The following is a 56,544-nucleotide window of genomic DNA, read 5'->3' on the forward strand; positions in this document are numbered from 1 at the left end:
AGAGGCGGCACCGGGTTCGGGGCGCGGGTCACGGACGGTCGGGGTGACGCCCTGGACGCGCTCGACCAGCTGGCGCAGGTGCTCGGGGGTGGTGCCGCAGCAGCCGCCGATCAGGGAGAGGCCGTAGTCCCGTACGAAGGTCTCGTGGGCGTCGGCGAGTTCCGGGGCGGTGAGCGGGTAGCTGGCGCCGTTCTTGCCGAGGACCGGCAGGCCCGCGTTCGGCATGCACGACAGCGGGATACGGGAGTGCCGGGAGAGGTAGCGCAGGTGCTCGCTCATCTCGGCGGGGCCGGTCGCGCAGTTCATGCCGATCATGTCGATGCCGAGCGGCTCCAGCGCCGTGAGCGCGGCACCGATCTCCGAGCCCAGCAGCATGGTGCCGGTGGTCTCGACCGTGACGGAGACGATGATCGGCAGGTCGAGGCCGGCGATCTCGCGGGCGCGCTGGGCGCCGATCACGGCGGCCTTGGTCTGGAGCAGGTCCTGGGTGGTCTCCACGATCAGGGCGTCGGCGCCGCCCGCGATCAGACCCTCGGCGTTCTGCTGGAAGGCGTCGCGGATCGTGGTGTACCCGATGTGGCCGAGCGTGGGCAGCTTGGTGCCCGGCCCGATGGAACCGAGGACCCACCGCTGGCGGCCGTCCCGGGCCCCGAACGCGTCGGCGGTCTCGCGGGCGATACGGGCGCCCGCCTCGGACAGTTCGTACACCCGGTCGGCGATGTCGTACTCGGCCGCCGCGGCGTGGTTGGCGCCGAAGGTGTTGGTCTCCACGCAGTCCACGCCGGCGTCGTAGTACGCCTCGTGGACCGAGCGGACGATGTCCGGACGGGTGACGTTCAGGATCTCGTTGCAGCCCTCGAGGTTCTGAAAGTCCTCCAGGGTGGGTTCCTGGGCCTGCAACATGGTGCCCATCGCTCCGTCGGCCACCACCACTCGGGTGGCGAGCGCCTCACGGAGTGCGGACACGCGGGTCCGGCTGTCGGCGGAAGGGGTCGTTGGCAACGAGGCCATGAAAGGGCTCCCTGGAGTGCGACGGCTGTCGGCTTTGCACCCGGCACGGAACGGTCCGCTGTGGGCGCACGCCGCCAGCGTAGCCGGGTCCGTGGCGAAGTGGTCGGGCAGTCCACGACGCGGGACAGGGATGATGCCGGGGTCGATCTTCGGCCACGGGTGTGGTGACCGAAGCGGACCGATACCGGCCGACCATTAGCGAGAGGTCGGCATCGACCGGTAGTGTTCGACATTGCCGAACGGCGGCAGCGACGTCGCAGGGTCGACGCTCGAAGGGGACGGAGGCAGCACGGGGATGGCACGGAACATCCAGTCGCTCGAACGGGCGGCCGCGATGCTGCGGCTTCTCGCAGGCGGCGAGCGACGCCTCGGCCTGTCGGACATCGCCTCCTCACTGGGCCTCGCCAAGGGCACCGCCCACGGCATCCTGCGCACCCTCCAGCAGGAGGGCTTCGTCGAGCAGGACGAGGCATCGGGGCGCTATCAGCTGGGCGCCGAGCTGCTGCGCCTGGGCACCACCTATCTGGACGTGCACGAGCTGCGGGCGCGCGCCCTGGTCTGGACGGACGACCTGGCCCGCTCCAGCGGGGAGAGCGTCTATCTGGGCGTCCTGCACCAGCAGGGCGTGCTGATCGTCCACCACGTCTTCCGCCCCGACGACAGCCGGCAGGTGCTGGAGATCGGCGCCATGCAGCCACTGCACTCCACGGCGCTGGGCAAGGTCCTGTCCGCCTACGACCCGGTCGCGCACAGCGAGGCGATCGAGGCCGACCGCAAGGCGTTCACCGACCGCACCATGTGCGACCTGGACGGCTTCGAGCACATCCTCGACATGACACGCGCGCGTGGGTACGCCGCCGACGTCGAGGAGACCTGGGAGGGCGTCTCCTCCGTGGCCGCCCCCATCCACGACCGGCGCCGTATGCCCGTCGGCGCCGTCGGCATCACCGGCGCCGTGGAGCGGCTGTGCCGGGACGGCGAGCTGCGTCCCGAGCTGATCGCGGCGGTGCGGGACTGCGCGCGGGCCGTGTCACGGGATCTCGGCGCCGGACGCTTCTGAGCTCCGTACGGACAAGTAATTACCGACCGGGACGTCATAGGACGTTCCGGTCCTCGGCATAACCACACACAGCCGGGCGAATCACCCATCGGGAACTCACCGTGTTCCCTACGCGCCAGTACGCGTTCGATCGATCAGTGTCGACAAATCAACACATCCGATAACGATCGAGCATTCGATAACAGGACCCTTGACGCACGCCTTACGCCGGGGCAAGACTCCCGTCCATCGGTCGGCATTGTCGAACACCTACCGGCAATACGCGCTAGAGTGTGACAGTGCCAAGGGCCGGCATCGCCCTCACCCCCGAGGGCAACGCGAACCACCGGTGGGACCCGGGGTTCGGCTTCCCCTGGACGAAGGACAAAGGAGTCGCGGGTGTCCAGCTCCGACATCTTCATCGGCGAGACCATCGGTACCGCCATACTCATCCTGCTCGGCGGTGGCGTCTGCGCCGCCGTCACACTGAAGGCCTCCAAGGCTCGCAACGCCGGCTGGCTCGCCATCACCTTCGGGTGGGGCTTCGCAGTGCTCACGGCGGTCTACACCTCGGCGCCGCTGTCCGGCGCCCACCTGAACCCGGCCGTGACGGTCGCCCTGGCGATCAAGGACAACGACTGGAGCAACGTTCCGACGTACTTCGCCGGTCAGATCCTCGGCGCCATGATCGGCGCGACTCTGGTCTGGGTCGCCTACTACGGGCAGTTCCACGCCCACCTCACCGACAAGGAGATCGTCGGCGGTCCGGGCGCACAGGCCACGGCCGCCAAGGCCGTCGAGGCCCAGGAGAAGGGCGCGGGCCCGGTCCTGGGCATCTTCTCCACGGGTCCCGAGATCCGTAACGCCGTGCAGAACCTCCTCACGGAGATCATCGGCACCATCGTGCTGGTCCTCGCGATCCTCACGCAGGGCCTGAACGACAGCGGCAAGGGCCTGGGCACCCTGGGTGCCCTGATCGTCGCGCTCGTGGTCGTCTCCATCGGTCTGTCGCTCGGCGGCCCGACCGGTTACGCGATCAACCCGGCCCGTGACCTCGGTCCGCGCATCGTGCACGCCCTTCTGCCCCTGCCCAACAAGGGCGGCTCCGACTGGGGCTACGCCTGGATCCCGGTGGCCGGTCCGCTCATCGGCGGCGCCATCGCGGCAGGCATCTACAACGTCGCTTTCGCTTAGGAACAGTGAGTTCACCCATCCGGGTGAGATGCACCGAAACTCTCAGCGCGCGCCGTACGTAAAGCCCCATAACCACGGAACTTCCAGGAGCTAACTGTGACCGACGCCCACACCGCCGGCCCCTTCATCGCCGCGATCGACCAGGGCACGACCTCGTCCCGCTGCATCGTCTTCGACCGCGACGGCCGTATCGTCTCCGTCGACCAGAAGGAGCACGAGCAGATCTTCCCGAAGCCGGGCTGGGTCGAGCACAACGCCAACGAGATCTGGACCAACGTCCAGGAGGTCGTCGCCGGAGCCGTCCAGAAGGCCGGCATCACCCGTGACGACATCAAGGCCATCGGCATCACCAACCAGCGCGAGACCACCGTGCTGTGGGACAAGAACACCGGTGAGCCCGTCCACAACGCCATCGTCTGGCAGGACACCCGCACCGACGGGCTCTGCAAGGAGCTCGGCCGCAACGTCGGCCAGGACCGCTTCCGCCGTGAGACCGGTCTGCCCCTCGCCTCCTACTTCGCCGGTCCCAAGGCCCGCTGGCTGCTGGACAACGTCGAGGGCCTCCAGGAGCGCGCCGCCGCCGGCGACATCCTCTTCGGCACCATGGACACCTGGGTCATCTGGAACCTGACCGGCGGTGTCAACGGCGGCAAGCACGTCACCGACGTCACGAACGCGTCCCGCACCATGCTGATGAACCTCCACACCATGGAGTGGGACGACAAGATCGCCGAGTCGATCGGCGTGCCGCTGCAGATCCTGCCCGAGATCCGCTCCTCCGCGGAGGTCTACGGCGAGATCACCGGCGGCAAGCTGGGCGAGCTGCTCGGCGGCATCCCGGTCGCCTCCGCGCTCGGCGACCAGCAGGCGGCGCTGTTCGGCCAGACCTGTTTCGCCGAGGGCGAGACCAAGTCCACGTACGGCACCGGCACCTTCATGGTGATGAACACCGGCGACAAGATCATCAACTCGTACGCGGGCCTGCTGACCACTGTCGGCTACAAGATCGGTGACCAGGACACGGTCTACGCCCTCGAGGGTTCGATCGCCGTCACCGGTTCGCTGGTGCAGTGGATGCGGGACCAGATGGGCCTGATCTCCACGGCCGCCGAGATCGAGACGCTCGCGCTCTCGGTCGAGGACAACGGCGGCGCCTACTTCGTGCCGGCCTTCTCCGGTCTGTTCGCCCCGCACTGGCGCTCCGACGCCCGCGGTGTGATCGCCGGTCTGACCCGGTACGTCACCAAGGCGCACCTCGCGCGTGCCGTCCTGGAGGCCACCGCCTGGCAGACGCGGGAGATCGCCGACGCCATGACGAAGGACTCCGGTGTCGAGCTGTCCACCCTCAAGGTCGACGGCGGCATGACCGCCAACAACCTGCTGATGCAGCAGCTCTCGGATGTCCTGGACGCGCCGGTGGTGCGTCCGATGGTCGCCGAGACCACCTGCCTCGGTGCCGCCTACGCCGCCGGTCTCGCCGTCGGCTTCTGGTCCAGCACGGACGAACTGCGCGCCAACTGGCGCCGGGCCGCCGAGTGGACCCCCCGCATGGACGCGGAGACCCGCGACCGTGAGTACAAGAACTGGCTCAAGGCCGTCGAGCGGACCATGGGCTGGATCGAGGACGACGAGAGCTGACGACAGCGCTCGCCAGCTCTCGAACTCTGATGAGGAGTAAGAACCCGAAATGACCAGTCAGACCACCCTGCAGTCCGTGCCTGCCCTCGGTACGCGCCCGGCCTCCGGCTTCAACCCGAGCCGAGCCGAGACCCGGGAGCAGCTCTCCAAGGCGTCGTACGACCTTCTCGTGATCGGCGGCGGCATCCTGGGCATCTCCACCGCCTGGCACGCCGCGCAGTCCGGCCTCAGGGTGGCTCTGGTCGACGCCGGCGACTTCGCCGGCGCCACCTCCTCCGCCTCCTCCAAGCTGCTCCACGGCGGTCTGCGCTACCTGCAGACCGGCGCGGTGAAGCTGGTGGCGGAGAACCACTTCGAGCGCCGTGCGGTCTCCCGTCAGGTGGCTCCCCACCTGGCGAACCCGCTCACGTTCTACCTCCCCGTGTACAAGGGCGGGCCGCACGGCGCCGCGAAGCTCGGAGCGGGCGTCTTCGCCTACTCCGCGCTCTCCGCGTTCGGTGACGGCGTCGGTCACCTGCTGTCCCCCGCCAAGGCGGCGCAGGACGTGCCCGAGCTGCGCACCGACAACCTCAAGGCCGTGGCCGTGTACGGCGACGACCAGATGAACGACGCGCGCATGGCGCTGATGACGGTCCGCGGGGCCGTCGAGGCGGGCGCGGTCGTGCTCAACCACGCCGAGGTCACCGGCCTGCGTTTCACCAAGGGCCGGGTGACCGGCGCGGACCTCAAGGACCGCCTGACCGGTGACGAGTTCGGCGTCAACGCCCGTCTGGTGCTGAACGCGACCGGCCCCTGGGTCGACCACCTGCGCAAGATGGAGGACCCGAACGCCGCCCCGTCGATCCGGCTGTCCAAGGGCGCGCACCTGGTCCTGAAGCGGACGGCGCCCTGGAAGGCGGCGCTCGCGACCCCGATCGACAAGTACCGCATCACCTTCGCCCTGCCCTGGGAGGACATGCTGCTGCTGGGCACCACGGACGAGGAGTTCGAGGGCGACCCGGCGGACGTCGCGGTCAACGACAAGGACATAGCCCAGATCCTGGACGAGGCCGCGTTCTCGATCCGGGACCAGCAGCTGGACCGCGACCTGATCACGTACGCCTTCGCGGGTCTGCGCGTGCTGCCGGGCGGCCCCGGTGACACGGCGAAGGCCAAGCGCGAGACGGTCGTGACCGAGGGCACCGGCGGCATGCTGTCCGTCGCGGGCGGCAAGTGGACGACGTTCCGCCACATCGGCCGCACGATCATGCAGAAGCTGGAGGCGCTGCCGGGCCACCCGCTCGGTGACGACTTCGAGCCCATCTCCTCCCTGCCGAAGAAGCTGCCGCTGCCGGGTATCGCCAACCCGCGCGCGGTCGCCCACCGGCTGCTCACCGACCGCCCGGCGCCGGGTCCGCGCATGGCGGCCGACACGGCCAAGCACCTGGCGACGCACTACGGCTCCCTGGCCTTCGACATCGCCCGCATCGCCAACGAGAACCCGGAGCTGGGCGAGCGCGTCCACCCGGACGCCCCGGAGATCTGGGCGCAGGTCGTCTACGCCCGGGACAACGAGTGGGCGGAGACGCAGGACGACGTGCTGCGCCGTCGTACGACGCTGACGATCCGCGGTCTTGCGACGGACGACGTCCGGGCGAAGGTGCAGGACCTGCTCGACAAGAAGTGACCTCGAACGCGCGGCGGGCGGATTTTCGCCGGATGAGCCACTCGCCGCGCAGGGTCCGGCCACTCCCCTGACCACGCCGGACCGTACGAGGGCGGCCCCTTCCGCACCGGGGCCGGCCACCACCGGAAGGGGCGGCTCCACGCCGATGGAGCCGCCCCTTCCGTCTGCGCGGAAGCGGTGCACGAGACCGGTGGCGCCGGGCTTCCGGCAGCCCTCCGATTGCTCCCGCGGGCCCTCCCCCGGATCGCCGATTCACCGGTCCGGGGGAGGGCCCGCGCGGCCGCTGGAAGAGTGACTCTGCGCAGGGTTCGGGTCGGCACGAGAAGCGTCGCGTCATGAGTGGCGGAGTGCGCGGCTGCGCCGGCGCGTGGCCTTCGGGCTGCGTGGAGCGGCACTGGTGGCGCCGGCGGCCGTGCTGCGCACGATCGACGACGTGAGTGCCGCGAGCGTGCTCGTCTCCGTGATCGGCGCGGTCGCCCCGGTCGCCGCACTCCTCGCCGACGTGCTGCGCGGTGACGCCGACCCCCTCCCCCAGCCGGCCGCGGTGTTGCGGCACCGAGCCGCGGACATGCTCGCCGATGCGGTGCGGGAGCAGTGGGCGGCGGAGTTCCGGAATCTGCGGCTGCAGCGGCAACTGGCCTCGGAGCCGACCCCCCACGCCGAGGATCAGCGGCTTCACGCGCGCCGGTAGCCGCTCGGGGGCCCGGACCGGAGCCGCGCATAATGGCGGGATACGTCGGATGTCTCATCACGACATCCTGAACGACAGGGAGGCCGGCCATGGCAGTCACCGACGAGGCGATCGAGAAGATCAAGGGCATGATCGTCTCCGGCGCCCTGCGCCCCGGCGACCGGCTCCCCAAGGAGAGCGAGCTGGCCGCCGAACTCGGACTGTCCCGCAACTCCCTGCGGGAGGCCGTGCGCGCCCTGTCGCTGATCCGGATCCTGGACGTACGGCAGGGCGACGGCACCTACGTGACGAGCCTCGACCCGCAACTGCTGCTGGAGGCGCTGAGCTTCGTCGTCGACTTCCACCGCGACGACACGGTGCTGGAGTTCCTGGCCGTGCGCCGCATCCTGGAGCCGGCGGCCACGGCGATGGCCGCGTCCCGGATCAGCGAGCAGCAACTGAACGCGCTGTCGGCCCAGTTGGAGAAGCTGGGCGAGGCCCCGTCGGTGGAGGAACTCGTCGCCTGCGACCTGGAGTTCCACCGGGGCATCGTGCAGAGCTCCGGCAACTCCGTGCTGTGCTCGCTCCTGGACGGACTGTCCGGACCGACGACCCGGGCGCGCATCTGGCGTGGCCTGACCCAGGAGGACGCCGTCAGCCGGACCCTGCACGAGCACCGGGCGATCCTGGCGGCCCTGCGCGACCGGGACGCGGAGGCGGCGCGATCGTGGGCGACGGTGCACATCGCGAGCGTGGAACAGTGGCTGCGTTCCACGCTGTGAGTCAGTGGCGTGGCGAGGGGTCCACGGGGCCCGGTTCGACTTCGGCGAGGCGGTGCTGCAACTCGATGTGGCGGAACTGGTAGACGGCACCGGTGCGGCGCAGGACACCCCGGTTCTCGTGAGCGTCGGCGAGGAAGGCCATGAGGTCGAAGGGCGCCCTGGCGCGCAGGGCCAGATAGCAGCGGGCGACCGCGTAGCGGGTCCAGGCCGACTGGCGGATTCCGATGGCCAGGCCCGTCAGCAGCGAGGGGATCAGCCCCACCGCATAGGCCCACTGCCCGCTCTCGCCGGTGGTCGCGCCCCACACCCCTGTGGACCCCCACACGGTCGCGCACCAGCCCTGGGTACCGATCACCAGAGCACCGACCACAACCGACGTCAGAACACAGGTGCCGAGCGTTCGCCGGTCGTTGACCAGAAGGGCGCGGCCCTCGACACCTGCCCCGAGGTCGACCGGAACCGTCCGCAGGCCGTTCAGGAGCAGACAGGCCACCGCGAACACAGCGCCCACCTGGAGTGCCGCCCAACCCGCCGCGACGGGATCGGCCGGCGCGATGTACATCCGGGTGGACCCTGCCGAGAGCACATCCGCGAGCAGGCCCTCCAGCAGGATGCTGCCCCCGAGGAGCAGCCCGCCCAGCAGCCCTCGGCACACGCCCCTGCGGCTCCAGTGCCAGCGCACCCGGGCGACGGGACAGGCCGGGTCCGTGCCCACGCCGTCCCTGCCGACGGTCGCCGCCGTGATGCCGTAGAGCAGTGCGCTGACAGTTCCGCAGGCGTTGTCGAAGCACAGTCCGTAACAGATCGCGGCCGCGAACCCCGTCGTCGGGAGCCTGAAGTCCCAGTCGGCGGGCAGCCGCACATCGGTCCGGCCGCCGAAGGCGAACCCGCAGATGATCACTCCGACGAGCGTCAGGGAACCGCCGTCCGCCAGGCGGCGCAGCACGAGTTCGTCGAGGACTTCGGGAGCGGCGGCCGCCACACACAGCAGCGTGACGGTCAGGGCCGCCGCGAGACCCCCCGCCAGACCGCCGCAGATCCCGGCCGCCACGACTCCGAGCCCTCCGCGCTCCTCCCAGCGTGGCGACGACTGCAACTGTGGAGCGAAGGAGTGGACGACCTCCATGACCACGCCCTCGACCAGCCATCCGAGTGCACCCAGCAGGATGCCGCCCAGCACCTGGAACAGGACGTCGGGCACGGCATGGCCCAGCTTCCACCACGCCACCTCGGCGGCTCCGTCCGCGCCGCGCTCCATGTGCCGCGCCAGGAACCGCAGCGCATGTCGTGCCTCACGAACGGTCCACGGGCAGCGCCGCTCCTCCCCCGGCCGATAGGCGGCATCGACGAACGCATCGAGCAGATGCCGCTCCACCGCCGCCCGCGTCGGATGCCGGAGCAGTTCGGCCGGCTCGGGGAGTTCACCCTCGCGCTCCCCCGGCCGCGGGTTGTACACAGCCCGGGCCAGCGAGACCGTCAACGGGCTCGTGAGTGCCCTCGCCGCCGGCGTCCCCGTGCCCAGCGCCGAGACGACCGGTGCCCACCGCGCCGCAGCCGGTGTGCCGTCGCCGCCCGCGTCGCGCAGCAGAAAGCGGGACACCTCACTGGCGTCCAGCGGTTCCAGCTCGATTCCGGCCATGCCGGAGAGCCGCGCCGGCACGCCCGTGCGGGGCCGCAGCGCCGCCCGGTACTCGGCCGGGCGGCTCGACAGCACCAGTCCGCAGCCGTACGGCAACACCTCGCCGATCCGGTGCAGCGCCAACCCGCTCGTCCCGGCGGGCAGTTCGTCGAATCCGTCCAGCACCGGGAGCACCAGCCTCCGCTCCAGCAGCATCCGGGCGAGCGAGACGTCCCCGTACTCCCCCGGCGCCGCCACGCCCAGCTCGGCGTGGTCCTGGACCAGCTTGCGCTCCATCCAGCCCCGTAGATCCACGGCCACCGGATTCCAGGAGGCCAGCGGGAAGAGCACGGGCACCGGATCGCCGGCCGTGCGGTCCTCGATCAGCGCGAGCAGCAGCCGTACGAGCAACAGCGTCTTGCCCGATCCCGGGGCGCCCAGCACCAGCAGCCGTGGATCGGGCATCAGGCCCGCGAGGATGGTGCCGATCTCGCCGTCGCGGCCCGCCAGTCCCTCGGTCACCTCGGCCAGGCCGGCATCGGCGCCGTGCCAGCCGACCGGCAGCGGGTACGGGTCCGCAAGCCGTCGTGCCCGCGCCTCCGCCTCCCATTGCCGGCGTACGGCGACGGCGAGCCGGTCGGCGACGTCGCCCGGGTCGGCGGGCGTGGACGCCGCCTCCGCGCGGTCCGCCCGGTAGGCGCTCCACGCCAGGTAGGCGCCGGCCAGGGTAGGCAGCAGCGCGGGGACGACGGCCGCCGGGTCCTCGACGCGCGGCGCGACCAGCAGTGCCCCCAGCGTCCCCACCCCGAGCAGCGTCAGATACACGACCCCGACCCGCCGCACACGCGACCTGGGGGCAACTCCGCTCACCCGACGTAGAGTTCCGCAGCCGCTGCCCCGTCCGGAGCCGTTTCGGCCGTGGCCACACGAGTGGGTGACCGGCGCGGGCCGACCGGGCCCGCCCGGCTCCCGGCACGGGCCGGACATCGGACCTCTGAACGATCATCCGACGTATGATGAGGTCATGCGCGCGACGGCCCGGACACGACCTGAGCAGTCACCGAACTCCGCTGATCAGCGCCCGTCCCCGCCCGGACACAGCTCGGATCACTGTGGGGTGTCTCGGGGGGTCGAACGGGGCAGTGATCCGTTCATGCCCCCGTGCAAGGGGGCTGCGGGCGCCCCCGCCGCACGCCGTAAGGTTGGTCCGTCAGGCGAGGGCACGTCGGAAGGAGGCACTGGGTGATCGAGCTCGAGGGGGTTCCCGAGCTGATCGACCCGGTCATGGTGGCCGCGTTCGAGGGCTGGAACGATGCCGGCGACGCCGCCTCCACCGCGGTCGCGCATCTGGACAGGGAATGGAAGGGCGAGGTCTTCGCGGCGCTGGACGCCGAGGACTACTACGACTTCCAGGTGAACCGCCCCACGGTATGGATGGACGCGGGCGTCCGCAAGATCACGTGGCCGACGACCCGGCTCTCGGTGGTCCGGGTCGGCGGCGAGAAGCCGCGCGATCTCGTCCTCGTCCGAGGTATCGAACCATCCATGCGCTGGCGCTCGTTCTGCAACGAGCTGCTCGGCTTCGCGCACGAGCTGGGCGTCGAGTTGGTGGTCATCCTGGGCGCCCTGCTCGGTGACACCCCGCACACGCGTCCGGTCCCGATCAGCGGCACCACGTCCGACCCGGACCTGGCCCGCCGCATGGATCTGGAGGAGACCAAGTACGAGGGCCCGACGGGCATCGTCGGCGTCCTGCAGGAGGCGTGCACGCACGCGGGCGTACCGGCCGTCAGCCTGTGGGCCGCCGTACCGCACTACGTATCGCAGCCGCCGAACCCGAAGGCGACGCTGGCGCTGCTCAACCGGCTGGAGGACCTGATCGACGTCCGCATCCCGCTGGGCGAGCTGCCCGAGGACGCGCGCGCCTGGCAGGTCGGCGTGGACCAGCTGGCCGCCGAGGACAGCGAGGTCGCGGAGTACGTGCAGACGCTGGAGGAGGCCCGCGACACCGCGGAGCTGCCGGAGGCCTCGGGCGAGGCCATCGCGCGCGAGTTCGAGCGGTATCTGCGGCGCCGGGACGGCGGCCCGTCACCCGAGGACCGTACGCGTCCGCCGATGCCTCCGAAGCCGGGCACCAAGGACGACGAGGACTCGTCGGACGACTGAGGCTCAGTGAGCGAAGAAGAGGGCGGTGCGCGGGACTGCGCACCGCCCTCTTCCGCGATCGGCGTCACACGCGTCACACGGGCACCGAGATCACGTCGTACGTCGTGTCCGGCGTCGGGGTCGTGGTGAAGCGGGCGTTGGGCAGGTAGAGGCGGCCCTGGTACGCGGCCACCGTGGTCGGCACGTCGAACAGCGGGTCGGTGACGCGGCGTCGGAAGACGCCGCTGCGGCCGTCGGCGGCGAGCCTGAAGACGTCGACGGCGTTCTGCCGGTTCTGCACGACGTACAGCGTCCGGCCGATCAGCAGCAGGCCGTCGCCGTTGGTGAGCGGTGCCGCGTCGCCGAGATCGACGAGCTTCGTGACGCCGGTGCGCGGGTTCACCCGGTGCAGCCCGCCGGCCCCGGACTGCACGACCAGCAGCGCGGAGCCGTCGGGCGTGGCGGTGATGCCGTTGGCGTTGACGACCTCGCCGGCGACCTGGCTCCAGTCGCCGCCCAGGGTGAGCGTCACGGCCTCGTCCGCGTCCGGCAGTTGCCCGTGCCGGCCCAGCGGCAGGGCGTACAGCGCGGGCTGGAAGGAGTCCGTGAACCACGCCGTGCGAGGGGTGAGGAAGACGTCGTTGGCGAAGGTCGGGGTCGCCGAGGTCAGGGCGTAGGAGGCGAGGATCGCGCCACTGCGGGCGTCCACCACGCGGGCACCCTGGCCGCGTCCGGCGACGAACAGGCGCCCGCGGTGGTCGAGTTTGAGGCCGACCGAGGGCGTGCCGGGCCCGGCCGAGAAGATCGAGCCCTCGCCGGTGCGCAGGTCGGCGCGGTAGAGGGAACCGTCGCCGAGCGAGCCGAGATAGGCGTACGGCCCGCCGCCGACTGCGATGCCCTCCGGGCGGAAGCCGTTCGGGAGGCGGAGCACCGTGGGGCGGCGTTTTCCCGCCGCGGCGGCAGGGGTGCCGGCGGCCGGGACGAGTGCGGCGCCGGCGGTCGCGGCGCCCGTCGCGAGGAGTCTCCGGCGGGTGAGATGAGGTGCGAAGGAGCGGTGTTCGGGGGCCACTGTGCGTCCTTCCGCTGACAGGACCGGCCGGCAGCCGGTCCAACGGTCAACTGACTCCCCCACCCCACCACACGCCGGGCGCCTCCGCAGCCGAGGCCGGTGTCTCGACAGGGACTGGACAGCGGCTGGCCGGATTATGGCGTGACATCTCTTTCCGGACGGAATGCACACGTTGCCCAATTCAACTTGTTCCCAAACCAAGTTGACGAAAATGGTCTGGACGGACCGGCCCGCGCGTGCTTGGTTGTCCACCGGAAGGCGCGCCGCACCACCCGCACTTGGCAACCCCAGGACCGAAGGGAGCGGCAGACCATGACCGACCAGGGACAGCCGGCGCAGGGCCCGGGAACGGCCGGGCCGGGGCCCGACGGAGCGGGATTCACCTATCGAGGAGCCGAGCCGGAACTGATCGTCGTCGCCCGTCCCGAGGCCCGGCTGCGGGCCCGGGCCGAGGGCGTCCGGTCGGTCGCGGGCGCCGATGTGTCGGCTCTCAACATGTTCCTCAGTGACGAACAGCTGGCACTGGAACCGCTGTTCGGCAGCGAGGAACGCCTCCAGCAGACCATGGACGCACCGGACACGCCCGACCTGGCTCTCTTCTACCGGGTGCGCGGCGGGCTCAGCCGCGCCGAGGAGCTGCGGGCCCGCATCGCCGCGCTGCCGGGCATCGACACGGCGTATGTGAAACCGGGCGCGGTGCCGGCCTCCCTCGGACACGTCGGCGAGGGCAGCGGGCGCCTGAAGGAGGGCGCGCCGGTCACCCCCGACTACAGCGGCCGGCAGGGCTATCTGCGCCCGGCGCCCGAGGGCGTCGACGCGCACTGGGCCTGGCAGCGGCCGGGCGGCGCCGGTCAGGGCGTGACCGTGATCGACGTCGAGGGCTCCTGGCAGCTGGGCCACGAGGACCTGGCGGGCAAGCTGGCCGGCGTCGTCGTCGGCACCCCGCTGACCGACCTGGCCTGGCGCAACCACGGCACCGCCGTGATCGGCGTGATCGGCGGCGGCCGCGACGACCACGGCGTCACCGGCATCGTGCCGGAGACGGTGACCGCTGCCGCCTCCTTCCAGGGCATCGGCACGGCGGCCGCGATCCACGCGGCGGCCGAACGGCTCGGCCCCGGCGACATCGTGCTGGTCGAACTGCACCGCCCAGGGCCCCGGTTCGAGTTCGCCGACCGCGACGACCAGCGCGGCTACGTCGCGCTCGAATGGTGGCCGGACGACCACGCCGCGATCCGCTGCGCCACCGCGCGCGGCGTGCTGGTCGTGGCCGCCGCGGGCAACGGCGGCGAGTCCCTCGACGACGCGGTCTACGAGCGCCGCCCTGACGGGTTCCCGGAGTCGTGGCGCAACCCGTTCAACCCGTCCAACCCGTCCTCGGGGGCGGTCCTGGTCGGCGCGGGCGCCCCGCCCCCCGGCACACACGGCCGCGATCACGGCCCGGACCGCTCCCGGCTCGCCTTCTCCAACTACGGCGCCCGCGTGGACGCGCAGGGCTGGGGCCGCGAGGTGACCACGACCGGCGGCTTCTGGGACCGGCCCGGCGACCTCCAGGGCGGGCCCGAGGAGATCGCCTGGTACACCGACACGTTCTCGGGGACGTCGTCCGCCTCCCCGGTGGTGGTCGGCGCGCTGGCCGCGCTCCAGGGCATGCTCAAGGCCGCCGCGCAGCCGCCGATGTCCCCCGAACAAGCGCGTGCGGTGCTGCGGGCGACGGGTTCCCCGCAGCAGGACGCGCCGGGCCGGCCGGCCTCCCAGCGGATCGGCAACCGGCCCGACATCAAGGCGGCGGTCACCCATCTCGTGCCGCAGGCGGTCGCCTCCGGTCTCGCAGAGCGGTACTGGGACGAGTTGCTGCCGTATCCCCGCGAACTTCCGCCCCGGCTCCGGCTGTTCGTGGCCGGCGAGTGGCGGAACCTGAACCATCCGTCCCCCGAGATCCGCCAGGCGGTCCATACCGCCTTCGCGGGGGGACGGCCGGAGGTCCGAGTGTGGTTCTCGGACGACGAGATCGTCGGCCTGGTCATCACCGGCTGACGCAGCCCATCACATCAAGGGAAGGTGACACCCGTATGAGCACCACCCCGCAGATGAGTCACATGGGACAACAGCAGGGCCAGCAGTACCCGAGCACATCGCCGTACCAGCAGCCCTTCGGGCAGCAGCAGGGCTACGGCCAGCAGCAGGCGTACGGCATGAGCGGCTCGCTGGAGCAGCTCCAGCAGCTCGGCCGGCAGCAGCCGTTCCAGCACCTGCTCCAGCAGCTCGGCCAGCCGCAGGGCTTCGGGCAGCAGCAGGGCTACGGCCAGGCGCTCCAGGGCGAGCAGCAGCAACAGCAGTCCGAGCAGCAGGTCCTGCACCTGATGCAGCAGGTCACGCAGGCCGCCGTACAGCAGGCACCGCAGGCCGGCGTCGCGGACGGCTACATCGACATCGTCCAGCCGCTGCCGGGGCAGCCGTCGCAGATCTTCCTGCGCATCCACGACGTGTTCCGGGTCTTCAACAACCCGAACCCGCAGATCCACAGCCAGGTCCAGGAGGCCTTCGCACACGGCCACCAGGTCGTCGGCGTCTGGGACAGCAGCCAGCCGCTGGTCCTGCGGAGCATCCAGATCCGCAGGATCTGACCGGCCGCAGCCGAACCGGCCGGCCGCCGAAAGGGGGCGCTTCCACCCGCGGGGAGGAAGCGCCCCGCTCTTGTGCCTGAGGCCCTTGTGCCGGCGCCGGCTACAGGGCCACGCCCAGCAGCGCGTCGACGGCTCGCGACACGACACCGGGGGCGCCGATGTCCGTGCCGCCCTCGGTGTCCTGCCGGGTCACCCAGCGGTCGACCGCGGCGAGCGCGGCCGGGGCGTCGAGGTCGTTCGCGAGGGCCGCGCGGATCTCCTCGACGAGCGCCTCGGCGTCCGGTCCGTCGGGCCGGGACACGGCCGCCCGCCAGCGGCCGAGGCGGTCCACGGCGTCCTGGAGCACCTGGTCGGTCCACTCCCAGTCGGCCCGGTAGTGATGGGCGAGGAGGGTGAGCCGGATGGCGGCCGGGTCGACGCCGTCGCGGCGCAGCCGGGACACGAAGACGAGATTGCCCTTGGACTTGGACATCTTCTCGCCGTGCAGGCCGACCATGCCCGCGTGGACGTAGGCCTTGGCCATCGGGAACTCGCCGGTCAGCACCTGGGCGTGCGAGGCGCCCATCTCGTGGTGCGGGAAGGCGAGGTCGGAGCCGCCGCCCTGGACGTCGAAGGTCATGCCGAGGTGGTCGAGGGCGATGGCGACGCACTCGATGTGCCAGCCCGGCCGGCCCTGTCCGAGCGAACCGCCGTCCCAGCTGGGCTCGCCCGCGCGGGCGGCCATCCACAGCATCGGGTCGAGCGGGTTCTTCTTGCCGGGCCGCTCGGGGTCGCCGCCGCGCTCGGCGGACAGCACACGCATCGCGGCGGCGTCGAGGTTGGACACCTTGCCGAAGTTCGGGTCGGACTCGACGGAGAAGTAGATGTCGCCGTCGAGTTCGTACGCCGCGCCCGCGTCCCGCAGCCGCTCGACGAGCGGGACGATCCCGGGTATCGCCTCGACTGCGCCGATGTAGTGCCGCGGCGGCAGCATGCGCAGCGCGGTCATGTCCTCGCGGAAGAGGGCGGTCTCCTTCTCGGCGAGGGCGACCCAGTCGATGTCGTCGCGCTGGGCCCGCTCCAGGAGCGGATCGTCGACGTCGGTGACGTTCTGGACGTAGTGGACCTGCCGCTTGGTGTCGAGCCACACGCGCTGCACGAGGTCGAACGCGTTGTAGGTCGCCGCGTGACCCATGTGGGTCGCGTCGTACGGCGTGATGCCGCAGACGTAGATACGGGCGACGGGACCGGGGTCCAGGGTGACGAGACCCTCGGTCGCGGTGTCGTGGATCCTCAGGTCGCGGCCCTGACCGGGCAGGGCGGGGACCTCAGAAGCGGGCCAGGCATACATGTCATGAGCGTAACCGGACGGATGTTCCGTACACGAACCGGACCGGGCCGGATGGCCGGGGAGGCGTTCTTGCACGGCTCCGGCCATTGTGCTGCGGGTCCGGCACGGATCGCTAGACGGGCGGCCACGGAATGGCGGGCCACTCCCCGCTCGGCTCCGGGTGCCTGCCGGAGCCGAGCAGGGCGTCCACACGCGCGCGCGTGGCGTCCACCTCCGCGCCGGTGATCAGCCCGGCCAGCCGTACGGCCAGCTCGCCGCCCTCCTTCAGCCCGTCCCGCAGGGCCCCGAGGACCTCGACGGCCTCCTGGGTCAGCGGCTCCCCGGCCCAGCCCCACAGCAGCGTCCGCAGCTTGTTCTCGGCGTTGAAGGTGACGCCGTGATCGATGCCGTAGAGCCGGCCGTCCTCGGTGGGCAGCAGATGGCCGCCCTTGCGGTCGGCGTTGTTGATCACGGCGTCCAGCACGGCGAGGCGCCGCAGCCGCTCGTCGTCGGCGTGCACCAGAAGCGCGGTCTTCCCCTCGCCGACCTCGGCGAAGGCGATCGCCTTCCAGCCCGGCCCGGGTTCCTCGCCGTCCACCAGCGCGAGCAGCTCGGCCTCGGGGGTCACGTCGATCCACAGCTGGCACATGCCCTCGCCGTACGGCCCGTCGCGCAGCACGGTGGGCGGTACGAGTCCCCAGCCGGTCGCCTCGGAGATCTCGTACGCGGCGACCTCGCGCCCGGCGAGGGTGCCGTCGGGGAAGTCCCACAGCGGCCGCTCACCGGCGACCGGCTTGTACACGCAGGTCGCCTCCCGGCCGTCGTGCGCGACGGTGCAGTACAGGGCCGCGTTGGAGGCCTCGCGGATGCGTCCGCGCACCGTCAGCTCACCCCGGGTGAGCAGTTCCACCGAGGTCACGCTCCGCGGCGGTATCCGTTCTGGCGCGGACATACGTGTCCTTCCGGGTCGAGCGGGAGGCTGCACAGCGGACACGGCGGCCGCCCCGCGTTGACGACGTCCAGGGCACGCTTGGCGAAAGCCCTCGCCTGCGCGCCGGTGAGCCGGACCCGCAGCATCGGGGGACCGTTCTCCTCGTCCTGGAGCAGCCGCTCCTCGGCCTCGGCGAGGTCCTCCTCGGAGTCGGCGTCGAGCTCCACCAGGGCCTGCGCCTCGACGATCATGCGCTGTTCCTCGCCGTCCCAGGCAAGGGCCATGGTGCCGACGCGGAACTCCTCCTCGATGGGGGTGTCCAGCGGGCCGGTGTCGGCGACCTCGCTGGGCGTCATGGCGGGGACGGCGGCGCTGCCGCCACTACGCCGTACGACCTCGTCGAGCAGTTCGTCCATGCGCTCGGCGAGTGCGGCGACCTGGGTCTTCTCCAGGGCCACGCTGGTCACGCGGGAGCCGGCGACGGCCTGGAGGAAGAACGTACGGCGTCCGGGCAGTCCTACCGTGCCGGCCACGAAGCGGTCCGGGGGGTCGTAGAGGAACACCTGACGGGACACGTCCTGTCTCCATTGGAATCGTGGGTACGGCGAATCGTGAGTGCGACGACTCGTGAGTGCGGCGCTGCTTCGACCGCTTCACCCTACTGCGCCCGACGATCACGGTGCGCCCGCGCCGCCCCCGACCGTCGCGTCACCGGCCGGCGGTTCCTCGCGCGGGGCGAGGGACGCGAAGTCACCGGTGTCCCCGAGACGTACGAGGAACGGCCTCAGGCGTGTGTAACGGATCGCGGTGATGGAACACGGTTCAACGGAGATCCTCTGGAAGAGGTCGAGATGAAGACCGAGTGCGTCCGCCACGAGGGACTTGATGATGTCGCCGTGCGAGCACATCACATACACGGCGTCGGCGCCGTGATCGCGCTCCACGCGCGCGTTCCACTCCCGTACCGCCTCCGCGGCCCGGGTCGCCATGGCCCGCATCGACTCCCCGCCGGGGAACGCCGCCGCCGACGGGTGGGCCTGCACGACCTCCATCAGCGGTTCGTCCTTGAGTTCGGCGAGCTTGCGGCCGGACCAGTCGCCGTAGTGGCACTCCCCGATCCGCTCCTCGGTGTGCGCGGTGAGTCCGGGCCGGGCCTCCAGCAGCGGCCGGATCGTCTCCTGGCAGCGCTGCAGCGGGCTGGTGACGACCTCGGCGATCGGCAGCGCGGCGAGCCGGGCGGGCAGTGCGGCGGCCTGCTCGGCCCCGCGCTCGTCGAGGGCGACACCGGGTGTCCACCCGGCGAGCACTCCCTCGGTGTTGGCGGTGGAACGTCCGTGCCGGACCAGGATCAGCGTGGGCATGCCGCCCAGCGTAGGCGCACGACGGGGTGCGTCAGCGGGCCGAGGGCGGGAGAATACGCTCCGTGATCGTCGACTGCGCCATCTACCGGGACGGGCGGCGGACCGAGGGGCCCGCGGACTTCTCCGACGCCCTGGATCTGTGCCGCCTCCAGGACGACGCGTTCGTCTGGATCGGTCTGTACGAGCCGACGGAGAAGGAGTTCGACAAGGTCACCGACGAGTTCGGGCTGCATCCGCTGGCCGTGGAGGACGCCCTGAACGCGCACCAGCGGCCCAAGCTGGAGGTGTACGACGACTCGCTGTTCATGGTCCTCAAACCGGTCGGCTACGAGCCGAAGAGCGACATCGTCTCCTCCGGCGAGGTCATGGTCTTCGTCGGCGACTCGTTCGTGGTGACCGTCCGGCACGGCGAGGAGGCGCCGCTGGGGGTCGTCCGGGCCCGGCTGGAGCACGAGCCGGAGATGCTGCGGCACGGTCCCACGGCGGTGCTGTACACGATCGCGGACGCGGTGGTCGACCACTACGTCGCGGTCGCGGGCGAGTTGGGCACCGACCTGGCGGAGCTGGAGGCGGAGGTGTTCTCGCCGACCGGCGGCGGTTCCCGGCACACGGCCTCGCGCATCTACGCCTTCAAGCGGCAGATCATGGAGTTCCGCAGGGCCACCGGCCCGCTCGCGCAGCCGGTGTCCCGGCTCGCGGGCACCGGCCTGATCGGCGCGCGCGTGCCGTTCGTGCACGACAAGGCGCAGCCCTTCTTCCGCGACGTGAGCGACCACCTCACGCGCGTGAACGAAGCCGTGGAGGGCCTGGACCGGCTGGTGTCGGACGTCCTGTCGGCGCATCTTGCGCAGATGAGCGTCCGGCAGAACGACGACATGCGGAAGATCTCCGCGTGGGCGGCCATGGCAGCGGTCCCCACGATGATCGCGGGGATCTACGGCATGAACTTCGAACACATGCCGGAGCTGGACTGGACCGGTTCCTATCCGGTGCTGATCCTGGCCATGGCCGCCGTCGAGGTGCTGCTGTACCGGCTGTTCAAACGCCGGGGCTGGTTGTAGCGGTCAGGCGAACTCGGGTGCCGAGGTGGCGGGTCCGCCGAGGGCGTCGCGGCGTTCCGGCATCGTCAGGGACACCATGCGCCGCCAGCCCGCGAGCCGCTCCCAGGCGTACACGGCGTGGATGCCGGCGGCGAGCGCGGCGGCCTTGGCCCGGGGCCAGCCGAGGACGCGTCCCATGTGGTCCATGACCGCGAGGCTGACGTCCCGGTAGACCCGGATCTCGGCGAGGGCGCACTCGCGCAGGGTGGCCTGGATCTGCCGGCCGTGACCGGCGGCCGCGAAACGCAGGAGTTCCTCGTGCGTGTAGGCGAGGTGGTTGTCCTCGTCGTTGGAGATCATCCGGACGGCCTTGCCGATCACGGGGTCGTCGGCGAAGTACTTGCGGAGCATGATCATCTGTTCCGAGGCGCGCTGTTCGGTGACCCGGCTGTGTGCGAGGTAGGTGATGATGTCGTCGACCGTGAGCGGCTTGTCGGCCTTCAGCTTGTCGTGGGCGAGGCCGATGCCGTGCTTCTCGAGCAGCATCGTGTAGTCGGTCTCGGGCGGGACGGGGACGGGGTCGAGCCCGCGCTTCTTCAGCAGGGCGTTGAAGATCCGCCCGTGCTTGTCCTCGTCCGCGCCGTGCCGGGTGATCTTGGGCGCCATGGCGCGCTCGCTGTCGGGCACGAGCGCGGCGATGCGCGCGTTCTCCCAGCCGCCCTGGGACTCGCCGCTGGCGGCGATCGAGCAGAACAGCCGGAAGGAATCGTCGTTGTCGAGGATCTCCTGGAACAGACTCTTGGCCGAAAGCATCGTGGGGCACCTCTCTCAGGACGCCGCAGGATTCCGCAAAGAACGAGTCAAATGCGGTGAGAGAGCCGCTGCAACAGCTGAGTCGGACAACTCCGCCAAAAGAATGACCACCGGGGTCACGACAGGGGCGTAACCGGGTGGGCACGCGCGCGTTGTTCAGCGTGACGGCCGTGGCGGGGAAGACCCCCGAGCCCCCACCACGGCCGCAGAACTTCCCCGGCCCGTAAGGCCCTCGCGTCATGCCAGTCCGGCGCGCTCCAGGGCCTCGGTGCCGGCGCGCAGGGAGGCGAGCCGCTCGTCGAGCGTGAAGCCGGCCGGCGCGAGGGACAGAGTGGTCACCCCGGCGGCGGCGTAGGCCTTCATCCGGTCCGCGATCCGGTCGACGGAGCCGAGCAGCGTGGTCTGGTCGATCAGGTCCTGCGGTACGGCGGCCGCGGCGCCCTGCTTGTCGCCGGAGAGGTACTTGGTCTGGATCTCGGCGGCCTCCTTCTCGTACCCCATGCGCTGGGCGAGCTGGTTGTAGAAGTTCTGCTTGGGGCTGCCCATGCCGCCGACGTACAGCGCGGTGTAGGGGCGGAAGGTGTCGGCGAGCGTGGCCACGTCCTTGTCGTCGCCGACGGCGAGCGGCAGGGTCGGGCAGATGTCGAACCCGTCGAGGGTCTTGCCGGCCTTCTCGCGCCCGGCGCGCAGGTGCTTGACGGTGGTGTCCTCCAGGTGGTCGGCGGAGGGGAAGATCACCAGTGCGCCGTCGGCGATCTCGCCGGTCTGCTCCAGGTTCTTCGGGCCGATGGCGGCGATGTACAGCGGGATGTGCTCGCGCTGCGGGTGTACGGTCAGCTTGATCGGCTTGCCGGGCCCGCCGGGCAGGGGCAGCGTCCAGTGCTGCCCCTCGTAGGTCAGGCGCTCGCGGGTCATGGCCTTGCGGACGATCTCGACGTACTCACGCGTGCGTGCCAGCGGCTTGTCGAACTTGACGCCGTACCAGCCCTCGGAGACCTGCGGTCCGGAGACGCCGAGGCCGAGCCGGAAGCGGCCGCCGGACAGGGAGTCGAGGGTGGCGGCCGTCATCGCGGTCATCGCGGGCTGGCGGGCCGGGATCTGGAAGATGGCGGAACCGACGTCGATGCGCTCGGTCTGGGCGGCGACCCAGCTGAGCACGGTGGCCGCGTCCGAGCCGTACGCCTCGGCGGCCCAGCACACGGCGTAGCCCAGCCGGTCGGCCTCCCGCGCGACGGCGAGATTGTCCGCGTCCATTCCGGCACCCCAGTAGCCGAGGTTGATCCCGAGCTGCATGGCCGATCCCCTTACCGATCAGTAACGTCCCTTTGGGCCAGACCTTAGCGCGGGGGGCCGCTCACGGGGAGTCCGATGTGGCGGGCGTCGCCCGACTGCCCCGCGCATCCCCGGTGACGGTCCGGGAAACTGGTTATCCACAGGCCCCCACATGGCAGGTTCTGGCCAGTAATCTCGGCGTTCATGGAGCAGAGGCATCTCGGCCGCACCGGCCTGCGCGTGTCCCGGATCGGGCTCGGCACCCTCACCTGGGGCAGGGACACCGACGAGCACGACGCCGCGGACCTCTTGAAGACGTTCTGGGAGGCGGGCGGCACCCTCGTCGACACGGCGGACGTGTACGGCGACGGGGAGGCCGAGTATCTGCTGGGGCGGCTGATGGAAGGGCTGATCCCGCGGCGGGACCTGGTCATCTCGACGAAGGCGGGCAGCGTGCCCGACCCGGACCGGCGCTTCGACGGCTCGCGCGGCCATCTGCTCTCCGCACTGGACGCCTCACTGGCCCGGCTCGGCACGGACCACGTCGACGTCTGGCACATCCACGCCTTCGACCCGTACACCCCGTTGGAGGAGACCCTCCAGGCACTCGACCTCGCGGTCAGCAGCGGTCGGGTGCGCTACGCCGGGGTCTCCAACTTCTGCGGCTGGCAGCTCGCCAAGGCCGCGACGTGGCAGCTCGCGGCGCCCGGCACCCGCACCCGGCTGGCGAGCACACAGCTGGAGTACTCGCTGCTCCAGCGCGGCGTGGAACGCGAAGTGCTGCCGGCCGCACTCGATCTCGGCATCGGCATGCTGCCCTCCTCCCCGCTCGGCCGGGGCGTGCTGACCGGCAAGTACCGAGGCGCGACACCGGCCGACTCGCGCGGCGCCTCTGAGCATCTGGCGCCGTTCGTGGCGCCGTACCTCGACGACACGGCCGGCCGGATCGTGGACGCCGTGCAGACGGCGGCCGACGGGCTGGCCGTCTCCCCGCTCCAGGTCGCCCTCGCCTGGGTCCGCGACCGGCCCGGTGTGACCGCTCCCGTGATAGGCGCGCGCAACGCCCAGCAGCTCACAGCGGCGTTGTCAGTGGAGGCCCTTAGTCTTCCTGACGAGATCTGCCGGGCCCTCGACGACGTGTCGGCGCCCGTGCACCGCTATCCCGATCACGACTGGAGCACGCTGTGAGCACGGAGCCACCCGAGACCACGGAGAACTCGGAGCCGGGGACGCCGGGGGCCGCGGCCGAGGACGGGGCCGCCGCTTCGGCGCCGGGAGGCGAAGGCGCGGACAGCACGTCAGGCGACGGCGAGACCGTCACCGGGGCCGAGTCGGGCGGCGGCGAAGGCGAAGCCTCCCAGAGTGCCGCGCAGCAGTCGGAGGCCGAGGCCGAGCTCGCCGCTCAGCAGGTCGAGCGGGAGCGGATCGCACGGCGCAGGGCCGAGAGGACGGCGCCCGTCGACAGCGGGGCCAAGCTCAGCGGGCAGGCCGCCGATCTCCTCGCCGCCGTACGGGCCGTGGAGAGCGGTGCGAAGCCCACGGCGACCGTCTTCAGCGAGCCGGAGCCGCCGCGGCGCCCCGCTGCAGAGCCGGCCCGCCGACCGCAGCCCGCACCCGTGTCCGCCGCGCCCGCGGACCCCGCGTCGCAGACCGTGGAGTCCGTGCGGGGCGTGCTGACCGAGGGCGGCGCCCCGGAGGCACTGGCCGCGCAGGTCGCCGCCGCACTCGGCGAGGACGCCGCGGACCGGCTGCGGGCGGATCCCTGGCAGTTGCTGGGCGTCGCGGGCGTACGGCCCGAGCAGGCCGACGGGTTCGCGCGGGCGCTGCTCGGCGCGGAAGCCGGACCGGACGACGAGCGGCGCGGCCGCGCGGTCACCGTCTGGCTCCTGGAGCAGGCCGCCCTGGCCGGGCACACGGCCCTGGAGCTGCCGGCGCTCACCGCCGCACTGGGCCGGAAGGGCGTGCCGGACGCGGACACGGCCGTGCAGAACACCCTCGCCGAGGGTGAGGCGTTGGCCTTCCAGGACTCCCTGGAGGAGCCCGGCGCCCCGGCCCGGCGGGACGAGGAGGCGCAGGAGGGCGAGGGGCGGCCGGTCCGTGTCCTCGTCGGCCTGGAGCGGTACGCCCTCGCGGAGGAGAGCCTCGCCGACGGACTGGGCCGCCTGATCAACTCGGCGCCCGAACAGGACGGTTCGGCCGAGGAGTGGGAGCGGGAGGCGGGCGGCGCGGGTTCCGCCGCCGACCTGGTCCGGGCGGTCGCGGCCCATGGGCTGGTCCTGCACACCGGCGGGGAGGCGTCCCGCGCCGAACCGGCGGCACTGCTGCGTGCCGCGCGGGCCCTCGGGTTGCGGGCCTGGGCGGCCATGCCCGGCCCGCCGGCGAGGGAGCGCTTCTCGGCACTGCTGAGCGAGGCCGGCTCCGAAGCGGCGGGGTCCGTGCCCGGCGTCGCCACCGTGGCCGGGCTGCTGTCCGGCGCCGAAGGTCCCGGCCGGGACGCGGACGGGGCGTTCGACCTCGACCTGCTCGTCCTGCTCGACGCACCCCAGCTGGACGTCGAGACGGCCGCGCTGCTCACGGAGTCGCTGCCGGACGGGGCCCGGCTGGTGCTCGCCGGGGACCCCGGGGTGTTGTGGTCGACGGGGCCCGGGCGGGTGTTCGCCGATCTGCTGGCGGCGCGGATCTGCCCGCAGATCGCCTCGCGCCGGCCGGATCCCGGCCCGCTGGGCGAGTTGGTGTCCGGTGTCGGCATCGGCGAGCTGAACCAGGTCGAGGCGCCCGGCAAGGAGGTCGTGATCGTGCCGGTGCGGGACGCGGGCGAGGCCGTGCACCGCACCGTGCAACTCGTCGCGGACTCGGTGCCGCGGGCCATCGGCGTCCCGGCGGAGCAGACCCAGGTGATCACGCCGGGCCACGGCGGCGCGGCAGGCACCCGCGCGCTCAACGCCGCGCTCAAGGAGCGGCTCAACCCGGGCCCCGGGCGCTTCGGCGGCTTCGACCCCGGTGACCGCGTCGCGTACTCCCCCGCGCCGGGCCGTACGGTGCCGGGCCAGGTGGTGAAGGCCGACGCCGAGGGGCTGCATCTGTCCTGCGCCGGCGAGGCCGTGGTCGTTCCGAAGGAGCGGGTGGAGCAGTCGCTGCGGCACGGCTGGGCGCTGACCGCCCACCAGGCGGCGGGTGCCCGCTGGCCCGCGGTCGTCGTGGTCCTGCCCGGTGACGCGGCCCAGGCCCTGAGCCGCCCGTGGGTCTACACGGCGTTCAGCCGGGCCGACCGCCATCTGTCCGTGGTCCACGGCGTCGAGCAGGCCCTCGCCCGGGCGGTCTCCGAGGTCCCGGCCAAGCCGCGCACGACCCGCCTGCCGGCGCTGCTGGCACCACAGCCGACGGCGGCAGGGTGACAGCGACAGCGGGCGGCTGACACCGGCGCGGACCGACTGCCGGCGACAGCGGACGGCTGACACCCGCGCGGACCGACTGACAGCGACGATGTGTGGCTAGCACGGGTGCGCGTGGCCGGCACCGGTGCCTGCCGCGACGACGTCCGGCGCCCGGACGCGCGACGGCGGCGGTCACGGAGCTGAGGCTTCCGTGACCGCCGCCGCCCGGACGGCCGTTCGCCGTGGTTCAGCGATCCGCGTCCATGGGTTCGAGGTCGTCCTCGTCGAGGTCGGTGTCCAGCTCGTCCTCGATGTCCCCATCGATGTCCCCGTCGGAGTCCACCGTGAGCCGCCTGCGCGTGCCTCCGGCCGTGTCCTCGTCGTCGAGGTCGTCGTCGAACACCGTGCTGACGTCGAAGCGGCAGACCACCCGCTGCGGGTCGACCCCCTCGAAGGGTGCCTCCAGCCATTCGCCGGGATCGGTCTGGTCGTCCGCCGCGGTCACCCAGAGCGTCGAGTCACCCTCCTCCAGGCCGAACTCCTTGTGCCGGGAGGCGATCTCGTCCGGCTCGAACTCGCCGAACAGGATGCCCAGCGCCCCGTGCACCGTGCCGGAGGCCTCGCCGTCCGCACCGTCGTCGTAGTCCGCCGCCTCGACCCGCTGGGCCTGCGCCAGCAGCCGCTGCGGCTCCGCCACCGCGTAGTCGCGGCGGATCAGCACGCTCAGCGCGTTCGGTTCCTCGGGGCCCGTGTACGGCGGCAGCGCGTCCTCCGTACCGGGGATCTCGAAGGGTGTGACCTCGTCGTAGCGGTCGTAGAGCAGCTCGTCGTAGGCCTCGGCGGCCGCGGCCAGCTGGTTGAACGCCTCGTAGACGGCCGGGTCGTCCTCCCCCGACCGGCGTTCGACCGCGGCCAGATGGCGGTCGAGCGCGGTCTTGACCGCCTCGGCGGCGGCGCGTACCTCGGCAGCGGTGGGCTGCACAGCATCAGACATAGTGCAGACGCTATCCGTACCGGGCCCCAGCCCGCACAATAGATGCGATGCCGGAATACGAATTTGTCGACGTGTACGTACCTCGCGGGGTCTCCCGCAAGGACGCCACACGCCTGTTGACGGACCATGCCGAGTACGGACACTGGGAGTTGGACCGCCTGAGCCTGCTGCGGGACGGAAGCCGCAGGGTGCGGTTGCGCCGCCGGATCATCCGGCAGGTGCGGGCCACGTGGTGAGCAAGGGCGCCGGACAGGAAACATACGGAGCGGGCCCCGCCGGTGCGGGGCCCGCTCCGTTCGTACCGGAGGTCACAGCCTCCTGGCGGGCCGCTCTACTGCGACGGCCGTGCCTTGCGGTACAGCACCGCTCCCGCCAGCAGCGCGCCCGCACCCACCGGGAGGACGAGGCCCAGCGGCAGGTCGCTGCCGGTCCGGGCGAGTTCCGCCTCGCCCCGGGGCTGGGTGACGAAGTGCGCGCCCGGCTGGTTCGGGTGCGAGGAGCCACCGCCCGGAGTCTCGCCGCCGGAACCGGGCGGCGTGCTCGGGGTACCGGGCTGGTTCGGCTCCCCGGGGTTACCGGGGTTCCCCGGATTGCCCGGGTTACCAGGGTTGCCGGGCTCACCAGGATTGCCCGGGTTTCCCGGGTTACCGGGGTTACCGGGCTCCCCCGGATTCCCGGGCTCCCCCGGATTCCCGGGCTCTCCCGGGTTACCGGGGTTCCCCGGATTGCCGGGGTTGCCGGGGTTGCCCGGCGAGTTGTGACCGCCGCCGTTGCCGCAGTCGTTGTCCGCGCTGGGGTTGCCGATGCCGATGACGTCCACGCTGTTGCCGCACACGTTCACCGGCACATGGACCGGCACCTCGACGTGGTTGCCGGAGCCGACGCCGGGCGAGTCACTGGCGTGGCCGTCGGAGGACGAGCCCCCGCCGCCGTTGGAGCCACCGTGACCGCCCCCGTTGGTGCAGCTGTTGCCGGTTGCCGGGTTGAGCACCCCGACGACGTTCACGGTGTTGCCGCAGACGTTGACCGGCACGTGCACCGGTACCTGCACCGTGTTGCCCGACAGCACGCCGGGCGAGTTCACGCTGGAGCCGTGCGCTCCCGCACCGGTCGCATGGGCCGTGCCGCCCGCCGCGGCGATGACGCCGGTCGCGGCCGCCACGGTCATCAGGCCCTTGCGGGTGACCTGTCGCATTTGCTGATTACCTGCCTTCGACGCTGTTTCGAAACGACGACGTCGGAATTCGACCGACGTCCGAAAGGCCGGTCGGCCCCGGAGCGCATGGCGCGCGCTCCGGGGCCGACGGGCTCAGCCCCGCATCACGGGGCGAGGCACAACGTCACTTGTTGATGCAGGTGTTGCCGAAGGCGGGGTTCAGCAGCCCGATCACCGAGATCGTGTTGCCGCAGACGTTCACGGGGACGTGAACCGGAACCTGGACCACGTTGCCGGACAGGACACCCGGGGAGTGCACCGCGGCACCCTGGGCACCCGAGTCGGCGACGGCCAGGCCCGCGCCCGCGAGAACCAGCCCACCGGTGGCAGCCGCAGCGGCGACGACCTTCTTGATCATTATTCCTCCTTGTTGGCAATGCGATCACAAGTAGCTGATCGCATCACCTGTAACGAGGAGGAACTAATAGGGCTACGACCCTATGAGCGCGTTCACTCTCGCCAGTCACGGCCAGTACGTCTGGACGATTACCGAATGGCTGTGACGGCGGGCCCTTTCAGGACGCGTCGATGAACCTGTCGAGTACACGGACCCCGAATTTCAGCCCGTCCACGGGCACCCGCTCGTCGACGCCGTGGAACATGCCGGCGAAGTCCAGCTCCGGCGGCAGCTTCAGCGGGGCGAAGCCGAAGCCCCGGATTCCGAGGTCGTCGAACGACTTGGCGTCCGTGCCGCCGGAGAGCATGTACGGGATCGCCTTCGCGGCCGGGTCCTCGGCGACCAGCGCGGACTGCATGGCGTCCACGAGAGCCCCGTCGAAGCTCGTCTCGACGGCCTTGTCGGAGTGCACGTCCTCGCGCCTGACCCCGGGGCCGAGGATCTTGTCGAGGTCGGCGAGGAACTCCTCCTCGAAGCCGGGCAGGAAGCGGCCGTCGACATGGGCGGTGGCCTCGCCGGGGATGACGTTGACCTTGTAGCCGGCGCCGAGCTGGGTGGGGTTGGCCGTGTTGCTGAGGGTCGCGCCGATGAGCTTGGCGATGCCGCCGAGCCTGGCGAGGGTGCCCTCCATGTTCTCCGGGTCCAGATCGGTGCCGAGGGCGTCGCCGAGCTCGTCGAGGAAGGCCCGGGTGGTCTTGGTGACCCGCACCGGGAACTTGTGCCGGCCCAGCCGCGCGACCGCCTCCGACAGCTCGGTGATCGCGTTGTCCCGGTGGATCATCGAACCGTGCCCGGCGGTGCCGGCCACGGTCAGCTTCATCCAGTGCATGCCCTTCTCTGCGGTCTGGATCAGATAGAGGCGCCGCTGCTCGCTCACCGTGAAGGAGAAGCCGCCCACCTCGCTGATCGCCTCGGTGACGCCCTCGAAGAGGTCCGGGTGCTTGTCGACCAGGAAGCGGGCGCCGAACTTGCCGCCGGCCTCCTCGTCGGCGAGGAACGCGAGGACGATGTCCCGCGGCGGCCTGCGACCGCTGCGCAGCCGGTCACGGACGACCGCCAGGGTCATCGCGTCCATGTCCTTCATGTCGACGGCACCACGCCCCCACACGCATCCGTCGGTGACCTCGCCCGAGAAGGGGTGGTGGGTCCAGTCGTCGGCGTTGGCCGGTACGACGTCGGTGTGGCCGTGGATCAGCAGCGCGGGCCTGGAGGGGTCCTCGCCCTGGATGCGGGCCACCGTGGAGGCGCGCCCCGGGTGCGACTCGAAGATCTGCGGTTCGAGGCCCACCTCCGCGAGCTTCTCGGCGACGTACTCGGCCGCCTTGCGCTCGCCGGGTCCCGAGTGGTCGCCGTAGTTGCTGGTGTCGATCTGGATCAGCTCGCGGCAGAGGTCCACGACCTCGTCCTCGCCGGCGACGCCCCTGGCCGTGTCCGTGTCGCTCACGCTGCTTCCTTCCGCGCGGTCGCTGCTGGTGGTCCCCTCATCCTCCCCCCGACCACGGCCCTGCCCAAGACCGGCCGCGACCCGTCACACGCCGTTCACGTCGCGACGGGGGGTGATCGGGCACCCCTCGAAAGCCTGGTAATGTTTCCTGTGTCGCCGCGGGGGAGACCCCGCACGACAGACACCTTGTCCGGGTGGCGGAATGGCAGACGCGCTAGCTTGAGGTGCTAGTGCCCTTTATCGGGCGTGGGGGTTCAAGTCCCCCCTCGGACACCGGCTGAAACCCCTGTCAACCAGGGGTTTCTTGCTTTTCCGGGGTTCCCCGGGCGTTTCCGCGGCCGTCGGCCGCGAGCAGGGCGATCACCGCGAGCGCCGCGAGCAGGATGATCACCAGGACCACGACCGTGACGACCGTGGGGTTGTTCCACAGCGCGAACACCAGCGTGATCACCAGCAGGACGCCGCCGGTGAGCCACTTGCGGTTGGCCTCGGTCCAGGTGCCGACCCGGCCCGTGGTGACGCCGTGCGAGCCCGCCCACCCGGCCGTGGTGTCCGCGCCCTGCTCGGCCCAGCCGCGCACCGCGCGCGGCAGCCGCCCGGGGCCGACGAAGTAGGCGCCGAGGGCGACGACCACACCGAGCACGATCACGGTCCGCAGGGTGACCTTCAGGAAGCGCAGAAGGGTGTCGAAGACGGAGGCGGCGGCCGGCTCGGACAGGACGGTCGGCGGCAGGTGGTCCAGGTAGTAGCGGCGGGCGATGACGAGGGCGATGGCCACGACGAGACAGCCGAAGGCCGCTCCCAGGGCCGCCTTCGCCAGGGCGCGGCGGCGCCGGCGGGCCAGCAGGACGCCCACCGCCCCGAGCAGCACGGTGATCACCGGCATCCAGTAGCCGGCCAGGTCCAGCGCGTGCGCGGCGTCCTGGAACTGGTCGAGTTCGTCGGACTTGAACAGGACCACCTGTTTCTCGACGGCCGGGATCTTGGAAGCGGGCTGGATACCGGCGTTCACCAGTTCCTTCTTGACCTGCTCCACTGCGGTGCCGACGTCGAGGGTGACGGTGCCCTCCTCGACGCCGATGGCCCCGCGCCCCTCGCCCGTGAGGGCGTGCACCACGGCCGAGTGGGCCGTCCGGTTCGCCGTGACCCACAGTTTCTCGAACCGGTCGCTCTCCACGAAGCGCTTCGCCACCCGGTCCGCGGCGGCGTTGACCGCCTCGTCCACCTGCGGGGCCAGTGCCTTGACGGCGTCGGCCGCGCGGGGCGGCAGGCCCTGCGACTTCAGCCAGTCGGAGATGTCGGAGGTGACCTGCTTGCCGTTGACTCGGACGTCGACCGCGTCGACGAGCCGGTGGCGGACGGCGTCCTCGATGTCGCGGTCGGTGGCGAGCGGCTTCATCGTCTTGACGTAGCGGTCCGTGTCGAGGGCGAAGTCGTGCACCCATACCGTGATCACGGTGACGGGGACCAGGATGCACGCGAGGACGATCAGTACCGCCGAGGCCGTGCTTCTGAGGATCTTGGTCGCACGACTTCCCTGTGGTGGGTTCGACATCCGCCCTCCGGCATCGGGACACCGGCCGCGACCCGCCGCGGCTCAAGTCCATTCCCGCCGAACGCGGGGATCCCGGCATCCCGGAGTGGGCCATCCGGACGCTGCGTCGACCGCGTTGTCACGCACTGTGTGGGCGATGTCTCGTTCGGTCGAAGATCGCCAGGTCAGCGTGGGTGCACCGGTACCCGGAGCAGCCTCGAACGGGTGCTCCGAGTGGCCGTTCCCCGACCCCGAACCTAGCGTCGTACTAAAATTTCCGGCTTGTTACGGAGCTGGAGCCGGACAACCCCAGGCAAACCTGCGGGCCCGCCAGCGCCCCGGAGGCATCCGGGATCGAGACGCGAGGACCGGATGGCAGCGATACACGAGAGCGATGCTCTCGGCCTGCTCGACGAAGAACTCCGCGAGAAGTTCGGCGACACGGCCCGTTTCTCCGGAGGCCTCGCGGCCTCCCCACGCACGCTCGTCGACGTCTTCGACGCGTCGGTGCGGTCCTTCCCGGACGAGCCGGCGCTGGACGACGGCACGACCAGCCTGACCTACCGGGCGCTGGCGATCGAGGTGGAGCGGCTGCGGCGCGCGCTCGGCGCGGCCGGGGTCGGGCTCGGGGACCGCGTGGGCGTGCGGGTGCCGTCCGGCACCAACGACCTGTACGTCGCGATCCTCGCCGTGCTCGCGGCCGGCGCCGCCTATGTCCCGGTGGACGCCGAGGACCCGGACGAGCGGGCCGAGCTGGTGTTCGGCGAGGCGGACGTACGGGCCGTCGTGGGCGCCGGGCACGAACTGACCGTGCACTCCCGCAGTGACGTTCCCGCCGCGCGCCCCGGGGTCGGGCACGACGCCTGGATCATCTTCACGTCCGGCTCGACCGGGAAGCCGAAGGGCGTCGCCGTCTCGCACCGAAGTGCCGCCGCGTTCGTGGACGCCGAGGCCGCGCTGTTCCTCACCGAGGAGCCGATCGGGCCCGGCGACCGGGTCATGGCGGGCCTCTCGGTCGCCTTCGACGCGTCCTGCGAGGAGATGTGGCTGGCCTGGCGGTACGGCGCCTGTCTGGTGCCGGTGCCGCGTGCGCAGGTCAGGAGCGGTGCGGATCTCGGGCCGTGGCTGGTGGAGCAGGAGATCACGGTCGTGTCGACCGTGCCCACGCTCGCCGCGCTCTGGGAGCCGGAGACCCTCAACGACGTACGGCTGCTGATCTTCGGCGGTGAGGCCTGCCCGCCGGAGCTGACGCAGCGGCTGGTGACCGAGGGCCGCGAGGTCTGGAACACCTACGGGCCCACCGAGGCGACCGTGGTGGCCTGTGCGGCGCTGATGAGCGGCGAGGAGCCGATCCGGATCGGGCTGCCGCTGAACGGCTGGGAGCTGGCCGTCGTGGACGAGGCCGGGGAGCCCGTGCCGATGGGCGCGAGCGGGCAGCTGGTGATCGGCGGGGTCGGTCTCGCGCGGTATCTCGACGCCGAGAAGGACGCGGAGAAGTACGCCCCGCTTCGGTCGCTGGGCTGGGAGCGGGCGTACCGCAGCGGTGACCTCGTCAAGGCGGAGCCGGAGGGGCTGGTCTTCCTCGGCCGGGCCGACGAGCAGATCAAGCTCGGCGGGCGGCGGATCGAGCTCGGCGAGGTGGATGCCGCGCTCCAGGCGCTGCCCGGTGTCGCCGGTGCGGCCGCCGCCGTACGGACCGCCCGCAGCGGCAATCAGCTCCTCGTCGGGTACGTCGTCACGCAGGACGGCTGGGACCAGGCAGTGGCCGTGCAGAAGCTGCGGGCGGAGCTGCCCGCCGCGCTCGTGCCGCTGCTCACGCCGGTCGACGACCTGCCGACCCGTACCTCGGGCAAGGTCGACCGCAACGCGCTGCCCTGGCCGCTGGAGGGTCTGGAGACGGGCGGTCCTGCGGAGCATCTGTACGGCACCGAGGCGTGGCTGGCGGAGCAGTGGACCGAGGTCCTCGGCATCCCCGTCACCAGCGCCTCCGACGACTTCTTCGCGATCGGCGGCGGCAGTCTGGCCGCCGCGCGGCTGACCACGCGGCTGCGGACGCGCTATCCGAGCTCGGCCGTCCTGGACATCTACCAGCAGCCGGTGCTGCGCAAGCTGGCGCGGCGTCTTGAGGAGTCCGCGCACGACGACGGGGCGGAGCGGATCGTCGCGCCGGTCCCCCGGCGTGCGCAGCTGATCCAGCTTCTGCTGCTCGTGCCGCTGTTCACGCTGCTGGGCCTGCGCTGGACGGTCGTGCTGGCCGCGCTCGGGAACCTGCTGCCCGCCTACGGGTGGCTGCCGACGGCGCCCTGGTGGCTGCTCACGGCCGGGGCGGTGGCACTGTTCAGCCCGCCGGGGCGGCTCGCGCTGGCCGCCGGCGGGGCGCGGCTGCTGCTCAGGGGCGTGAAGCCGGGCCGGTACCCGCGCGGTGGCCGTGTGCATCTGCGGCTGTGGACGGCCGAGCGGCTGGCCGAGTTCAGCGGGGCGACCTCGCTGACCGGGGCCTGGCTGGAGCGGTACGCGCGGGCGCTGGGCGCCAAGGTCGGGCCCGAGGTGGACCTGCACTCGCTGCCGCCGGTCACCGGGCTGCTGAAGCTGGGGCGTGGCGCGGCGGTCGAGTCCGAGGTGGATCTGTCCGGGTACTGGCTGGACGGGGACCGGCTGGAGATCGGCTCGGTCAAGGTCGGCGCGCATGCCGTCGTCGGCACCCGCAGCATGCTCTTCCCGGGTGCCCGGGTCGGCAAGCGGGCCGAGGTGGCGCCCGGTTCGGCGGTGACCGGGCAGGTCCCGACCGGGCAGCGCTGGGCGGGCGCGCCCGCGGTCAAGCTCGGCAAGGCCAAGCGCAACTGGCCGGGGGAGCGGCCGCGGCGCGGCACGTACTGGCGGGTGATGTACGGCCTGACCGGCTTCGCGCTGAGCGCGCTGCCCGTGCTGGCCGGTGCGGCCGCGTTCCTCGTGGGCCGGGTGTTCTTCACGCCGGAGTCGCCCCTGGCGGGCGCCGCGCTGGCCCTCGTACCGGCGACGCTGGCCTTCGGGGCGGCGTACGCGCTGCTGATCCTGATCTCCGTACGGCTGCTGAGCCTCGGGCTGCGCGAGGGCACGCATCCCACGCACAGCAGGGTCGGCTGGCAGGCCTGGACCGTCACGCAGCTCATGGACCGGGCCCGCGACACGCTGTTCCCGCTGTACGCCGGGCTGGCCACGCCGGTGTGGCTGCGGCTGCTCGGGATGCGGATCGGGCGGGGCGCCGAGGTGTCCACGGTGCTCGCGCTGCCGAGTCTGACGACGGTCGGCGAGGGCGCGTTCCTGGCCGACGACACGCTGACCGCGCCGTACGAACTCGGTGGCGGCTGGATGCGGATCGGGCGCGCGGAGATCGGGCGACGGGCGTTCCTCGGGAACTCGGGGATGACCGGGCCCGGGCGGACCGTGCCCGACGGCGGGCTTGTCGGGGTGCTGTCGGCGACGCCGAAGAAGGCGAAGAAGGGCACCTCGTACCTGGGGCTGCCGCCGGTCAAGCTGCCGCGTGCCGCGTCCGACGGCGACCGGAGCCGGACGTACGACCCGCCGGCCCGGCTGCTGTGGGCGCGCGGCCTGGTGGAGCTGTGCCGGATCGTGCCGGTGTTCTGCTCGGCGGGCATCGCGGTGCTGACGGTCGCCGCGCTGTGTGTGCTGGGCGTCCGGGCGCCGCTGCTGTCCGGGCTGGTGCTGCTCGCGGCGGGCGCCGCCGCCGGGCTGGTGTCGATCGTCGCGAAGTGGCTGCTCGTGGGGCGGCACCGCAGCGGGGAGCATCCGCTGTGGTCGTCCTTCGTGTGGCGCAACGAGCTGGCCGACACCTTCGTCGAGGTGCTCGCCGTGCCGTGGTTGGCGGGCTCGGTACCGGGTACGCCGGTGATGACGGCGTGGCTGCGGGGGCTCGGCGCGCGGATCGGCAGGGGCGTGTGGGTGGACAGCTACTGGCTGCCGGAGACGGACCTGGTGACCTTGGAGGACGCCGCGACCGTGAACCGGGGCTGTGTGCTGCAGACACACCTCTTCCACGACCGGATCTTGCGGACGGATACTGTGGTCCTCCGTGAGGGCGCGACGCTGGGTCCTGGCGGGATCGTCCTGCCCGGCAGCGCGATCGGGGCCCGCACGACTCTGGGTCCCGCCTCGCTGGTCATGGCGGCGGAGTCGGTGCCCGACGACACCCGTTGGCTCGGCAACCCGATCGAGGCATGGCGTCCCTGAGCACGGCCCGCCCCGGGCCGGAGAGCGGTGGGCCGGCACGCAGTGGCAGCAGTACGGCGCAGGGAGCACAGACAGCAGTGGCAGTTCAGCAGGCGGCGGGCGCGGACCCGTACTTCCCGGAGCACGGCGATCCCCGCTACCGGGTGCACCGGTACGAGCTGGCGCTGGACTACCGCCCGGGCCCGAACCGGCTGTCGGGGACGGCCCGGATCAACGCGATCGCGGGGCGCTCCCCACTGGCCGAGTTCGTGCTGAACCTCGCGGACTTCAAGATCGGGCGGGTCCGGGTGGACGGGCGCCAGCCGCACTACACGCACCGCGGCGGCAGACTGCGGGTGCGCCCGGCGAAGCCGGTCCGGGCCGGGGCGGCCTTCACGGTCGAGGTGCACTGGTCGGGCAATCCCAAGCCGGTGAACAGCCCGTGGGGCGGTGTCGGTTGGGAGGAGCTGGAGGACGGGGCGCTGGTGGCGAGCCAGCCGATCGGGGCGCCGTCGTGGTATCCGTGCAACGACCGGCCGGCCGACAAGGCGTCGTACCAGATCTCGATCACCACGCCGTCGGCGTACGCGGTGGTCGCGGGCGGGCGGCTGCTGACCCGGACGACGAAGGCGAGCACGACCACCTGGGTCTACGAGCAGGCCGCGCCGACGTCCAGCTATCTCGTCGGGCTGTCGATCGGGAAGTACCAGACGGTGCTGCTGGGCGACCCGGGCCTCGGCGGGGTGCCGCAGCACGGGCACATCCCGGCGCATCTGCTGGCGGACTTCTCGCGGGACTTCGCGCGTCAGCCGCAGATGATGGACGTCTTCCAGGAGCTGTTCGGGCCGTACCCGTTCGACGAGTACGCGGTCGTGGTGACCGAGGAGGAACTCGATGTGCCCGTCGAGGCACAGGGGTTGTCGCTGTTCGGCGCCAACCACGTGGACGGGGCGCGGGGTTCGGAGCGGCTGGTGGCGCACGAGCTGGCGCACCAGTGGTTCGGCAACAGCGTGTCCATCGCGGACTGGCGGCACATCTGGCTGAACGAGGGGCTCGCGAAGTACGCGGAGTGGCTGTGGTCGGAGCGCTCGGGCGGGCGGACCGCGCAGCAACTCGCCTCCGCGGCGCACCGGTTGCTGGCGTCGATGCCGCAGGACCTGCGGCTGGCCGACCCGGGCCGCAAGGCGATGTTCGACGACCGGCTCTACGAGCGCGGGGGGCTGACCCTGCACGCGGTGCGCTGCGCGCTGGGCGACATCGCCTTCTTCCGCATGCTGCGCAGCTGGGGTCAGCTGCACCGGGGCGGCACGGTGACGACGGCGGCGTTCACCTCCCATGTGGCCCGCTTCGCGAGCGAGCCGGTGGACGAGCTGTTGCAGGCGTGGTTGCACGGGGCGGCGCTGCCGCCGCTGCCGGGGGCCGAGACACGGGCGGCGGGCTAGGGCCATGACCATGCGTTCCTGCCCGTGCGGGCGGTCCGAGCCGTACGACGAGTGCTGCGGCCGCTTCCACTCGGCCTCCGCCGCCGCGCCGACCGCCGAGGCTCTGATGCGCTCGCGCTACAGCGCGTTCGTCAAGGGCGATACGGCGTACCTGCTGCGCACCTGGCATCCACGGACGCGGCCCGCCCGGCTGGACCTCGATCCGGGGATGCGGTGGACCGGCCTTGAGATCCTGGCCACGACGCACGGTTCGGCGTTCCACACCGCGGGCACGGTGACCTTCCGTGCCTCCTACCGGGGCGGCTCGCTGCACGAGCGCAGCCGGTTCGAGCGGGTGGACGGGGCCTGGGTGTACGTGGACGGGGAGTTCCTGGACTGACCTCCGCGGATCACGGCGCCAGGATGTCCAGCTCCTGAAGTGCCCCGACCGTGATCTCGCGGGTCAGGTGTTCCGCGCGGGCGGCGTCGCCGGCGCGGATCGCCTCGGCGACCTGGACGTGGAGGGTGACGGCGGCGGGGTCGGGGTCCTCGAACATGATCTCGTGGTGGGTGCGGCCCGTGAGGACCTCGGCCACGACGTCGCCGAGGCGCGCGAACATCTCGTTGCCGGAGGCGTTGAGGACGACGCGGTGGAAGGCGACGTCGTGGATCAGGTAGCCCTCCAGCTGGTGGCCGCGGGAGTGGGCGACCATACCGAGGGCGCACTCGGTGAGTTCGGCGCACTGCTCGGCGGTGGCGTGCTTCGCGGCGAGGCCGGCGGCGGCCGGTTCGATCGCCGAGCGCAGGACGGTGAGTGAGCGCAGCTGCCGGGCGCGGTCGGCGCCGGCCAGCCGCCAGCGGATGACCTGGGGGTCGTAGACGTTCCACTCGGACTTCCGGCGGACCGTCACACCGACGCGACGGCGGGACTCCACCAGGTGCATGGACTCCAGGACGCGGACCGCCTCGCGCATCACCGAGCGGGACACATCGAAGCGCTGCGCCAGTTCGTCGGTGCGCAGGACACTGCCCGGCGGGTACTCGCCGGCGGTGATCGCGGGGCCGAGTGTTTCCAGTACATGGCCGTGCAGACCCCGGCCCGGAGTGGTCATGCACTCAGCGTACGCGGTGGATCACGATCTTAAAAAGTCAGACTTATACATCACACACTCTTGAATTCGTCGTACCTAATGCGTTTCATGGGCGTCGACATCACGTGTCGACGAGGACAGCAGACAGTGAGGCAGCGATGAGTACCCCCCATGTCGTCGTGGTCATGGGCGTCGCGGGCACCGGGAAGACCACCATCGGTCCCCTGCTCGCCGCCCGGCTCGGCGTCCCCTACGCCGAGGGCGACGACTTCCACCCGCCGGCCAACATCGCCAAGATGTCGGCCGGCGTCCCGCTCGAAGACGACGACAGGTGGCCCTGGCTCGACGCCATCGGCACCTGGGCGCACGGACGGGCCGGGCTCGGCGGGGTCGTCAGCTGCTCGGCACTGAAGCGGTCGTACCGTGACCGGCTGCGGGCCGAGGCGCCCGGAGTCGTGTTCGTGCACCTCAGCGGCGACCGGGCCCTCATCGAGGACCGGATGGCGCACCGGCAGGGGCACTTCATGCCGACCGCGCTGCTGGACTCGCAGTTCGCCACGCTGCAGCCGCTCCGGGCCGACGAGGCCGGGGTCGCGGTGGATGTCGCGGGCAGCCCCGAGGAGATCACCGAACGGGCCGTCGAAGCGCTGAGCGGGATTCCCGAGTCGGCCGCGTAACCCGCACCTTCCGCACCACCCCCGCTCCACCCCCGGCAGCCGCCGGACACCCCCCACGGCAGTACCCCCTCCCCCGACCCCCGTATCTGCAAGGGAACCCCCGTGACCAGACTCAGCGTCGAGATGCTGGCAGCGGACACCGTCGAGCCCATCACCTCGGCCGGCCACGCTCAGCTCGGTGTCGCCGTCCTGGTGGGCATCGCCGTCATCGTCCTGCTCATCACCAAGTTCAAGCTCCACGCCTTCCTGTCGCTGACCCTCGGCTCGCTGGTGCTCGGCGCGCTCGCCGGGGCTCCGCTCGACAAGGTCATCGTCAGCTTCACCACCGGGCTCGGCACCACCGTGGCCGGCGTGGGTGTGCTGATCGCGCTCGGCGCGATCCTCGGCAAGATGCTCGCCGACTCCGGCGGCGCCGATCAGATCGTCGACACCATCCTCGCCAGGGCGAGCGGCCGTTCCATGCCCTGGGCGATGGTGCTGATCGCCTCGGTGATCGGTCTGCCGCTGTTCTTCGAGGTCGGCGTCGTACTGCTGATCCCGGTCGCGCTGATGGTCGCCAGGCGCGGCAACTACTCCCTGATGCGCATCGGCATCCCCGCCCTCGCCGGGCTGTCCGTGATGCACGGTCTGGTCCCGCCGCACCCGGGCCCGCTGGTCGCCATCGACGCGATCGGCGCCAACCTGGGTGTGACGCTGGCGCTCGGCGTCCTCGTCGCCATTCCGACGGTGATCATCGCGGGGCCGCTGTTCTCGCGGTACGCGGCCCGTTGGGTGGACGTCCCGGCTCCGGACCGGATGATTCCGCAGCGTGTCTCGGAGGACCTGGAGAAGCGGCCCGGCTTCGGCGCCACGCTCACGACCATCCTGCTGCCCGTCGTCCTGATGCTCTCCAAGGCCCTGGTCGACATAGTCGTCGACGACCCGGAGAACACCGTGCAGCGGGTCTTCGACGTCATCGGCTCGCCGCTGATCGCGCTGCTGGCCTCCGTGCTCGTCGGCATCTTCACCCTGCTCGGGCCCGCGGGCTTCAGCAAGGAGCGGATCTCGCCGCTGGTCGAGAAGAGCCTCGCCCCCATCGCGGGCATCCTGCTCATCGTGGGCGCCGGCGGCGGCTTCAAGCAGACGCTGATCGACACCGGCGTCGGCCAGATGGTCCTGGACATCTCCAAGGACTGGTCGATCCCGGCGCTGCTGCTGGCCTGGCTGATCGCGGTGGCGATCCGGCTGGCGACGGGCTCGGCGACGGTCGCCACGGTCTCCGCGGCCGGTCTGGTCGCCCCGCTCGCGGCCGACATGTCGACGACCCACGCGGCCCTGCTGGTCCTCGCCATCGGCGCCGGCTCGCTGTTCTTCAGCCATGTCAACGACGCCGGCTTCTGGCTGGTGAAGGAGTACTTCGGCCTGAACGTCGGACAGACCGTCAAGACCTGGTCCGTCATGGAGACGATCATCTCGGTGGTCGCCGGCGGTCTGGTCCTGCTGCTCTCGCTCGTGATCTAGGGGTACGTCCGTGAGCCACCCGCTCTTCGACATCAGCGGCCGCACGGCCCTGGTCACCGGCTCCAGCCGGGGCATCGGCCTCGCGCTCGCCCGCGGTCTGGCCGAGGCCGGCTGCACGGTCGTCCTCAACGGACGCGACGCGGAACGTCTCGCCGAGGCCGCCGGGGAACTCCCCGGCGACGTCCGCACGGCCGCGTTCGACGTGACCGACGGCCCGTCGGTGGCCGCCGGGATCGCGGACGTCGAGGAGCGGGTGGGCCCGCTCGACATCCTGGTCAACAACGCGGGGATGCAACTGCGCGCGCCCCTGCTGGAGTTCGGGGACGCGGACTGGCACCGCATCCTGGACACCAATCTCACCAGCGCGTTCCTGGTGGGCCGGGAGGCGGCCCGCCGGATGACGGAACGCGGTCACGGAAAGATCGTGAACATCTGCTCCCTCCAGAGCGAGGTGGTCCGCCCCGGCATCGCGCCGTACGCGGCCACCAAGGGCGCCCTGAAGATGCTCACCAAGGGCATGTGCGCCGACTGGGGTCCCTGCGGCGTCCAGGTCAACGCCCTGGGCCCCGGCTACATCGAGACCGAGCTGACCCGGCCCCTCGTCGAGGACGAGGAGTTCAGCGCCTGGGTGCGCCGCCGCACCCCGGCCGGACGCTGGGGACGCACCGAGGACCTGGTGGGCGGGCTGCTCTTCCTCGCCTCCCCGGCCGCGGACTTCGTGGGCGGGCAGGTGCTGTACGTCGACGGCGGCATGACCAGCGTGCTGTGAAGGAGGCCCGAGGGATGCTCGGTTGTGTGATCCACGGTCGGGGCGACCTGCGGGTGGAGGAACTCCCGGCCCCGCTGCCGGGCCCCGGACAGGCGCTGGTGGCCGTCCGGTACGGCGGGGTCTGCGGCTCCGACCTGCACTACTGGCGGCACGGCGGGGTCGGCGACTTCCGGCTGCGGGAGCCGATGCTGCTCGGGCACGAGGTGGTCGGGACGGTCGTCGCGTACGGCGACGGGGCGTCGGGCCCCCTCGCCGGTACGGCCGTCGCGGTCCACCCCGCCACGCCCTGCGGCCACTGCCCCGAGTGCGCGGACGGGCGGCGCAACGTCTGCCGTGACACCCGCTATCTCGGCAGCGCGGCACGCTTCCCGCACGTACAGGGTGGATTCGCGGCCCGAGTCGTCGTCCCCGCCGACCAGTTGCGGCCGCTCCCGGCCGGACTCGACCCGCGCCGGGCGGCGCTCGCCGAGCCGCTGTCCGTCGCGCTGCACGCCGTGCGGCGGGCCGGGGACGTGGCCGGCAGGCATGTCCTGGTCACCGGCGCCGGGCCCATCGGGTGTCTGGTGGTCGCGGCGGCGAGGGCGGCCGGCGCGGCGGGCGTGACGGTGACGGACCTGCTGCCGGCGGCGCTGGAGTACGCCCGCGCCGCCGGGGCCGACACCGCCGTCCGGGCCGACGATCCCGGCGGTGCCGGGTGGCCCGCCGAGGTGGACGTGGCGATCGAGGCGTCCGGGGTGGCCGGCGGACTGGACACCTGTCTGCGGCTGGTGCGGCGGGGCGGTGTCGTGGTGCAGCTGGGGATGCTGCCGCCGGGGCACAGTCCGTTTGCGGGCAACCTCGTGGTGAGCCGGGAGATCGAGCTGCGCGGGGCGTTCCGCTTCGACACGGAGTTCGACGCGGCGCTGGAACTGCTCGCCGTCGAGGGCTCGTTCGACGGGCTGGTCACTGCGGTGGTGCCGGTGCGGCAGGCCGAGGCGGCGTTCGCGCTGGCGGCCGACCGGAGCCGGTCGTGCAAGGTGCTGCTGGACTTCGAGGGCTGACTCGGGCGGGCTTGGACTCGCCCCGGCGATCAGCTGAAGCGCCTTCCCCGGAAGCGCCGCGAGCCCGGTACCGAGGAGACTCCCGGAGGCGGTGGCGGCGACACGGGAGGTGACGGAACGGCGATTCCGGGCGAGACGATCGGCATCGAGCCGGCGGACATGTACTTCGACCCGGCGGAACTGCCGAGCGGCGGGGGCGTGAGCATCGGAGGTCAGGAGGTGCCGGTGCCGAGTGACCGGGCGGTGCTGTCGGTGGTCGTACCGCTGCCGGCGCCGGGCCTGACGGACGTGGCCGTACGGTACGGCGGTACGGAGGTCCGGCTGCCGACGGCATTCACGGTTGCCCTGCCCGAACCGAACGCCCCGGACGAAGCAACTGACGGTCCGGCCACTCCCTGAGGGGCGCGGGGAACTGCGCAACAAGCCCCCACCGGCCCGCACCCGGACCACGACCCGGCACGGCCCTCACAGCGAAGCGCCCGTCACGGTCGCCACAGCCGGTGCTCCCGCTCGGCCCATTCCCGGCTGACCGAGCCGGTGCGCATGCCGCGGCGGGCCTCCGGATCCCCCAGCGCCATCCCGATGTGACCGGCGAGAACGATCCCGATCGTGAGAGCCAGCCAGTCATGGACGAACGTCGCGCTGGTGCGCCACTGAAGGGGCGTGAGATGCGTGAACCACATGATCAGGCCGGTGCCGAGCATCACCAGCGTCGCGCCCGCTATCCAGGCCGCGTAGATCTTCTGCCCGGCGTTGAACTTCCCCGCCGGACGCGAGGACCGCCGCTTGTCGCGCCGCACGGCAGCCCGCAGCCAGACACGGTCGTGCGGGCCGAAGCGGTTGAGGAAGCCCAGGTCGGCGCGGAACAGCCGGGAGGCGAGGCCGGCCAGGACGGGCACCGGCAGGGCGAGGCCGGCCCACTCGTGGATGCGGACCACCAGCTCGCGGCGGCCGACGAGTTCGGCCAACTGCGGGATGTACAGGCAGGCCGCCGTCACCACGCACACGCCCATCAGCACGGCCGTCGTGCGGTGCACCCAGCGCGTGGCCCGGCCGAAGCGCCGGACGCCGGTGGCCGCGCCGGGGGCGTCAAGTCGTAGGCTCATCGTCGCGTCCGTTCGAGCGGCCGACCCAGGCGTCGACGTCGTAGCCCCGTTCCTCCCAGTAGCCCGGCTTCACGTCCTTGGTGACGGTGATGCCGGAGAGCCACTTGGCGGACTTGTAGAAGTACATGGGGGCGACGTAGAGGCGGGCGGGGCCGCCGTGGGCGTGGCCGAGGTCCTTGTCCTGCATGCGCAGGGCGACCAGGACGTCCGCGCGGCGGGCCTGGTCGAGCGTGAGGCTCTCGCTGTAGGCGCCGTCGAAGCAGGTGAAGCGGACCGCGCCGGCCCCCTCGCGCACTCCCGCGGCGTCCAGCAGCCGGGACAGGCGCACTCCTTCGAAGGGCGTGCCCGGGACCCGCCAGCCGGTGACGCACTGGACGTCGCGCACCAGCCGGGTCTGTGGCAGGGCGCGCAGGTCGGCGAGGGTGTAGGACCCGGGGCGGTCGACGAGGCCGTCGACGGTGAGGCGGTAGGTGGTGGCGGTCTTGCGGGGTACGGAGGAGGTCACCGAGTAGTAGCGGAAGCCGCCGCCGTTGGGCAGCAGGTCCGTCAGGCCGGTGGGGTCCTTGTCGGAGGCGCCCGCGAGGAAGGACTCCAGGCCGCGCTGGAGGGTGGGCGCGGTGACGACGCCGAGGGCGCCCAGACCGAGGGTGCCGAGGAGGACACGGCGGCCGATCGGCCTTCCCTTCCCCTCGCCCGGTTCCTCGTCGCGCGCTGCGGGCTGTTCGGGGTTCACCTCCTCATTCGAACACCCGCGACCCCAGCGGGACCAGGGATCGCGGGTGCTCGTCAGAGTTCCGTAATCAGTTCTTACGTGGCCGCGGTCCCGAGGCCGCCGCTACGGCGTCTCCGTCGCCGCCTTGTCCAGCTGGAACGCCTCGTTGCCGAGCCCGATGCGGGCGTGCCGCTCGGGGGCGCGGGAGCGCAGCAGCAGGCCCTGGGCGACGCCGGCGGCCAGGGCCAGGACGATGACGGCGGGCAGCGCCCAGCTGAGGGTGGAGCCGGGGCCCGCGCCGATCAGGACGTCGAAGTCCTTGACGGTGTAGACGACGATGAACAGCAGCCCGACGACCGAGAGCCCGGAGGCGGCAAGGCGCCAGAACTGGGCGGCGACGGCCCCGCGGCGCACGAAGAAGGCGATGACGGAGACCGAGGCCGCGGCCATCAGCGCGGCGACGCCCAGTGCGCCGAGGTTGCCCATCCAGGTGAACAGGTGCAGCACCGGCGCGGTCGGGTCGCCGGTCGGCTTGTCGTCGGTGAGGGCGAAGACGGCGACGACCACGAGCGCGATCGCGGTCTGGAGCAGCGATCCCGTGCCGGGGGCGCCGCTCGCGCCGCTGGTGCGGCCGAACGCGGCGGGCAGCAGGCCCTCGCGGCCCATGGCGAAGGCGTAGCGCGCGACGACGTTGTGGAAGCTGAGCATCGCGGCGAACATGCCGGTCACGAAGAGCACGTGCAGCACGTCGGTGAACGTGTTGCCGAGCAGGTCCTCGGTGAGGAAGAACAGCAGCCCGGCGCTCTGGTCCTGCGCGGCGCCGACGATCGCCGACGGCCCCGCGGCGACGGTGTACGCCCAGCAGCTGATCGTGTAGAAGACCGCGATGCCGCCGATGGCCAGGAACATCACGCGGGGCACGAGGACGTGCGGGCGGCTGGTCTCCTCGGCGTAGACGGGGGCCTGCTCGAAGCCGAGGAAGGCGGCGACGCAGAAGCACAGGGCGGTGCCGATGCCCGCTCCGCTGAGGGTGTCCGGGTTGAAGGCGTGCAGGGACAGGCCCTCCTTCGCCGGGTCGGCGATGGCCGCGACGTCGAAGATGACCACGAGGACGACCTCGATGATCAGCAGCACGCCGAGCACGCGCGCGTTGAGGTCGATCTTCAGCCAGCCGAGCGCGCCGACGGCGAGCACCGCCAGCGACGCCGGTATCCACCAGGCGATCTCGGTGTCGAGGTAGGTGGCGAACAGCCCGGAGACCTCGAAGCCGAAGATGCCGTAGATGCCGACCTGGAGCGCGTTGTAGGCGACGAGCGCGACCATCGCGGCGCCGGCGCCGGCCGTGCCGCCGAGGCCGCGGGAGATGTAGGCGTAGAAGGCGCCGGCGTTGTGGACGTGCCGGCTCATCTCGGCGTACCCGACGCTGAACAGGGCGAGGACGACGCCGAGGATCACGAAGAGCAGCGGCTGGCCGAGGACACCCATCACCCCGAAGGTGGTGGGCATGACACCCGCGACGACCATGAGGGGCGCGGTGGCGGCGAGCACGGACAGCAGCAGGCCCGTCGTGCCCAGCCGGTCGGCGCGCAGGGCGCGGTCCTGTCCTTTGAACGTACTGATGCCGCCGCCGTCGGCGGTGGCTCTGCTCGTGCTGGAACTGCCCGTCGTCATCGAATGACCGTCCTTCGTCGGGTCGGGGGCGCTGGTGTGCGGTCGGTGTCGGTGCGTGTTCGTCGGGGCGGTGCGTCCTGGTCGGGCGATGTCGAGCGGTTCTCCCCCGCCGGCCCCTAGGCCGTGCCGAGCGCGGTGTCGCGGGCGCTGCGGAAGGCGGAGTACGGATCGCGGTCGGGGTAGGACCACGGCGACGGGGTGGCGTGTTCGCCGATGCGGTGGAAGAGCGCGGCGGCCTCGGCGCCCCGGCCCTCGCACACCTTGGCGTGGGCGAGGAAGTTCAGGTCGATCAGCCGGCGCGGGTGGCCCTCCTGCTCCCATTCCAGCCACCAGTCGAAGGCGGCGCGCATCACCTGCCGGGCCCGGCGGCCCGTCCAGTGCCCGGAGGCGGCCGCGTCCCGCGGCTCGTGGCCCGCCGCCGCGAGAACGCGGTAGCGCTCGGCATGGGCGATGACCGGCAGGACGGCGAGCGGGGAGTCGGCGGGCGCCCGTTCCGCGGCCGCGTTGGCGAAGTCGTAGACCTCGTGCAGCGGGTCGGTGCCGGTGCCGGACTGGTGCTCGGCGATCCGGGCGATCACCAGGTGGTGGGCGTGATGGTGGTCGGCGTACCGGGCGCGGACCTCGGCGAAGAGGCGCAGCACCTCCGGCTCGGCGCCCAGAGCCTTCTCCAGCATGAGCAGACCCAGCCAGGGCGTGGGGTCGGCGGGGGCGAGCGCGGCGGCGGCATGGCAGGACTCACGGGCGCGCGGCGGCTTCTCCTTGCCGCGCAGGGCGCGCTGCACCTGGGCGAGGGCCAGCAGGACGGCGGCGTCCACGGAGTCGGGCTCGGCGAGCAGCCAGTCGCGGGTCCAGGGGACGCAGTACTGCTCCCGGGCGAGGACGGTGACGCGGTGCCCTCTGCGGTCCCACTCGTCGCCGGTCCGGGCGAGCAGCGAGCGGGCCGTCTGCCACCTGCCCTGGGCGAGGGCGGTGCGGGCGGCGGCGAGCTCGGCGTCGTCGAGGGCCGCGTCGTAGGCGTGGGCAGCGCGCTTTCGGCCGCGGCCCAGAGGGGGTGGTGGGGACACCGTCTTGGGTCCTGTTGTGAGCAAATCGTGGACTGTCATCGAGCGATCACTCGCAGCAAACCCCCCGCCAAGGGTGCGCGTCAAGTGCCGTCGACGCGTTACACGCGTCAACTGGTGTTACTGATGAGGCGGTTGTGACTTTCAACCTGTCCACAATGCCGGATTTATGCGTACTGTGTGGCGTACGTCATGGCGGTGTCCGTTTGGGCACCGCACGATGGTGAAACGCGCACGCCGGGCCAGGGGCCGCTACAGTCGGCCCTCAACGCACCCCGTCCCAGCCCGGCAGGATTCGAGGTACGCAGCGTGTCGCTCCAGATCCTGATACTCGCCGTGGCCGCCGCGTGCTGTCTTGGATTCGGTTTCGTCCTCCAGCAGAACGCGGCCCAGAAGGCTCCGCTCAGCGACTTCCTCTCGCCGCGGATCCTGCTGGACCTGATGAAGGTGCCGCGCTGGCTCGGCGGCATCGGCCTGATGGTGGTCGGCATGGCCCTGGGCGCGATGGCGCTGGGCCAGGGCGAGATCTCCCTGGTGGAACCCCTGCTCGCGACGAACCTGCTGTTCGCGCTGATGCTCTCCCGCCGCCAGACCAAGCAGCCCCTCGGACGCCAGGGCTGGACCGGCCTCGCGCTGCTCGCGGGCGGTGTGACGGCGTTCATCGTGGCCGGCCAGCCGACCGGCGGCACCGCCACCAGCGACCCCATGCGGCACTGGCTGATCATCGGCCTCATGGTCGGCGTGGCCCTGCTGCTCACCGCGTACGCCAAGCGCTCCCGGCTCAGCTCGGGCCCCGCACTCCTGGCGACGGCGGCCGGTCTCCTCTACGGCGTCCAGGACGCCCTGACCCGGGTGACCGGCGAGCGGTTCGCCGAGGGCGGCATGGCCGAGGTCCTGACCGGCTGGCAGCCGTACGCCGTGGTGGCGCTCGGTCTGACCGGGCTGATCCTGGTGCAGAGCGCCTTCGAGACGGCCTCCCTGCGCATGTCCCTGCCCGCCCTGACCGCCGCCCAGCCGCTGGCCGGCATCCTCTGCGGCGTCGGCTTCCTCGGCGACCGGCTGCGCGCCGACACGGGCGCGCTGGCCTGGGAGGCGGCCGGACTCGCCGGGATCGTGGTCGGCATCATCATGCTCGGCACGCACTCGGCGATGCCCTCCGGAGTGATCCAGCCGAAGCGCACGCCGGCTCTTCAGACGCCCTGAACGCGTCCGGGCCGCCCCTGCTTGGATGGCCCCATGAGCTCTGCTGACGAGATCCTCGACATCGTCGACGAACAGGACCGGGTCATCGGGCGGTCCCCGCGCGGCGAGGCCTACGCCAGGAAGCTGCGCCACCGCTGCGTCTTCGTCGAGGCGCGGGACGACCAGGGCCGGCTCTTCGTGCACCGCCGCACCCCCACCAAGCTGGTGTTCCCCTCGCGGTACGACATGTTCGTGGGCGGGGTGGTCGGCGCCGGCGAGTCCTACGACGAGGCCGCCCTGCGCGAGGCCGAGGAGGAGCTCGGGGTGAGCGGGCTGCCCCGGCCGACGTTCCTCTTCAAGTTCCTGTACGACGACGGTGCCGGGCAGACCTGGTGGTCGGCGGTGTACGAGGTGCGCTGCGAGCTGCCGGTGAACCCTCAGGCGGAGGAGGTCGCCTGGTACGACTTCCTGCCCGAGGCCGAGGTGGAGCGGCGGCTCGCGGACTGGCCGTGGGTGCCGGACGGGCTGGCGGCGTACGAGCGGCTCAAGGCGCTGCGGGCGGCCCGCTGAGCCGACCCCCGGCAGGCGGATCCGGCGCAGCCCCCGGCGGAGGGCCCCGATAGGGTCGGGCATGTGAGCGAGTTCGTGCGAAACGTCCGGCTGTGGTTCGCGCCGCAGGAGGTGCGCCAGGAGGGCGGCACCCCCGACTACCGATTCTCGCTGGCGAACGAGCGCACCTTCCTGGCCTGGCTGCGCACCGCGCTCGCGCTCGTCGGCGGCGGCTTCGCGGTCGACCAGTTCCTGCCGGACCTGCGCTGGGGCTGGCGGGTCGGCCTGGCGCTCGCGCTGCTCGCGGCCGGCGTGCTGTGCTCGCTGCGCGCGGTCAATCACTGGGTGCGCTGCGAGCGGGCGATGCGCCGGGGCGAGGACCTGCCGGTGTCGCGGTTCCCGGCGGTGCTCAGCCTCGTGGTCGCCGTCGTGGCCGTCGCGATGGTCGTCGTCGTGCTCGTCGGGTGGGAGGGATGAGCGCCTCGGCGGCGGAGCCGGTCCGGGACCCGGGGCTCCAGCCCGAGCGGACCCGCCTCGCGTGGCGCCGCACGACGCTGGCCGGCACCGTGGCCGCCGTGCTCGCCGTGAAGACCGCGCTGCACGGCGGGATCTCGGTGGCCGGAGTCCTCGTCAGCGCCCTGTGCTGCGGGCTGTGGCTCGGCTTCCTGGCCCTCGCGCACCGGCGCATCCGCGACCTCGCCTCGTCGCCCCGGCCTGCCGCACTGGCACCCCGCCACGCGACGGCGACCGTCCTGATCACGGTGGCCCTGGCCGCCTGCGGCGCGGCGCTGCTGTTCTGAGGGCCCCGCGACGCCGACGCCTCCATGCCCCAACCCTCGGCGCCCCCGACCGCCTGCGGCGCAGCGCTCCCGTTCCGAGAGCCCCCGCGACCCCAACACCCCGACCGCTACTCCGCCTGCTCCGGCTCCCGCCACAACCCACCATGACCCCGACCGCCTGCGGCGCAGCGCTCCCGTTCCGAGAACCCCCGCGCCCCCAACACCCCGACCGCTATTCCGCCTGCTCCGGCTCCCGCCACAACCCGCCCGGCGTCGACGCCTCCTCCGTGTCCCAGTCCACGGTGACCACGACCTTGCCCCGGGTGCGGCCCTCCTCGTTCAGCCGGTGGGCATCGGCCGCCCGCTCCAGCGGGAACGTCTCCGAGACATGGACGCTCACCACGCCCTGCTCCGCCAGCTCGGACAGCCGCAGCAGGTCCCCTGCGTCGGGGCGCACGAAGTAGTAGCGGCCGCCGTGGTCCACGACGTCCGGGTCGGCGATCGACACCAGGCGCCCCTCGGGGACCAGCAGATTCGCGGACGCCTTCAGCGCGTCGCCGCCGACCGTGTCGAAGGCCGCGTTCACGCCCTCGGGGGCCAGCCCGCGTACGCGTTCCGTCAGGCCGTCGCCGTACTCCACGGGCTCACCGCCGAGGCCGCGGACGAAGTCGTGGTTACGCTCGCTCGCCGTGCCGATCACCCGGGCACCCAGATGGCGGGCCAACTGGACGGCGATCGAGCCCACCCCGCCCGCCGCGGCGTGCACCAGGACGGTCTCGTCCCGCTTGACCTGGAGCACCCCGGTCAGGACCTGGTACGCCGTCAGCCCCACGAGGGGCAGTCCGGCCGCCTCCTCCCAGGTGAGGTTGCGGGGCTTGCGGGCGAGGGTGCGCACGGGAGCGGCGACGTACTCGGCGAAGGTGCCCCGGGAGAGGAAGTCCTCACGGACGTACCCGATGACCTCGTCGCCGACGGCGAACTCCGTGACCGACACACCGGGCTGGACCACGACACCCGCGACGTCCCACCCCGGGACCACCGGGAAGACCGGTTCGATCAGCCGGTCCAGATAGCCCTCGCGGCACTTCCAGTCGACCGGGTTGACCGCCGCCGCCCGCACCTTGACCAGCACGGAGTCGGGCCCGACCCGCGGGTCGCGCACATCTCCGTATGCGAGTGTCTCGGGCCCGCCGTAGCGTGAGTAGCTGATCCCCTTCATGGCTTCGACCCTCCGGGGTGACCGGACGCCACGCAAGCCGAATCGCCCGATATGCGGCGTTCGCGTGGCAGCCTGTCCGACGTCATCACCCGCTCCTCCGAAGGTGAGCACCATGACCACCCTCCATACGGAACACCGCGCCCACGCGCACGCCCACGGCCCCGCCTGCGGGCACACCGCGGTGCCGCACGGCGACCACACCGACTACGCGCACGACGGCCATCCGCACCGCGAGCACGCCGGACACTGGGACGAGTGCGAACGGGACGGCCACAACGCGCACGAGGGCCACACCCATCAGCACGGCGCCGACTGCGGGCACGAGAGCGTGCTGCACGGCGACCACGTCGACTACCTCCACGACGGCCACCGGCACGCCGCGCACGACGGCCACTGGGACGACCACTGAGGTCCGAGGCTCCCCACCGAGTTCAAAAAGCTCCCCATCGACAGCTCCCCGGCGCCCGGCGCGGGGAGCTGTCGGCCTATCGTGGCCCCGATCACGTTCGGCTTCCGCACTGGACGACATACCGACTGGTCGGCATCATGAGTCAGGTCCCGTTCACCTGCCTTTAGGAGCCCTGTATGAGCCCCGACCATCCGCCCGGACTCGACCTCGACCGGCTGCGCGGCCTGCTCGAGCGCGAGCGGCCCGGTCTGGCGCACGGTCCGCTGACCGGCCGGCTGATCGAGGGCGGACGGTCCAATCTCACCTACGCGGTCTCCGACGGCACCTCGAACTGGGTCGTACGACGCCCCCCGCTCGGCCATGTCCTCGCCACCGCGCACGACATGAAGCGCGAGCACCGGGTCATCAGCGCCCTGTACCCGACGGACGTGCCGGTGCCGCGGCCGGTCCTGCTGTGCGAGGACGAGGAGGTGCTCGGGGCGCCGTTCTACGTCATGGAGTTCGTCGAGGGCACCCCGTACCGCACCGCCGACCAGCTGGCCCCGCTCGGCCCCGAGCGCACCCGGGGCGCGGTGCTGTCGCTGGTGGACACCCTCGTCGAACTGCACGCGGTGGACCCGGCGTCGGTGGGTCTGGAGGACTTCGGCCGCCCCGAGGGCTTCCTGGACCGCCAGCTGCGCCGCTGGGGCAAGCAGCTGGACGCCTCCCGCAACCGTGAGCTGGCCGGCATCGACGAGCTGCACGCCACGCTGGGCCGGCAGCTGCCCTCCTCCCCCACCGCGACGGTGATCCACGGCGACTACCGCCTCGACAACGTCCTGATCGGCGAGGACGACCGGATCAAGGCGATCCTCGACTGGGAGATGTCGACGCTCGGCGACCCGCTGACCGACCTCGGCCTGCTGGTGATGTACAGCATGCCGCTGGGCATGGGGCAGTCCCCGGTCTCCACGACCGCCGAGGCGCCCGGGCATCCCTCCCCCGCCGAGCTGATCCAGCGGTACGCCGAGCGCTCGGGGCGCGACGTCTCCGCGGTCTCCTGGTACACGGCGTTCGCCTGGTTCAAGCTCGCCGTGATCCTGGAGGGCATCCACTACCGCTACACACTGGGCCAGACGGTCGGCCGCGGCTTCGACCGCATCGGCGACCTGGTCCCGGTCTTCATCGAGCACGGCCTGACCACTCTTCAAGAAGGCATTCAGGAAGGCTGACGGGACATGGACTTCGCGTTCGACGCACGCACCGAGGAACTGCGCGCCAAACTGCTGGCCTTCATGGACGAGCACGTCTATCCGGCCGAGGCGGTCGCGGAGGAGCAGCGCGCCGCGCTGGCGTCCCCCTGGGACACCCCGGCCGTGGTGGAGGAGCTGAAGGCCGAGGCCCGCAGGCAGGGCCTGTGGAACCTCTTCCTGCCCGACGGCGAGTACGGCGCCGGTCTCACCAACCTCCAGTACGCCCCGCTGGCCGAGATCACCGGCCGTTCCCCGCACTTGGCGCCGACCGCCACGAACTGCGCCGCGCCCGACACCGGGAACATGGAGGTGCTGTCCCAGTTCGGCGACGAGCAGCAGAAGAAGCAGTGGCTGGAGCCGTTGCTGGCCGGTGAGATCCGCTCGGCGTTCGCGATGACCGAGCCGGATGTGGCCTCGTCGGACGCCACCAACATCACCACGCACATGGAGCGGGACGGCGACGAGTACGTCATCACGGGCCGCAAGTGGTACATCTCCGGGGCGATGAACCCGGACTGCAAGATCCTCATCGTGATGGGCAAGACGGACCCGGACGGCGAGGACATCCGCCGTCAGCAGTCCATGGTCCTGGTCCCCCGTGACACCCCTGGCGTCACGATCAGGCGGGCCATGCAGGTCTTCGGCTACGAGGACCACTCCCACGGCGGCCACGCCGAGGTGATCTTCGACCACGCACGCGTGCCGGTGTCCCACCTCATCGGCGAGGAGGGCGGCGGCTTCGCCATCGCCCAGGCCCGCCTCGGCCCCGGCCGGATCCACCACTGCATGCGGCTGATCGGCATGGCCGAGCGGGCGATCGAGCTGATGTGCCGCCGGGCGGTCTCCCGCACGGCCTTCGGCAAGGCGCTGGCCCAGCAGGGCGTGGTGCACAACTGGATCGCCGACGCGCGGGTGACCGTGGAGCAGCTGCGGCTGCTGGTCCTGAAGACCGCCTGGCTGATGGACACCGTCGGCAACCGGGGCGCCCACACCGAGATCCAGGCCATCAAGATCGCCACCCCGCGCGCGGTCGTCGACATCATCGACCGCGCGATCCAGTTGCACGGCGCGGGCGGCGTCAGCCAGGACTTCCCGCTGGCCGAGCTGTACGCCGGCGCGCGCACGCTGATGATCGCCGACGGACCGGACGAGGTCCACCAGCGGTCGCTGGCGCGGCGGGAGCTGAAGAAGTACCTGTGAGCTGAGATACCCGTGAGCTGAGATACCTGTGGGCTAGGGCCGCAGAGCCCTCAGCAGCAGGTCGGCCAGGTGGTCGGCCAGCTGCTGGGGGCTCATCGGGCCGTCGGGGTGGTACCAGGTCGACAGGTGGTGGACGGAGCCGAAGTGGTAGTCGACCACCAGGTCCGCCGGGGTCGCCTTGGAGAAGACGCCCGCTTCCTGGCCCTCCTCGATGAGCGCACGGAAGCGTTCGTGGTAGCGCCGGCGCTCGGCGCGCACCTGCTTGTTCTTCTCCGGGCTCAGGTGATGCATCGAGCGGAAGAAGATCATCGCGTCGTCGAGGTTGTCGATGGTCGTCACCACGACGTCCGCCGCCGCGGCCCGCAGCCGTTTCTCGACCGGCTCGTCGGCGTCCGCGAAGGAGTCGAGCCGCTCCTGCTGGACGCGCAGCACGCGCGCGTACACCTCGTGCAGGAGGTCGTCCTTGGAGCCGAAGTAGTGGTACAGCGCACCCTTGGTGACGCCGGCCGCCTCGACGATCTCCTGCACCGAGGTGCGGTCGTAGCCCTGCTCGGCGAAGAGCCGGGTGGCGGCGGCGAGCAGCCGCTGCGGGACGGGCGTACCGTCTCCGTCCGAGGTCCTGGCCACTGTGCCGCCACCTGCCCTTCCGAGATGTTCCGCTTGCCGTGGTGCCGACTGCTGTCTAGCCGTCGTTCGCGCGGGAACGAAGTTCCCGACGGAGGATCTTCCCACTTGCCGTCTTGGGCAAGTCGGGCAGGACCTCCACCTGCCGCGGGTATTTGTAGGCGGCCAGTCTCTCCCGGCAGTACGCGGCGAGTGCGTCGGGGTCCGCCTCGGCACCCGGACGGAGGCTGATGTACGCCTTCACGGTCTCTCCGCGGTACCCGTCGGGCACGCCGACGACGGCCGCCTCGCGCACCGCCGGGTGCGTGTAGAGCACGTCCTCGACCTCGCGCGGCCAGACCTTGAAGCCGGACGCGTTGATCATGTCCTTCTTGCGGTCGACGACGTACAGCCAGCCCTCGGCGTCCATGAAGCCGATGTCGCCGGTGCGCAGCTCGCCGTCGGGGAAGGTCTCGGCGGTGGCGTCGGGGCGCCGCCAGTAGCCGGGGACGACCTGCGGCCCCCGCACGACGATCTCGCCCTGCTCGCCGAACGGCACCTCCTCACCCTGGTCGCCGACGATCCGTACGACCGTCTCGGGTCCCGGCACGCCCACGGCCAGCGTCCCGGAGGCCGGGTCGACGGGGGCCTCCAGGCCGGGCGGCACGGCGGCGCAGGGGGCGGTGCACTCGGTGAGGCCGTAGCCGTTGCGGATGTACGGCCCGAAGCCGGCCCGGAACTTCTCCACCAGGGCGGGCGGCAGCGGGGCGCCGCCGGAGGAGATGTTGACGAAGGACGCGAAGTGCTCCCGGCGGACGTCCGGGTGGGCGGCCAGCGCCATGAAGGCCGTCGAGGGGCCGACGGTGTAGTGCGGCCCGTGCTCGGCGAACGCGTCGAGCACGACACCGGCCTCGAAGCGGTACGCCAGCACCAGCAGTCCCGCGCTGTTCAGGCAGGCGGCGAACTGGGCGACCATCCCGGTGATGTGGAACAGCGGCGCCATCGCGAAGTACACGGGCGCCTCGGGCAGGGCGAGGCCGGTGCGCTGCCGCTCGGCGTTGTACATGATGTTGCCGTGCGTGTTGGTGGCGCCCTTGGGCGTGCCGCTGGTGCCCGAGGTGTAGCTGATCAGCGCGATGTCGGACGGGCCGGGGTCGCGGCCCTGTGGCGCCTTGTGCCCGCCGCGCGCGACCGCCGCGAGGTCGTCGGCGTCGGCGGCCTGCGGGAGCCGTTCGAAGGTCAGCACGCGCGCGTCGCCGCGGGTCTGGAAGTCCAGCTCGCACCCGGTGAGCACGATCCGCACCGGCGAGCCGGCCGCCGTCTCGCGCAGATACGTCTCCCAGGCCCGGTCGGAGCAGATCAGCGCGGCCACCTCGCCGTCCCGCAGGACGTGGGTGACCTCCCCCGACTTGTACATCGGGTTGACGGGCACGACGATGGCCCCCGCCTTCCAGGCGCCGAGCACGGCGAGCACGAAGTGCGGGGAGTTCTGGAGCAGGACCGCGACCCGCTCGCCGCGCTCCAGGCCGCGCGCGGCGAGGTGCCCGGCGACGGAGTCACTGAGCTCGTCGACCTCGCGGTAGGTCAGACGGCCGTCGAAGTAGGCGAGGAAGGGCCGGTCGGGGTTCTGGGCCGCCACCCGGCGCAGGGCGTGCACGAGGGAGTCGTCCGGGGTTATCGGGGCGCGCTGGGTGTCGCTCAGCAGCGCCAGCCAGGGCTTGGCGGCGTAGCGGGAGTCGGTCACCTGCTCTCCTCCCACTTCTGCTGGAGGTGGTTCATGCCGGCCAGCCAGCGGTCGGGGTCACCGGCCCGCGCCTCGTGGAACCCGGCCACCTCGGGGTGCGGCAGGATCAGGAAGCGGTCCTCCGCCATCCCCTTGAACAGGGCGTCCGCCACGTCCTGTGGCGCGATGGCGGTGGGCTTGAGCACCAGGTCGCCCGCGCTGCCGGTGGCGTTCAGCATGTCGGTGCGCACGCCCTGCGGACAGATGGCGTGCACCTTGATCCCGCGGTGGCGGTAGGTCAGCGACAGGTACTCGGCGAAGGCGAGGGCGCCGTGCTTGGTGACGGCGTAGGGCGCGGCGCCGATCATGGTGAGCAGGCCGGCCGCGGAGACGGTGGAGACGAACCGTCCGCTGCCGCGCTCCAGCCACTGGGGAAGCAGGGCGTGCGCGGCCCGGACGTGGGCCATGACATTGACGTCCCAGGACGCCGACCAGGCCACCTCGTCGCCGAGATCGTCGAGCTCGGGCCCGCCGAAGGCGACACCGGCGTTGGCGCAGTAGACGTCGACGGCACCACCGAGCGCGTCCCGGGCGTCGGCGACGACCGCGGAGGCGTCGCCGGGAACCGCGATGCCGCCGATCTCCCCGGCGACGGCCTCGGCCTTTCCGGCATCGAGGTCATTGACGACGACACGAGCACCCTCGGCGGCGAACCGCCGGGCGAGCGCCGCGCCGATGCCACCCCCAGCCCCGGTCACGACGACTCCGGCACCCTGCACGGCTTCCACCATCGGTCTCCTTCGACTGCGGCTCTCCTGCGATCGTCAGACTAACCGGTCGGTATGTGACAGGGAAGGGCGACGGCGGCCGGCCAAGGGGCGCGGGGCTGTGTCGAGGTGCGGCTCCGCCGCGTGAGCGCGGCAGGCCACGACGCACCGGCACCTTCCCCACGACCTGCGGGAGCAATACCGTGCCCCCCATGCGCCTATCCAGACGAGCCCTACTCGCAGCGACAACGGCAGCAGCATCCCTCCCTTCCGCAGCGTCCGCGTCGGAGCGCTCCACGCGACTGCGCACCGGCTTCGAGCGCCTCGCGGCCGACGGATACTCGGTCCTCGAAGGCCAAAAGGTCGGGATCGTCACCAACCCCACCGGCGTCACCCGGACCGTCCGTCACATCGTGGACGTCATGCACGCCGACGAAAGGGTGAACCTGCGGGCCGTCTTCGGCCCCGAGCACGGCTTCCGCG

Annotated in this window: 52 protein-coding genes and 1 tRNA gene (1 of these 53 only partly in view); 30 read left to right on the forward strand and 23 right to left on the reverse strand. The window is 71.9% G+C overall.

Annotation, left to right across the window (positions count from 1 at the left end; translation table 11 throughout):
* Positions 1-1,011: homocysteine S-methyltransferase family protein (locus AC3ETA_RS28630; protein ID WP_432195780.1), on the reverse strand; the 1,011-nt coding region annotated here is incomplete at its 3' end.
* A 295-nt stretch (positions 1,012-1,306) separates the two neighbouring features.
* Between AC3ETA_RS28630 and AC3ETA_RS28635 the strand changes: the two genes are divergently transcribed.
* From AC3ETA_RS28635 to AC3ETA_RS28660, 6 genes are all read left to right on the forward strand, one after another.
* Positions 1,307-2,071, forward strand: coding sequence for an IclR family transcriptional regulator (locus tag AC3ETA_RS28635; protein WP_432195781.1), 765 nt, complete (start codon positions 1,307-1,309; stop codon positions 2,069-2,071).
* Positions 2,072-2,449: 378 nt separating this feature from the next.
* Complete coding sequence (locus AC3ETA_RS28640) at positions 2,450-3,244, forward strand: MIP/aquaporin family protein (protein WP_432195782.1); 795 nt, start codon at positions 2,450-2,452, stop codon at positions 3,242-3,244.
* Positions 3,245-3,340: 96 nt separating this feature from the next.
* A complete protein-coding gene (gene glpK, locus AC3ETA_RS28645) occupies positions 3,341-4,882 on the forward strand; it encodes a glycerol kinase GlpK (RefSeq protein WP_432195783.1) in 1,542 nt (513 codons plus the stop codon).
* A gap of 49 nt (positions 4,883-4,931) precedes the next feature.
* Positions 4,932-6,548, forward strand: coding sequence for a glycerol-3-phosphate dehydrogenase/oxidase (locus AC3ETA_RS28650; RefSeq protein WP_432195784.1), 1,617 nt, complete (start codon positions 4,932-4,934; stop codon positions 6,546-6,548).
* 397 nt (positions 6,549-6,945) lie between these two features.
* Positions 6,946-7,239 carry a hypothetical protein gene (locus AC3ETA_RS28655; protein ID WP_432195785.1) on the forward strand — a complete coding sequence of 98 codons (294 nt, stop codon included), beginning with the start codon at positions 6,946-6,948 and terminating at the stop codon, positions 7,237-7,239.
* 89 nt (positions 7,240-7,328) lie between these two features.
* Complete coding sequence (locus tag AC3ETA_RS28660) at positions 7,329-8,000, forward strand: FadR/GntR family transcriptional regulator (RefSeq protein ID WP_432195786.1); 672 nt, start codon at positions 7,329-7,331, stop codon at positions 7,998-8,000.
* 1 nt (position 8,001) lies between these two features.
* Here AC3ETA_RS28660 and AC3ETA_RS28665 read toward each other — a convergent pair whose 3' ends face one another.
* Positions 8,002-10,488: an NACHT domain-containing protein gene (locus tag AC3ETA_RS28665; RefSeq protein ID WP_432195787.1), complete on the reverse strand. Its 2,487-nt coding sequence runs from the start codon at positions 10,486-10,488 to the stop codon at positions 8,002-8,004.
* Between the two features lie 372 nt (positions 10,489-10,860).
* Between AC3ETA_RS28665 and AC3ETA_RS28670 the strand changes: the two genes are divergently transcribed.
* Positions 10,861-11,784, forward strand: coding sequence for a PAC2 family protein (locus AC3ETA_RS28670; protein WP_330353339.1), 924 nt, complete (start codon positions 10,861-10,863; stop codon positions 11,782-11,784).
* Between the two features lie 73 nt (positions 11,785-11,857).
* On the opposite strand, the gene AC3ETA_RS28675 is transcribed toward AC3ETA_RS28670, so the two are convergent.
* Complete coding sequence (locus AC3ETA_RS28675; RefSeq protein ID WP_432195788.1) at positions 11,858-12,832, reverse strand: SMP-30/gluconolactonase/LRE family protein; 975 nt, start codon at positions 12,830-12,832, stop codon at positions 11,858-11,860.
* A 312-nt stretch (positions 12,833-13,144) separates the two neighbouring features.
* On the opposite strand from AC3ETA_RS28675, the gene AC3ETA_RS28680 reads away from it, so the two are divergent.
* The gene (locus tag AC3ETA_RS28680) at positions 13,145-14,869 is read left to right on the forward strand and encodes a S8 family peptidase (protein WP_432195789.1); all 1,725 of its coding nucleotides are present in this window, start codon (positions 13,145-13,147) and stop codon (positions 14,867-14,869) included.
* Between the two features lie 35 nt (positions 14,870-14,904).
* Positions 14,905-15,459 carry a hypothetical protein gene (locus AC3ETA_RS28685; RefSeq protein WP_432195790.1) on the forward strand — a complete coding sequence of 185 codons (555 nt, stop codon included), beginning with the start codon at positions 14,905-14,907 and terminating at the stop codon, positions 15,457-15,459.
* Between the two features lie 100 nt (positions 15,460-15,559).
* On the opposite strand, the gene mshC is transcribed toward AC3ETA_RS28685, so the two are convergent.
* From mshC to AC3ETA_RS28705, 4 genes are all read right to left on the reverse strand, one after another.
* Complete coding sequence (gene mshC, locus AC3ETA_RS28690) at positions 15,560-16,789, reverse strand: cysteine--1-D-myo-inosityl 2-amino-2-deoxy-alpha-D-glucopyranoside ligase (protein ID WP_432195791.1); 1,230 nt, start codon at positions 16,787-16,789, stop codon at positions 15,560-15,562.
* A 112-nt stretch (positions 16,790-16,901) separates the two neighbouring features.
* Complete coding sequence (locus AC3ETA_RS28695) at positions 16,902-17,720, reverse strand: SCO1664 family protein (protein WP_432195792.1); 819 nt, start codon at positions 17,718-17,720, stop codon at positions 16,902-16,904.
* A complete protein-coding gene (locus AC3ETA_RS28700; RefSeq protein WP_125526223.1) occupies positions 17,684-18,274 on the reverse strand; it encodes a DUF3090 domain-containing protein in 591 nt (196 codons plus the stop codon). Before AC3ETA_RS28700 ends, AC3ETA_RS28695 begins: the two co-directional genes overlap by 37 nt.
* A 99-nt stretch (positions 18,275-18,373) precedes the next feature.
* On the reverse strand, positions 18,374-19,060 hold the full coding sequence (locus tag AC3ETA_RS28705; protein WP_432195793.1) for a histidine phosphatase family protein: 687 nt from the start codon (positions 19,058-19,060) through the stop codon (positions 18,374-18,376).
* A gap of 62 nt (positions 19,061-19,122) precedes the next feature.
* On the opposite strand from AC3ETA_RS28705, the gene AC3ETA_RS28710 reads away from it, so the two are divergent.
* Positions 19,123-20,121 carry a magnesium and cobalt transport protein CorA gene (locus AC3ETA_RS28710; protein ID WP_432195794.1) on the forward strand — a complete coding sequence of 333 codons (999 nt, stop codon included), beginning with the start codon at positions 19,123-19,125 and terminating at the stop codon, positions 20,119-20,121.
* Positions 20,122-20,124: 3 nt separating this feature from the next.
* Here the strand turns inward: AC3ETA_RS28710 and AC3ETA_RS28715 are convergent, their stop codons facing one another.
* Positions 20,125-20,913, reverse strand: a complete 789-nt coding sequence (locus tag AC3ETA_RS28715) for a ferritin-like domain-containing protein (RefSeq protein WP_432195795.1) — start codon at positions 20,911-20,913, stop codon at positions 20,125-20,127.
* A gap of 237 nt (positions 20,914-21,150) precedes the next feature.
* The gene (locus AC3ETA_RS28720) at positions 21,151-22,206 is read right to left on the reverse strand and encodes an LLM class F420-dependent oxidoreductase (protein ID WP_432195796.1); all 1,056 of its coding nucleotides are present in this window, start codon (positions 22,204-22,206) and stop codon (positions 21,151-21,153) included.
* Positions 22,207-22,389: 183 nt separating this feature from the next.
* Between AC3ETA_RS28720 and AC3ETA_RS28725 the strand changes: the two genes are divergently transcribed.
* Together AC3ETA_RS28725 and AC3ETA_RS28730 are read left to right on the forward strand one after the other, a co-directional pair.
* Positions 22,390-23,373 (forward strand): aldo/keto reductase, encoded by a 984-nt coding sequence (locus AC3ETA_RS28725; protein WP_432195797.1) that lies wholly within the window; start codon positions 22,390-22,392, stop codon positions 23,371-23,373.
* Positions 23,370-25,580, forward strand: a complete 2,211-nt coding sequence (locus tag AC3ETA_RS28730) for a helix-hairpin-helix domain-containing protein (RefSeq protein ID WP_432195798.1) — start codon at positions 23,370-23,372, stop codon at positions 25,578-25,580. The genes AC3ETA_RS28725 and AC3ETA_RS28730 overlap by 4 nt, the downstream gene beginning before the upstream one ends.
* A gap of 226 nt (positions 25,581-25,806) precedes the next feature.
* Here AC3ETA_RS28730 and AC3ETA_RS28735 read toward each other — a convergent pair whose 3' ends face one another.
* A complete protein-coding gene (locus tag AC3ETA_RS28735; RefSeq protein WP_432195799.1) occupies positions 25,807-26,553 on the reverse strand; it encodes a hypothetical protein in 747 nt (248 codons plus the stop codon).
* Positions 26,554-26,600: 47 nt separating this feature from the next.
* Between AC3ETA_RS28735 and AC3ETA_RS28740 the strand changes: the two genes are divergently transcribed.
* Positions 26,601-26,789 carry a DUF5703 family protein gene (locus AC3ETA_RS28740; RefSeq protein WP_005485166.1) on the forward strand — a complete coding sequence of 63 codons (189 nt, stop codon included), beginning with the start codon at positions 26,601-26,603 and terminating at the stop codon, positions 26,787-26,789.
* Between the two features lie 95 nt (positions 26,790-26,884).
* Here AC3ETA_RS28740 and AC3ETA_RS28745 read toward each other — a convergent pair whose 3' ends face one another.
* The 3 genes from AC3ETA_RS28745 to AC3ETA_RS28755 form a co-directional block, all read right to left on the reverse strand.
* The gene (locus AC3ETA_RS28745; RefSeq protein ID WP_432195800.1) at positions 26,885-27,748 is read right to left on the reverse strand and encodes a chaplin; all 864 of its coding nucleotides are present in this window, start codon (positions 27,746-27,748) and stop codon (positions 26,885-26,887) included.
* Positions 27,749-27,893: 145 nt separating this feature from the next.
* Complete coding sequence (gene chpH / locus AC3ETA_RS28750) at positions 27,894-28,127, reverse strand: chaplin ChpH (protein ID WP_030954008.1); 234 nt, start codon at positions 28,125-28,127, stop codon at positions 27,894-27,896.
* Positions 28,128-28,284: 157 nt separating this feature from the next.
* Positions 28,285-29,610 (reverse strand): M20/M25/M40 family metallo-hydrolase, encoded by a 1,326-nt coding sequence (locus AC3ETA_RS28755; RefSeq protein ID WP_432195801.1) that lies wholly within the window; start codon positions 29,608-29,610, stop codon positions 28,285-28,287.
* Between the two features lie 188 nt (positions 29,611-29,798).
* Between AC3ETA_RS28755 and AC3ETA_RS28760 the strand changes: the two genes are divergently transcribed.
* Positions 29,799-29,883: transfer RNA gene (locus tag AC3ETA_RS28760), tRNA-Leu, on the forward strand.
* Positions 29,884-29,899: 16 nt separating this feature from the next.
* On the opposite strand, the gene AC3ETA_RS28765 is transcribed toward AC3ETA_RS28760, so the two are convergent.
* Complete coding sequence (locus tag AC3ETA_RS28765) at positions 29,900-31,165, reverse strand: hypothetical protein (RefSeq protein WP_432195802.1); 1,266 nt, start codon at positions 31,163-31,165, stop codon at positions 29,900-29,902.
* Positions 31,166-31,516: 351 nt separating this feature from the next.
* Here AC3ETA_RS28765 and AC3ETA_RS28770 point away from each other — a divergent pair, with 351 nt between their 5' ends.
* The 3 genes from AC3ETA_RS28770 to AC3ETA_RS28780 all read left to right on the forward strand — a co-directional run bounded on the left by AC3ETA_RS28770 (position 31,517) and on the right by AC3ETA_RS28780 (position 37,171).
* A complete protein-coding gene (locus AC3ETA_RS28770; protein WP_432195803.1) occupies positions 31,517-35,371 on the forward strand; it encodes a Pls/PosA family non-ribosomal peptide synthetase in 3,855 nt (1,284 codons plus the stop codon).
* 77 nt (positions 35,372-35,448) lie between these two features.
* A complete protein-coding gene (locus tag AC3ETA_RS28775) occupies positions 35,449-36,792 on the forward strand; it encodes a M1 family metallopeptidase (RefSeq protein WP_432195804.1) in 1,344 nt (447 codons plus the stop codon).
* Between the two features lie 4 nt (positions 36,793-36,796).
* A complete protein-coding gene (locus tag AC3ETA_RS28780; RefSeq protein WP_432195805.1) occupies positions 36,797-37,171 on the forward strand; it encodes a YchJ family protein in 375 nt (124 codons plus the stop codon).
* 10 nt (positions 37,172-37,181) lie between these two features.
* On the opposite strand, the gene AC3ETA_RS28785 is transcribed toward AC3ETA_RS28780, so the two are convergent.
* On the reverse strand, positions 37,182-37,883 hold the full coding sequence (locus AC3ETA_RS28785) for a FadR/GntR family transcriptional regulator (RefSeq protein ID WP_432195806.1): 702 nt from the start codon (positions 37,881-37,883) through the stop codon (positions 37,182-37,184).
* Between the two features lie 137 nt (positions 37,884-38,020).
* Between AC3ETA_RS28785 and AC3ETA_RS28790 the strand changes: the two genes are divergently transcribed.
* The 5 genes from AC3ETA_RS28790 (at position 38,021) to AC3ETA_RS28810 (ending at position 42,247) form a co-directional block, all read left to right on the forward strand.
* Positions 38,021-38,539, forward strand: coding sequence for a gluconokinase (locus AC3ETA_RS28790; protein ID WP_432195807.1), 519 nt, complete (start codon positions 38,021-38,023; stop codon positions 38,537-38,539).
* 102 nt (positions 38,540-38,641) lie between these two features.
* Positions 38,642-40,039 carry a GntP family permease gene (locus AC3ETA_RS28795; RefSeq protein WP_432195808.1) on the forward strand — a complete coding sequence of 466 codons (1,398 nt, stop codon included), beginning with the start codon at positions 38,642-38,644 and terminating at the stop codon, positions 40,037-40,039.
* A 10-nt stretch (positions 40,040-40,049) separates the two neighbouring features.
* Positions 40,050-40,808 carry an SDR family oxidoreductase gene (locus AC3ETA_RS28800; RefSeq protein ID WP_432195809.1) on the forward strand — a complete coding sequence of 253 codons (759 nt, stop codon included), beginning with the start codon at positions 40,050-40,052 and terminating at the stop codon, positions 40,806-40,808.
* 14 nt (positions 40,809-40,822) lie between these two features.
* Positions 40,823-41,848 (forward strand): L-idonate 5-dehydrogenase, encoded by a 1,026-nt coding sequence (locus tag AC3ETA_RS28805; protein ID WP_432195810.1) that lies wholly within the window; start codon positions 40,823-40,825, stop codon positions 41,846-41,848.
* A 159-nt stretch (positions 41,849-42,007) separates the two neighbouring features.
* The gene (locus tag AC3ETA_RS28810) at positions 42,008-42,247 is read left to right on the forward strand and encodes a hypothetical protein (protein WP_432195811.1); all 240 of its coding nucleotides are present in this window, start codon (positions 42,008-42,010) and stop codon (positions 42,245-42,247) included.
* Between the two features lie 83 nt (positions 42,248-42,330).
* Here AC3ETA_RS28810 and AC3ETA_RS28815 read toward each other — a convergent pair whose 3' ends face one another.
* From AC3ETA_RS28815 to AC3ETA_RS28830, 4 genes are all read right to left on the reverse strand, one after another.
* A complete protein-coding gene (locus AC3ETA_RS28815; RefSeq protein WP_432195812.1) occupies positions 42,331-42,954 on the reverse strand; it encodes a cytochrome b/b6 domain-containing protein in 624 nt (207 codons plus the stop codon).
* Positions 42,938-43,687: a molybdopterin-dependent oxidoreductase gene (locus AC3ETA_RS28820; RefSeq protein ID WP_432195813.1), complete on the reverse strand. Its 750-nt coding sequence runs from the start codon at positions 43,685-43,687 to the stop codon at positions 42,938-42,940. The genes AC3ETA_RS28815 and AC3ETA_RS28820 overlap by 17 nt, the downstream gene beginning before the upstream one ends.
* Before the next feature lie 102 nt (positions 43,688-43,789).
* On the reverse strand, positions 43,790-45,337 hold the full coding sequence (locus AC3ETA_RS28825) for an APC family permease (protein ID WP_432195814.1): 1,548 nt from the start codon (positions 45,335-45,337) through the stop codon (positions 43,790-43,792).
* A 116-nt stretch (positions 45,338-45,453) separates the two neighbouring features.
* Positions 45,454-46,401, reverse strand: a complete 948-nt coding sequence (locus AC3ETA_RS28830) for a hypothetical protein (protein ID WP_432195815.1) — start codon at positions 46,399-46,401, stop codon at positions 45,454-45,456.
* Between the two features lie 306 nt (positions 46,402-46,707).
* Here AC3ETA_RS28830 and AC3ETA_RS28835 point away from each other — a divergent pair, with 306 nt between their 5' ends.
* The 4 genes from AC3ETA_RS28835 to AC3ETA_RS28850 all read left to right on the forward strand — a co-directional run bounded on the left by AC3ETA_RS28835 (position 46,708) and on the right by AC3ETA_RS28850 (position 48,929).
* On the forward strand, positions 46,708-47,601 hold the full coding sequence (locus AC3ETA_RS28835; protein ID WP_432195816.1) for a DMT family transporter: 894 nt from the start codon (positions 46,708-46,710) through the stop codon (positions 47,599-47,601).
* A 33-nt stretch (positions 47,602-47,634) separates the two neighbouring features.
* A complete protein-coding gene (locus tag AC3ETA_RS28840; RefSeq protein ID WP_432195817.1) occupies positions 47,635-48,150 on the forward strand; it encodes an NUDIX domain-containing protein in 516 nt (171 codons plus the stop codon).
* Positions 48,151-48,213: 63 nt separating this feature from the next.
* Positions 48,214-48,606, forward strand: a complete 393-nt coding sequence (locus AC3ETA_RS28845) for a YidH family protein (RefSeq protein ID WP_093745426.1) — start codon at positions 48,214-48,216, stop codon at positions 48,604-48,606.
* Entirely contained in the window at positions 48,603-48,929 is a 327-nt protein-coding gene (locus AC3ETA_RS28850; RefSeq protein ID WP_432195818.1) for a DUF202 domain-containing protein, read from the forward strand. The genes AC3ETA_RS28845 and AC3ETA_RS28850 overlap by 4 nt, the downstream gene beginning before the upstream one ends.
* Positions 48,930-49,140: 211 nt before the next feature.
* On the opposite strand, the gene AC3ETA_RS28855 is transcribed toward AC3ETA_RS28850, so the two are convergent.
* A complete protein-coding gene (locus AC3ETA_RS28855) occupies positions 49,141-50,127 on the reverse strand; it encodes an NADP-dependent oxidoreductase (protein WP_432195819.1) in 987 nt (328 codons plus the stop codon).
* Between the two features lie 112 nt (positions 50,128-50,239).
* Between AC3ETA_RS28855 and AC3ETA_RS28860 the strand changes: the two genes are divergently transcribed.
* The 3 genes from AC3ETA_RS28860 to AC3ETA_RS28870 all read left to right on the forward strand — a co-directional run bounded on the left by AC3ETA_RS28860 (position 50,240) and on the right by AC3ETA_RS28870 (position 52,968).
* Positions 50,240-50,536 (forward strand): hypothetical protein, encoded by a 297-nt coding sequence (locus AC3ETA_RS28860; RefSeq protein WP_432195820.1) that lies wholly within the window; start codon positions 50,240-50,242, stop codon positions 50,534-50,536.
* Positions 50,537-50,712: 176 nt separating this feature from the next.
* Entirely contained in the window at positions 50,713-51,747 is a 1,035-nt protein-coding gene (locus AC3ETA_RS28865; RefSeq protein ID WP_432195821.1) for a phosphotransferase family protein, read from the forward strand.
* Positions 51,748-51,753: 6 nt separating this feature from the next.
* Positions 51,754-52,968 carry an acyl-CoA dehydrogenase gene (locus AC3ETA_RS28870; protein ID WP_432195822.1) on the forward strand — a complete coding sequence of 405 codons (1,215 nt, stop codon included), beginning with the start codon at positions 51,754-51,756 and terminating at the stop codon, positions 52,966-52,968.
* Positions 52,969-53,001: 33 nt separating this feature from the next.
* On the opposite strand, the gene AC3ETA_RS28875 is transcribed toward AC3ETA_RS28870, so the two are convergent.
* From AC3ETA_RS28875 to AC3ETA_RS28885, 3 genes are read right to left on the reverse strand one after another with little or no spacing between them, the layout of a single operon-like run.
* Entirely contained in the window at positions 53,002-53,595 is a 594-nt protein-coding gene (locus tag AC3ETA_RS28875; RefSeq protein WP_432195823.1) for a TetR/AcrR family transcriptional regulator, read from the reverse strand.
* A 55-nt stretch (positions 53,596-53,650) separates the two neighbouring features.
* Positions 53,651-55,315: a class I adenylate-forming enzyme family protein gene (locus tag AC3ETA_RS28880; protein ID WP_432195824.1), complete on the reverse strand. Its 1,665-nt coding sequence runs from the start codon at positions 55,313-55,315 to the stop codon at positions 53,651-53,653.
* Positions 55,312-56,085 carry an SDR family oxidoreductase gene (locus AC3ETA_RS28885; RefSeq protein WP_432195825.1) on the reverse strand — a complete coding sequence of 258 codons (774 nt, stop codon included), beginning with the start codon at positions 56,083-56,085 and terminating at the stop codon, positions 55,312-55,314. The genes AC3ETA_RS28880 and AC3ETA_RS28885 overlap by 4 nt, the downstream gene beginning before the upstream one ends.
* Positions 56,086-56,273: 188 nt before the next feature.
* On the opposite strand from AC3ETA_RS28885, the gene AC3ETA_RS28890 reads away from it, so the two are divergent.
* On the forward strand, positions 56,274-56,544 hold the beginning of the coding sequence (locus AC3ETA_RS28890; RefSeq protein WP_432195826.1) for an exo-beta-N-acetylmuramidase NamZ family protein. The gene runs 959 nt beyond the window's last position; 271 of the gene's 1,230 nt are visible here — the first part of the coding sequence; the start codon lies at positions 56,274-56,276; its stop codon lies beyond the right edge, outside the window.

The sequence above is a fragment of the Streptomyces sp. bgisy027 genome, assembly GCF_057710365.1.

What these genes read in the sequence shown, in the direction of transcription:
- AC3ETA_RS28765 (WP_432195802.1), bottom strand. Translation starts at nt 31,165, where the DNA reads ATGTCGAACCCACCACAGGGAAGTCGTGCGACCAAGATCCTCAGAAGC.
- chpH (WP_030954008.1), bottom strand. Translation starts at nt 28,127, where the DNA reads ATGATCAAGAAGGTCGTCGCCGCTGCGGCTGCCACCGGTGGGCTGGTT.
- AC3ETA_RS28825 (WP_432195814.1), bottom strand. Translation starts at nt 45,337, where the DNA reads ATGACGACGGGCAGTTCCAGCACGAGCAGAGCCACCGCCGACGGCGGC.
- AC3ETA_RS28715 (WP_432195795.1), bottom strand. Translation starts at nt 20,913, where the DNA reads ATGCTTTCGGCCAAGAGTCTGTTCCAGGAGATCCTCGACAACGACGAT.
- AC3ETA_RS28650 (WP_432195784.1), top strand. Translation starts at nt 4,932, where the DNA reads ATGACCAGTCAGACCACCCTGCAGTCCGTGCCTGCCCTCGGTACGCGC.
- AC3ETA_RS28735 (WP_432195799.1), bottom strand. Translation starts at nt 26,553, where the DNA reads ATGTCTGATGCTGTGCAGCCCACCGCTGCCGAGGTACGCGCCGCCGCC.
- AC3ETA_RS28855 (WP_432195819.1), bottom strand. Translation starts at nt 50,127, where the DNA reads ATGAAGGGGATCAGCTACTCACGCTACGGCGGGCCCGAGACACTCGCA.
- AC3ETA_RS28745 (WP_432195800.1), bottom strand. Translation starts at nt 27,748, where the DNA reads ATGCGACAGGTCACCCGCAAGGGCCTGATGACCGTGGCGGCCGCGACC.
- AC3ETA_RS28840 (WP_432195817.1), top strand. Translation starts at nt 47,635, where the DNA reads ATGAGCTCTGCTGACGAGATCCTCGACATCGTCGACGAACAGGACCGG.
- AC3ETA_RS28870 (WP_432195822.1), top strand. Translation starts at nt 51,754, where the DNA reads ATGGACTTCGCGTTCGACGCACGCACCGAGGAACTGCGCGCCAAACTG.
- AC3ETA_RS28805 (WP_432195810.1), top strand. Translation starts at nt 40,823, where the DNA reads ATGCTCGGTTGTGTGATCCACGGTCGGGGCGACCTGCGGGTGGAGGAA.
- AC3ETA_RS28680 (WP_432195789.1), top strand. Translation starts at nt 13,145, where the DNA reads ATGACCGACCAGGGACAGCCGGCGCAGGGCCCGGGAACGGCCGGGCCG.
- AC3ETA_RS28635 (WP_432195781.1), top strand. Translation starts at nt 1,307, where the DNA reads ATGGCACGGAACATCCAGTCGCTCGAACGGGCGGCCGCGATGCTGCGG.
- AC3ETA_RS28785 (WP_432195806.1), bottom strand. Translation starts at nt 37,883, where the DNA reads ATGACCACTCCGGGCCGGGGTCTGCACGGCCATGTACTGGAAACACTC.
- AC3ETA_RS28815 (WP_432195812.1), bottom strand. Translation starts at nt 42,954, where the DNA reads ATGAGCCTACGACTTGACGCCCCCGGCGCGGCCACCGGCGTCCGGCGC.
- AC3ETA_RS28685 (WP_432195790.1), top strand. Translation starts at nt 14,905, where the DNA reads ATGAGCACCACCCCGCAGATGAGTCACATGGGACAACAGCAGGGCCAG.
- AC3ETA_RS28850 (WP_432195818.1), top strand. Translation starts at nt 48,603, where the DNA reads ATGAGCGCCTCGGCGGCGGAGCCGGTCCGGGACCCGGGGCTCCAGCCC.
- AC3ETA_RS28780 (WP_432195805.1), top strand. Translation starts at nt 36,797, where the DNA reads ATGACCATGCGTTCCTGCCCGTGCGGGCGGTCCGAGCCGTACGACGAG.
- AC3ETA_RS28790 (WP_432195807.1), top strand. Translation starts at nt 38,021, where the DNA reads ATGAGTACCCCCCATGTCGTCGTGGTCATGGGCGTCGCGGGCACCGGG.
- AC3ETA_RS28660 (WP_432195786.1), top strand. Translation starts at nt 7,329, where the DNA reads ATGGCAGTCACCGACGAGGCGATCGAGAAGATCAAGGGCATGATCGTC.
- AC3ETA_RS28705 (WP_432195793.1), bottom strand. Translation starts at nt 19,060, where the DNA reads ATGCCCACGCTGATCCTGGTCCGGCACGGACGTTCCACCGCCAACACC.
- AC3ETA_RS28770 (WP_432195803.1), top strand. Translation starts at nt 31,517, where the DNA reads ATGGCAGCGATACACGAGAGCGATGCTCTCGGCCTGCTCGACGAAGAA.
- AC3ETA_RS28740 (WP_005485166.1), top strand. Translation starts at nt 26,601, where the DNA reads ATGCCGGAATACGAATTTGTCGACGTGTACGTACCTCGCGGGGTCTCC.
- mshC (WP_432195791.1), bottom strand. Translation starts at nt 16,789, where the DNA reads ATGTATGCCTGGCCCGCTTCTGAGGTCCCCGCCCTGCCCGGTCAGGGC.
- AC3ETA_RS28865 (WP_432195821.1), top strand. Translation starts at nt 50,713, where the DNA reads ATGAGCCCCGACCATCCGCCCGGACTCGACCTCGACCGGCTGCGCGGC.
- AC3ETA_RS28695 (WP_432195792.1), bottom strand. Translation starts at nt 17,720, where the DNA reads ATGTCCGCGCCAGAACGGATACCGCCGCGGAGCGTGACCTCGGTGGAA.
- AC3ETA_RS28810 (WP_432195811.1), top strand. Translation starts at nt 42,008, where the DNA reads ATGTACTTCGACCCGGCGGAACTGCCGAGCGGCGGGGGCGTGAGCATC.
- AC3ETA_RS28725 (WP_432195797.1), top strand. Translation starts at nt 22,390, where the DNA reads ATGGAGCAGAGGCATCTCGGCCGCACCGGCCTGCGCGTGTCCCGGATC.
- AC3ETA_RS28860 (WP_432195820.1), top strand. Translation starts at nt 50,240, where the DNA reads ATGACCACCCTCCATACGGAACACCGCGCCCACGCGCACGCCCACGGC.
- AC3ETA_RS28720 (WP_432195796.1), bottom strand. Translation starts at nt 22,206, where the DNA reads ATGCAGCTCGGGATCAACCTCGGCTACTGGGGTGCCGGAATGGACGCG.
- AC3ETA_RS28885 (WP_432195825.1), bottom strand. Translation starts at nt 56,085, where the DNA reads ATGGTGGAAGCCGTGCAGGGTGCCGGAGTCGTCGTGACCGGGGCTGGG.